This is a genomic window from Brucella sp. NBRC 14130, assembly GCF_040371715.1.
Classification (GTDB): Bacteria; Pseudomonadota; Alphaproteobacteria; order Rhizobiales; family Rhizobiaceae; genus Brucella; species Brucella intermedia.
Genome location: NZ_BAABTE010000011.1, coordinates 115,343 through 158,397, shown reverse-complemented (window position 1 = coordinate 158,397; position 43,055 = coordinate 115,343). Strand labels below are relative to the sequence as shown.

The window sequence follows — 43,055 nt, the reverse complement described above, 5'->3', positions numbered from 1 at the left end:
ACAAACCACCGGCACCCGAAGCAGCCGTCTGGCCTCCACAAAATGGGCCAGCGTCAACACCAGCAGTGGCAAGCAGACCGATCATGCACTAACATTCCAAACGGATCACCTCGTGGGGGCAGGCCATTCTGCAAATGTTTGCATTTGACCGAACGTCTAGAACCGTGTAAATCAAGGCTTAATAGTTTTTCCGATTGCGTTGACATCGTAGGGGTCACAGGTTCAATCCCTGTCACGCCCACCATTCGAACTCCAAACAAATCAATTGGTTATGGAAAAGTAGCGTTGCTGATATGTAGCGCACTTCAGGTTTGTCGAGCCTGAAATGAACCTATTGGTTATTCGACCAAATCCACACGCCCAATAGCTTCAACCCATGCCGCATGATGTGTTCGCCTCCATCAGGGAACGCTGTGGACCGCGCGGTATGCACCGCGAATGGGTGTTGGGGGCGCCAAGCCGCCCCTCGAGCTTCAAGGCCAATCAAAATTGGCGGATCGTCTCACGCACCTGTTCATCGATAAGATCCGCGACTTTCTGGGCGGCTTCGCGTTTTTCAACAGCCCGAGCGATACTCGTTTCGCTCTCTTCAAGAATTTTCAGATACTTGGTTTTCAAGTCGCTATTTTCAGGAACGGCACTGATGTTTTCGCGAATGCGCTCCTGCTCTCCGGCAAGGCGCTGAATATCTTCACTGGATTTTTCCAATTCCCTGTGCGCATCGACCTGCTTCCTGCGTGCCTCGGCAAGCTGTGCAAGCTTTTCCGCCACTCCCTTGTCGCTGGCGGACGACGACCAGCCCAGCAGAACGTCCGGTTCCGCATCAGCCAGTGTGTAGCTGTTACTTAGGAGCAGTTCGTCTACCGCAGTGACGGAAGCTTCGCCCCCCGCTTCGACATTTGTCTGCAACCGGTGATGTGTGGCAGTCCGACCGTTCTCTGCCTGCGACACAAACGACCAGCCCTCACGAACCGGATGTTCGATCACTATTGTCCGTTCACCATCCAGAGCACCCGAAATCGTATAGGTCGTGGTTTCCAGCAGTTTTTCTGTCGTGCGGATCGCCCCATCCACGACTTTGATATCCACGATCTTCTGCGTTGGCTTGCGATCCTCGGTTACGGTCACTTTCCGGTCCGTGGCAAAACTTGCCATGCGTATATCGCCCTTGGGCAAACCCGTGAGTTCGGCATCACCAATATAGCCTGCATTGGCATCATAAACGGTCAGGATACCGCCCGGCATGCTTGCGCCCGTCGAATTGCTGATCTTGATCGCCGCAATCGGATGGCGCAGCTTGCTTCCCGCGGTATAGACAGAAACCATCTGTGCCTCCACTGAGGCATCCGCAATAGGAACCGAGAGGGTATCGCCATTTGCCAGATCATAGCTGCCGGGCAAATCGAACGTGGCTGAAGTGTCGCTTTCGGTGGCAGTTGCGCCAGTCTCCGCCTCCCCTGTCCCACCCCCATAGTCCGCGGGAGCCGGCGCTACTGCCGCCTGCTCCGCTACAGTCTCCATGGTTGGCGCCATCATGGCTTTTTTATCGGAAGCGGCGCGCGTCCGAACTCGATTTAACAAGTTGCCTGTATCGGGTGCCGCCACATTATCCGACGCCGTGTTGACGACGACTTCTGACCGCTCTTTCCAGTAGAGCTGATGCAAGCGCTGTTTCAACGTAACGGGATCGGCCGAGGACAGCGCGATCTTCACACCTTTCCAATCTACTCCGCTGGCATTTTCAAGTATGGCCCACGCCTGAAGACGAGCCTTGGCGTCCTTGCCGACAACCACCCGATAGGCTGTCTTCCAGATCGGCGCGGCGATCACATAGTTAAGCCGGACTTCTTGTCCACCAGTTCCGGCAATATGCACATTAACGACACGTGCACCGTCATTCTTTGCGCGTCCCGTCGCCGCAACGGCGTCGGCCAGTTTCTGGCGCATTTCCGGATCTTCGACTGTCAACGCGGCATCGTCGCCAAGTTTGAGTGTGTCAATCCGGTCGTCCTTGCCAAGCACTGTCAGCAGTGCACGTTCAGCCGTTTTCTCGCTGTCGCGCGTTTCCACGCCAAGAACCTTGCCCGTCACTGTTTTTCCGCCACTCGTGACCGATACCACCGTACCTTGCATGGACGCGAGAAGTGCAGGCGCTGACGCTAAAGTTTCAGGCGTGAACGGCAGGCCCTTGAAAGTTTCCTCGAGAGGCCTTGGTCCGGCGAGCGATACCCGATCGATCGTTCCAGCGTTGCCATTCAAGACGAGGCTTTTCAGAACGTCGTCGACCTGGTCGAAAGGCACTTCGATCTGTATCGTTCCGTCAGCCGTTGGGACGGCTTTTCTGGAAATTTCCGCCAATCCGCCAGAGGACAGCCGGATCGCGTCGATCCCACCGCCATCACCCGCTACGGCGATACCGGAAAGTGCAGTACCAAGGAGCAGTGCGGCAGCCCCGGCTACATGGATGCGTTGGAACACTGTAGATCTCCTCAGAAAAGAATCAGCGTAGGGCCTTATCGTTTTCGGAATTTCGGTCAAAACTTCGGCTTCGTCGTGGCTTTTCAGCCATAGAGACGTTAATCATCCATTTGATCCTCGAACAGGAAGCCTGCACAGCCATCCACAAGTGTATTATGGAGGATGAGGAAGCAGTCAGCGAATGATCCCTCTCCGGCCCGGATACGACGGAAGGCGGGACGGCAACCTTGTTGGGTTATGCTTTCAGCATGATCGTGTGCACAGTCGCAGCCTGCACGGCATTTGGTGAATAGACCAGGGGACAATGGGCGCCCTCGTGCCAGCGGGGAAGAAGGTCCTTGTAATGGGGCGAGCCGGGCAAGCCAGACTGTCCCGGATTGTTGACGAACAGGCTGTTGTCCCATTCTCCCACATCGATCACCATCCGAACCGATGGGCCAGCCAGAACAGAAAAATCATTGAGGCGGTAATTGGCATAATTGAGGGTGGAGCTGCTACCGCCCAACTCCAAAGTCGCGAGGGACCAGTCCTCGTCCGTCAGGGATTGCAGGGGATGAGAGAGCTTGAGTCGATGAACACGGCCCCACGACCACTCGTCCGGCTTCTCTCCCATCAATGACACGCATTCTGCCCAGGCATCATCAAGACTTTGTGCAATATTCTTGTGGACCTCTCCTGCCGGCACCGCTTCTTCCAGCCATTCCACGATGCTGGGAGCATCGAACGGCATGAGCATCGGAATGATATGAGGCTCCGCGCCTTCCCTTCGGGCGACAAGCGGGCCGAGATGCTTGCTGAGCCAAACTTCAAACAAGGCGGCAGGAGCTGAATCTGCTGCCAGATTACCATCCCAGTTTCGAAGCAGTTGCCATGCGGCGGGCTCGCCCGTTACACCCATCGCTTTCAGGCATTTCAGAGCGCGCGTAGCAATGGGCGAAAAGGTCGAACATTGCAATCTCACGCAATCCTCAAGGGAAATCGGCGTTTCACGCGACAGTTCTCGATGCAGCGTGTCGTGCCTGCTGCTGTCGAGCCATTCATAGCCAATGGCCGGGCTTGCGGCAGCCCAGTCATCCGGCACGTTCATCGCATTGGCGGTCGCGATGAAACCACGCGCGGGATTGACTTCACACGGTCCTGCTTGCGGGAGCAGATAACCGTTCCATTCGTAGCGCCCATCACCGGGAACGGGTAGCAACCCATCCCAATTCTGACGTATGGGCGACGCACCGGAGGGTTTCCATGCAATCTTATTGGTCGTATCCGCGTAAATGTGATTGACGGACGGACAGCCCCATCCATTCAACGCTTTGACATATTCCGCATAGTTCCTTGCCTCCATGACGGAGAGGCTGGCCATGTAAGGTGCCATACCAGCATCCATCCAGACGGTTCGCAGTCCAAAAGCCCTATTGTTCACAGCATCCCGATAGATGACAGGGCCATGGCGGGTAAACTCCAGTGTCACTGACTGGTCTGGACAACCTTTTACTGGAATGGCTTCCGTAATGGTCGTGAGTTTTTCCCAACCATCCCGATACACATATCGTTCAGGATCATCTTCACGGGTCCGATAGACATAGATGTCTTCCTGATCCGCCCCGAAAATGGTGAGCCCGAAAGCGGCAGTCCCGTTATGACCCATCGATATTCCCGGCACCATCGGTTCGCCTGCGCCAATCACATCAAGGCCCGGCGCCGACAGATGCACTACGTAACGAATAGACGGCAAGACATGCGTCCGATGCGGATCAAGCGCCAGTATCGGGCGCGCTGTAGTGGTTTTCTCGGCTGAGATTGCCCAATTGTTTGAGCCTTCTTCGAAGGAAGCCCTGATGATCTCACCGGATGGTGTAACGGTCGTCCAGAGTGCTGCATCCTCAAGCGTGGCCGAAAGCCTGTCACGGGAGTATGTCGCCGGACTGACCGCAAGATTGAAATCACGCAAAACTCGATCCGTCATGATCGCCGGATCAAACCCATCGACCGGCTTCGACACAACGCCATGCGACAACTGCTTGCGCAATCCATCGAGCCTTGCGCCAAGCTCGCTTCCAACAGCGGCCATCACCTTTGACCGCAATAGTTCGGAAGATGCATTACGTGTCAGCGAGTGGGTGCGCACGCGCACCACATCTTCCGCCTTCCATCGGTCGGGGCGATGGCCAAGCAGCGTAAATTCCGGCGGAAGTGGTATCGAACCTGCATCGCAGGCATCGATATAGGTATTGATCCCATTGGCGAATGCGGAGCAGATTTCTTCCGCGTGAGCCCCGTAGGCTTTCCATTCGGGTGCCATATCGCCGCGATAGAGAAACAGCCGCGCCGCCCTGTCCTGTTCGAGATAGCCGGGGCCGAAATCACGTGCCAGCAGGCCGAGACCGCGCTTGCGCGCGATATCGATCTGCCAGAGGCGATCACGTGCGGCATTCCAGCCTTGCGCGAAGAAAAGATCATGAAAATTGTTCGCCTGAATATGGGCTACGCCCCACCGGTCGACCCTGATCGTGACGTCTTCCTTAAGACCTGGAACCTCATGGGCTGCAAGTCGCTTCTTGTCGCGCATGGCTGTATCCGTTTGTTCAGTTGAGCCGCAGAAACAAGCCCGCGTGGAGACGCGCCCGTTCTATGAGGCTGTCCTCGAAGATATGTTCACCCAGGGTATGAAGACCTTCCCCCCGAACGCCGATGGAATCGAGCGTCGGCACGCCAAGCGCGCCTGTGAAATTGCCGTCCGAACCACCGCCCGAACTCTGGGCCGTCATCGTGAACCCGATCTCCTTCGCAATATCATTGGCGAAGTTGAAGAGCTCCATATCTTGCGGCTGTCCGTGTTCCCAAACCGGGCGCGTGACGCCGCGCGTCACGATGAATTCCACATCGTCTTTCACGCCGGCAAGCGCCAAGATGCGAGAAACACCCTCTTCCAGATCCCGCTGGGTCTTGGCCATGCTGAGTGCTTCCGCCTTGCAGCTCGAAGATACGCAATTGACCCATTGTCCCGCATGAATGACACCGACCGAGAAGGTGCAGTCGTCTGTCGTCAGAGCTTCGATCTCCAGTATCTTTTCCGACATGCGGCGGATTGCAGAACGACCTTCCTTGAGCAACCAGCCAGCATGGCTCGGACGTCCTATCGTTTCGAGATTATAGCGCGCAATCGCGTAACGTCCCACGACGGCACCACCGTCGCGGCGCGCCGGCTCAGGGACAAGCACATATTTGTTTTTGAGTGCTTCCTGCTCAATCAGATCACGTGTGGAGGGCGTTCCGACCTCCTCGTCAGGGGTCAGCAGGAACGTCACAGGCAGCTTTGTCGTCAGTCCGGAACGGGCGATCTGGCGCATTGCCTCAAGGGCCACGAAATTGCCGCCCTTCATATCCTGGATGCCCGGCCCGTAAATCTTGCCGTCCTCGCGGCGATAGGGGTTCACATTGATGACGCCGAGCGGATGGACCGTATCGAGATGGCCGGAAACCAGAATGCCCGGCCTGCCTTGATCCGCATGGGGAAAACGGGCACGCAACGACCCGCCAAAGCCCATGCGGCCGGGTATGAATTCCACGCTCGCACCGGCAGCAGCAAAATCATAGGCCGCAGTGTCAACCAAGCGGTTCACGGCGGCCGCGTCGAAGGTCGGACTTTCTGTTTCGATCCATGGACGCAAGCGGGCAATCATCTCATTGAGATCGAACGGCAATTCATGCGCACTCATGCGGAAAGTTCCTTATTCACTGGCAAACGGGTTTCCACGATCCGGGCATAGATCGACGATCCGATGGGCAACGTCGCGGGATCGAGCGTAAAGGCAGGATTGTGGAGGGCGGCTTTGCCGCCGTGCAGCACATTGATGTAAGCACCGGGAACGCGGGCTAGCATGTCGGCGAAATCTTCGCTGCCCATGAAAGCGGGGCAATCCTCGGTCACGTTTTCCTCGCCCAGCACATCGCGTGCTGCAGCGATATAAGCGTCGGTTAATTCATGATCGTTGCGCAGAACATCAAACACGTTGCGGATATCGACATCGACAGTAATGCCGTAACCTGCAGCGATACCGGAACAGATCTCGCGCAGGCGGGTTTCGGCCAGATCGCAGACCCGCTTTTCGAAATAACGGATCGTGCCGGTGATCGTCGCGACTTCCGGCACGATGTTGTAGGCGCTGCCGGTATGGAATTGCGTGCAGGAGACGACACAGGCTTCCGTAGCTGGAATATTGCGGGAAACAATGGTCTGCAGTTGGCCCACGAGATCGGCACCAATCACCAGTACGTCACGCGCATTATGCGGCTGGGCCGCATGGCTGCCCTTGCCGGTCAGCTTGATGTCGAAGAAGCTGGCGCCCGCCATGGCTGCGCCCTTGCGAATCGCGGCTTTGCCCAGTGTTCCGAGGGGCTGATTGTGCATTCCATAGATTTCATCACAGGGAAATCGCTCGAAAAGCCCTTCCGAAATCATCCTGCGCGCTCCACCAAGGCCTTCTTCGGCTGGCTGGAAGACAAAAACCGCGCTGCCTTCGAAATTGCGCGTTGCCGCAAGATACTGTGCGGCGCCAAGCAGCATCGTCGTGTGTCCGTCATGGCCGCATGCATGCATGCGCCCCGGATTTTGCGAGCTGTAGGGGACGCCGGAAATCTCATCGATGGGCAATGCGTCCATATCGGCGCGCAAGCCGATACGGCGATTGCCACCATTGCGCCCCTTCAATATGCCGACGACGCCGGTCCCGGCGATGCCGATATGAACTTCATCGAAACCCCATCTTTCCAGCAGAGCGGCCACAACACCGGAAGCGTGCTTCTCCTCGAAGCCGATTTCGGGATGACGATGGAGATCTTCGAAAACCGCGCGCATCTCGCCGGCTTTCTCCTCAATAAACGGTATGATGGGCATGATTTCATTCCTGTTTGAAACTTTGAAGACCAGGGCTGCCACCTGCAGCCCTTCGATTAGGCTGCGGGACGTCCCGCGGCAAAATCCCAGAAGCGGCCCGGGGCGGCTTCGATCAACGAGCGCGTATAGTCGTGGGAAGGATTGCCGAGCACGTCCGCGGCGTTACCCTGCTCCACAACCTGACCGTGCTTCATTACCAGCACTTCATCGCAAATCTGTGCCGCAACACGCAGGTCATGCGTGATGAAAATAATCGCGATACCGGTATCCTTCTGCAATTCAGCCAGAAGATCGAGAACCTGCGCCTGCACGGACACATCGAGCGCAGACACGGCTTCATCAGCGACGAGAATGTCCGGGCGAAGAGCGACGGCGCGCGCAATCGCGATGCGCTGGCGCTGCCCGCCCGAAAACTGATGCGGATATCTCTTCAGCGCATCTTCCGGCAATGAAACGATCTTGAGCAGACGCCTCGCTTCAGTGACCGCATCCTCATAGGGAACGCCATAGTTCAGCGGCCCTTCGGTCAGGCTCTGTTCGATGGTCCAACGAGGATTGAGCGAGCGAAACGGGTCCTGAAAGACTACCTGAAGTTTTTTTCGGAACGGCTTCATGTCGCGTTTTCCAAGGTGGGCAATGTCGCGTCCGCCCACGACGATTTCTCCCTCCGTCGGCTCGATCAGACGCATGATCGAACGCGCCACGGTGGTTTTGCCTGAACCCGATTCGCCAACAATGCCCAGCGTTCGCCCCGGCTGGAGATCGAAGCTGACCGCGCGCGATGCCTCGACGCCTGGCTTCCTGCTGAAAAGCCCGCCGCTTCGATAAGTCATACCGAGATCACGCACCCGGATGACGGCTTCCCGCTCTTCCTGTCCGCGTGCAGGGCGAGGGATGAGACTTGGAACGGAGCCAAGCAGATCCTTCGTGTATTGCTGTTGAGGTTCAGACAAAACCTGACGAATAGTGCCACGCTCCACGATTTCGCCGCTGCGCATGACGCAGACCCGGTCCGCGATTTCGGCAACGACGCCCATATCATGCGTGATGAACAGCACCGCTGTTCCGTGCTTTTCCTGTAGTTCGGCGATCAGGGACAGAATCTGCTTCTGTGTCGTTACGTCGAGCGCTGTGGTCGGCTCATCTGCAATCAGAACCACGGGCTCCAGGATAAGCGCCATGGCAATCATGATGCGCTGGCGCTGGCCGCCCGACAACTGATGCGGATAGCTTTGGTAGATGCGTTCCACGTCCGGCAGATGGACCTGCTCCATGATATTGATGACTTTGGCACGCTTGGCGGCAGCCGAAAGCCCGGTATGGATATCCAGAACTTCCGTGATCTGCTCTCCGACCCGCATCACAGGATTGAGCGCGGTCATCGGCTCCTGAAAGATCATCGAGATGCGCGTGGCACGCATCTGCTTCATATCAGCCGGCGATAGTTGCAGCAGGTCCCGCCCGTCGAGGCGGATTACACCACCCGTCACGCGCAGTGCATTTTGCGGCAAAAGCCCCATGGCCGTGAGGGATGTGACGGATTTTCCCGAACCCGATTCACCTACCAGACAGACGGTTTCGCCTTTTCGAATATCGAAGCTCACGCCACGAAGTACAGGCGTGCCTGCGGGAAGTGCCACGGCAAGATTATCCACTTCCAAAACGACAGGTTCTGCCGAAAAGTCACGATTTCGCAGTTCCATGTCAGCCCTCCCGCTTTTTCAGGCGCGGATCGAGTGTGTCGCGTGCCGCATCGCCCAGAAGGTTGATAGAAAGGACGCATAGCGTCAGCAAAAGTCCCGGCCAGAGCACGATCGACGGCTTGATGCGAAAGAACTGGCGCCCTTCCGCCATGATGTTCCCCCAGGTCGGTATCTCGGTGCTGATGCCAGCTCCAAGGAAGGAAAGGATTGCTTCGGTAAGGATCGCCGATGCAACGATATATGTGCCCTGCACGATCAGCGGTGCCATTGTGTTCGGCAGAAGATGTCGGAACAGGATTTTCGGCGTGCTGGAACCGAGCGCCAAGGCGGCCTCGACATAAGGCTCCTCTCTGGCACTGAGAATGACTGAACGGACCAAACGCACCACCCGGGGAATTTCCGGAATGGTGATCGCCACGATCACCGAACCAATGGAGGGCCCATTAAGCGCGACCAGCGCAATGGCGATCAGGATCGAGGGCATCGCCATCAGCGCATCCATCATACGCATGATGATTGCATCAGCAGTACGGAAGAATCCGGCGATGAGACCGATGAATACACCGACCATTATCGAGGAAGCCGCCGCGAAAAGCCCGATGAGGAGGGAAATGCGCCCCCCGAGGATCATACGCGAGAAAAGGTCCCGACCGTAATTGTCCGTGCCAAGCAGATATTCGTCTGAAGGTGGCTTGAGACGCATCATCGGGTTCATGGCCAGCGGATCATGGGGTGCGATCCACGGAGAGATCAGGGTGAGAATAATGATTGCGGCGAGAAGCAAGGCAGCAATCAGCGGTCCGATGCCAACGCGGGCGACGCGCGGCAGCGAAAACAGGCGAAGCATCCAGTGCATGCCAGCCGATGTCGATTCTGTGCACATCAATAACGAATCCTCGGGTCGAACAATGTGTATGAGAGATCGATCAGCAGATTGACGAACACATAGAGTGCACTCGTCAGCAGGATCATGGCCTGAATTACCGGATAATCGCGGGCAAGCACCGCATCGACCGTCAGGCGGCCGATACCGGGTATGTTGAAGATGCTTTCCGTGACCACGACGCCGGAGATCAGCAGCGCGAAGCCCGTCCCCACAATGGTAACGACAGGCACGGCCGCATTCTTCAAAGCATGCACGAACAGAAGACGGCGATCACTGACACCTTTGGCACGCGCGGTCCGGATATAATCCTCGCCCAGCACGTCCAGCATCCCCGCACGGGTCATGCGGGCGATAAGAGCGATATAGATGGAAGCCAGTGTCAGCGCAGGCAGGATGGCCCGCTCCATGAAGGCGCCCAAACCCGCCGAGATCGGTTTGAACCCCTGTACCGGCAGCCAGCCCAGATTGACGGAAAAGACCAGCAACAGCACATAGCCGACCAGAAAAACCGGGACGGAGAAGCCGAGAACGGAAAAGCTCATTACCAGATAGTCGATCCATGAGCGGTGCCGCCATGCAGCAAGTACACCCATCGGTATCGCAACAAGGATCGCAATGATGATGGTCAGGACAGCGATCGAAATCGTCGGTCCGATGCGCTGTGAAACCATATCAAGAACAGGCACGCCCGAAATCAACGAAACACCAAGATCTCCCTGAAAGATCTTCCCCATCCATGTGAAATATTGCGTCAGAATCGGTTCATTAAGGCCCATGGCCTCACGAATACGCTCCAATTGCTCCGTCGTCGCGGCATCCCCCGCGAGAATTGCAGCCGGATCGCCCGGCGTCAGTCTCAGGAGGAGGAATACGAAAATCGATACCAGCAACAACACCGGCACCAGCGCAAAAATGCGTTTTATGAGATAGACAGCCATATGCACGCCCCGCGTGATGCGGAACCGGCTGAAAAAACCGGCTCCGCGGTGGACTGGGAGTTATCGCGCCCAAAACAGATGGGTAAGATAACGGCGGGCAAAGTTACTCTTCGTTCTTCTTCACGTTCCAGAAGACCGGCACGGGCGAACCAAGCATCTCAACGATATTGGCACGACGTCCCTGAGGCGGGTTGTATTCGCCGAGCGGGATGTAGAGCACATTCTCAAGCGTGTGCGCCTGGATCTTCTCGACCACAGCTTTCTGATCTTCAGGCGTCTGGGCTGAAATATATTCTTTCTTCAGCGCTTCGATCTTGTCATCCTGCGGCCAGCCGAACCAGCCTTGATCGCCACGGCCATTCAACATGACCGAGTTCAGCGGCGTCCAGATTTCCGGTATCTGCCAGTTCGTGAAGAAGATATTCCATCCACCCTTGGACGGTTCGTCCTTGGACGCACGACGGCCGACCAGCGTTTGCCAATCCATCGGCTGCATGTCGACGTTAAACCCGGCGGCTCTCAGCTGTTGTGCGGCAACAACGGGCTGCGGCGACAGGCTGGTAACATCCGTCGGCTGCATCAGCACAACCGGCTTGCCGTCATAGCCCGCCTTCTGCAACAGCGCCTTCGCTTCTTCGATATTGCCCTGCCCTGTGATGCTCTCGGAGCCGACATTAGTGGCATTGGGCGTTCCGCAACCAAAAATCGCCCCACAAACCTTGTAATAGTTCGGATCAGCCATCAGAGCGGCAAGCACCGGCTCCTGCGACATGGCGAGAAAAGCTGCCCGGCGGATATCGGGATTGTCGAAAGGCGGATGCTTGAAGTTGAGACGGCCCATCGTTTGGTATCCCAACGGATCTCGCTGCTCCAGCACAACACTATCGTCACCTTCGAGCAATGGAACGAGATCAACCGGTACCTGCTCGATATAGTCGATCTCGCCGCTGGTCAGGGCATTTACGGCTGTCTGCGCATCGGTCATCGTCACCCAGCGAACCTTGTCGACATTGACGACCTTGCCGCCAGCCATCCAGTTTGCTGGTTCCTTACGCGGAACATAATCCTCATTCTTGACGTAGCTCACGCCGACGCCGGGCTGGAACTCACCCGGCACGAATTTGAACGGCCCAGAACCTATATGTTCGGTGATGGCTGTATCGGCGGGCGTCGCCGCGATACGCGCGGGCATGATGAAAGGAGGCAGTGCCGCCTGCTTGGCCAGTGTATCGAGGAAGGGCGCGAACGGCTCTTTCAGGGTCCACACAAGGGTTTTGTCATCGGTCGCCTTAAGCGAATCTGTGATGTCCATGATAAGCTGGCCACCAGCATCGCGCTTGGACCAGCGTTCCAGTGAAGCCACGGCATCAGCAGCCGTGACGGGCGCTCCATCGTGGAATTTCAGACCGTCGCGCAGCGTGAAAGTATAGACCTTCTTGTCGTCTGAAACGGTCCAGTCGGCCATCTGCGGCTGAGGCTTGAAGTTCTCGTCTACGGCGATCAACACGTCATAGATCATATAGGCATGATCGCGGGTGATATGCGCAGTCGTGATTATCGGATCGAGGATGCGCAAATCCGAATGCATTACGGCAGTGAGTGTGGTTTCCGCCCATGCGTTGCCAGCGCCCAGAGCAAACAGGGAAGCGGCAAGGCCAAATTTAAGCCTGCGAAGAACGGGGCCAGGTTCAGGAGATTTGAAAAACTGCATCTGCTTGGGTTCCTCTGAAGGTTGTTTTTGTTTTTATTTGAATTCCAGTCCGAGCGGCTCCAGCCGTATGCCCGAACGCAAATTTTTCCATGATAGTCTGGCCGGGCTGAGCGGCATCGCGCCCGGTGCGGTGCAGACCAGGAGTTGTTCGGCAATGGGTGCAAAGTCTGCACGAAAATGTACCGAGCTCTTATTGACGAGAATGGCTTCCTTTTCCGGCTCGATACCCACCATGCGATAAAGCGCACGATCCGCCATCTGGGCGAGATTGGTGGTGACGACGATCCGTGTGCCGCCCACACGCAGGCATGCTGACGGCCCCATGTTCAGCCAGGTTCCACCGTAGTAGGGTCCTGTCGCATGAGCCTTGCCGTCCGAAAGCTTTTCCACGGTAAACAGGGCCTTGAACGGCGCGTCGCCCTCAATCCCCGACTTGCCGCCGAGCGCGATTTCCACCGCCGCTCCCTCTCCGGCCTGATGTGCAATCCTTGCCGCTTCCGGGTCGTGAATGCACCCGATGGAAGCCCGCTCCGCACCACAGGCCACGAGTGCACGAAGCATCCCGGTCGTATCGGAACTGCCACCTGCTCCCGGATTATCCTGAGTATCTGCGATGATGATCGGTCGGCGTGCGTCTCGCGCCAGCTCAATCGCCTTCGCCACTCCCTCCTCTGGCTGATAAGCCGTGCCCGCAAAGGAGGGTTCGGCAGCGGCCAATGCGGCAATGATCGCGTTTGCGTGGGCCTCAACGGCCGTCCGATCCCAACCATAGGCGAAAACGGACGGACCGCATTCGGCAAAGTCTGCTGCCGGAAAGCCCATGAACAAGGATGCCGTCAACACATTCTCAGGCAGCTCCGCCGTCAGGGCATAAAGGCCTTTAGCCGGCTCCTCATCCGTGCATTGCCAGGCAATCGGGATTAGGTAATCACCCTGCCGCATCGCCTTGTGCCAGCCCTTCGGCTTGTCCATCAAGGCTTGCAACGCTTGTGCCGCCCGGTAGCCGGTTTCGGCCATATCAACATGAGGATAGGTACGAAAACCTACCATCACGTCGCAGTGTTCGAACATCCTTCGCGTGATATTTCCGTGGAGGTCGAGGGCGACAGCTATCGGTTCGGTCGGGCGAACCGCCCGCACACGCTCAAGCAGCTCCCCCTCGCCATCGTCGACATGCGCGGCGACCATAGCACCATGCAAGTCGATGAATATCCCGTCGAGGCGGCCGCAATCCCTGAGCCCTTCGACAATTTCTGAAACGATAGTTTCATAGGCATCCCGGGTGACCGGGGCGGACGGAATAGCACCGGCCCACAAAATGGGAACGACTTCCCACCCGGCTTCGCGAGCGAAATCCAGCGCACCGGCAATGCCAAGATTTACATTCCGCGCATTTTGAAGAACCGCCTCGCCGCGAGAGAGCGGAATATATCCGCCCCCCTGGACAAACGCCGCCATATCGGCTGGCGCCGAGGCGAAGGTGTTCGTTTCATGCAAGAAGCCAGCCACAGCCACGCGCTTGAGCACGAGCATACTCCCATATACCGATTTTATCCCCAGAGCGAAAGTGTGTATCTGTCAGCGATACATCTATATTGTTTTTATGATAGGAATCAATTTTGCTCCTTGTCAATCTATGAATGGCGACTAAAGCTTGCGCCCATGAACCAATTTCGCGACCTGACCGGATTGTCCACTTTCGACCCTGACGAAGCGGATGAATTCAAAGACGACCCCTTGTTTCTACGTTCGGTTGCGCGCACGGTCGCTGTACTGTCCGCCTTCCAGAGCGCTCGACACCCCCTATCCCTTACGCAGATTGCGACCGCATCGGGACTCGATCGCAGCGCGACGCAGCGCATCGTCAATTCGCTTATGAAACTCGGCATGGTTGCGCGGGACCCGGAGGATCGCGGCTATCTTCCCGGCTTGCGAATTCTGGATATGACACATGATTTTCTGCGGCTGAACCCGATGCTCCAGCGAGCCAATCCGGTTATGCTGGAACTACGCCGAAGGGTGCGCGAACGTGTGGATCTATCGCTTTTCGATGATATACGGCTGGTCTATGCCCTGCGTATGCCGTCAAAACACGAAGTCTTCAGCGCAACCATCGTCGGTAATGCGGTTCCGACTTACTGCACGGCGGGCGGCATCGCAGTCCTGTCGCGCCTGCCGGACGACCGAATTGCGGATATCGTAAACCGTTCCGACCTCACCCCGTTCACGCCCTATACCATCACCGATCTTGCTGGCGTAATGGAACAGGTCGATGCCACGCGCAGACGGGGACACTCCGTTCTCTGCCGTCAGTTGCTGGCCCACGAAATAGCAATCGGCGCGCCGGTTACCGATGCAAAGGGCGTGCCCATCGGAGCAATCCATATCGCTGGCAATCTACAGGAATGGTCGGTAGAAAGCTTCAGCGACAATTTTGGCCCCTTGATTGAAAATGCCGCCCGTACGGTTTCCGAGCGTCCCAGACCTTTCGACGCCAGAAACGCACCCATCGTCTAATCCGGCTTTGACGATTTCTCGGTTTCGGCCATAGCCTTTCGACGTGACCGATTGAACTGATCTCCCTTCGCTTCATCTTTCCTCGTGAAGCTGTCAGAGACTGGTGACCGAGTACCGAGATTTTCGACCATTAGCGGTCGATTAGTGGCTAAAGGTGAAATCGCTCGCATTCGCGCCCTTCCAGCCCAGTTTTGGCGCGTTGCATTTTTCCTTGAATGTTTCACCATGCCCTGCAAGAGCACATTCTGCAACGGAAACGTCTTTTTGCCCGGAACTGACGCAGCCAGCTGCGAGTACCACCACAGAAACAAGTAAAAATCCTCGGACGACCTTCATCATATTGTAAAACTCTTGTTATCTATTTTGAACGCGGAACAGGAAAGTTCAATTTCGACACTTGATCGCAGAAATATTATTCACGTTCATTGTTGTTGACGATTTATACAAAATATGTGAGTGTTTACTCGCATTGTCTACTCGCATTAGGAAAATCGAGGATATGAGCAAGTTCAGCGCCACAACCCCCAGAAAATCGGCCTCGCAAGAGAGGTCACGGATGACTGTCGAGGCGATACTGGATGCCACTGCTCGCGTTTTGGTGCGCGAAGGATACGCTCGAACCAGCACAAATCGTGTCGCCGCCGTGGCAGGCGTGAGTATTGGATCGCTCTATCAGTATTTTCCCAACAAGGAGTCGCTTGTGGCTGCGCTCGTCGCCAGACATAATCGTGAAATTCTGGCTCTGTTGGAAAACGCGATGCAGGCATGCGCCTCAGACGACCTGAACAGTGCCATGCGGGAACTCATTCGCGCGATGATTGCTGCACACCGGGTCGACCCGGATCTCCACCGCATCTTCAAGGAAGAAGTGCCCAGAATTGGAAAACTCGCCGAGGTGGAAGCCATCCGAAAGGATACGCTGGATTTGGTTCGGCATTATCTCGAAAAATGCAAGGACGACATTCAGCTCAAAGACCTGGATACGGCCGCATTCATTTGCGTGACGACCGTGGAGACATTGACCCATGCCATCGTTCTCAATGACTGCGGCCACTCCCTTTCCGATGAAGCGGATATTGTGGAACATATCACCCGGATGGTTGCGGGTTATCTCGGCACCGCACCCCAGCCTATCCGCGCTATTTTGAAAGAAGCAGCCTGATCTCTATGGTACAAGGCGCGCTTGAACCGAGCGCTGCCGTGAACTGTAATGGCTGTCTCGCCATAAGTGAGTTCGGTCCCCGGCCGATGTGTCTACCTTGCCGAGGTGGCAATCACAGTTTTCCGCAGCATGACGCGATCAAACTCAGCCTCGGTTCGCAGCTTTTTCTGTACTTACGAGATGGCCGGGCTGGAACGCCACCCGGGCGGTCGTGATCGGGCCCAGGGCGTTCCAGGTCGTGCGGTGCATGATCAGCAATGCCTGTCCCGGTTCGGTCTGCAGTAATCTGGCATCGCGGCGATTGGCATTTTCGGCTGAAAATGTCAGGTCAGCTCTCAAATAAGGCGCGTTGCGCACCAGCCATTCATTGGCATTCAGTTGCCAGAAGTCGGCCTTTTCAAGTTCTGGTGACGCGCGCAGATTGACCCAGCGGTCCTCCAGCTGGAAGGGCTGGCCATTGCCGTAATGCACAGCCCGCATATGAACGAGAATTTCCCCTTCCGGAAGACCAAGCCGCGCCGCAACCTCTGCCGGGATCGGACTTTTCCGCTGCGCAACGACGCGATAACTGTAGACCATGCCGGCCTGTTCGACCTGTTCACGCACAATCGAGATTGAGACTGTCGCCTTGCGCACCGGATCGATCGCGATACGGGTACCCGCTCGGCGGCGGCGGTCCAACAATCCTTCGTCAGCCAGAAGCTGCAATGCCTTGTTGACGGTCGCTCGCGCGGCGTCAAACTCGATCGCAAGATCGGCCTCGTCTGGAATTCGGTCGCCCTGACGCCATTCAAGTTCAACGATGCGGCGCCGCACTTCGCTGGCAATTTTCTGTGCTTTTGGAGACGTTGAGCCCAGATGGCCGCCAGATCGCTTGTCGATCACATGCACTCCTGCAATCCGCCGATAGAAATCAGGTAATCAGCGATCATACGATCATGGTCAAGATGCATGCCATTTCGCACCCCATGACGCCTCGCAGCCCGGACGTCGCTGGCTAGCCTGTTTGGCATCGAATTTACGTCCTGCAGCCGTCGCTCCTGCATCAATTCCCAGGACACGCAGCAGCAATTCAACATGCTCAGCGCCGAACGATACATGTCCATTCCGACTTTCGCAATACGAACGCCCACATCGCGTCCGCCAGTTTACCGCACCGATAAGTTTAAACATATAGAGAAATAAGTTTAGACATATACAATTTTTTATGATTAGCTCACAAAAAATAGCGAGGCTTTCGGGAGCAAGCCCAGATGCAGATATTGACGCATGCCACCGCGCGTATGGAGGGAAAGCAGAGGAGCTGTCTCCCTGCAGAACGTACTTCCATCATTATCGTAGACGATCGAATCGAACGGACCGAAATCCCGGGCCGGGAGTGGAAAATATGAGCGGCCCGCTGACGGGAATCCGGGTGCTCGATCTGTCCCGCGTTCTCGCGGGGCCGTATTGCACGGCACTACTCGCCGATCTGGGCGCGGAGATCATCAAGCTGGAGCCACTTTCCGGCGACGACTATCGACATGTCGGGCCGTTCAAGGAGGGTGAAAGTGCCTTGTTCACGCTCAACAATCGCGGCAAGAAAAGCATAGCGCTCGATCTTAAAAACCAGGCCGATCTTGAACTGGCGCAGACACTTGCGGCCCGCGTGGATGTAGTCGTCGAAAATTTCCGCCCGGGCGTTGCCGCCCGGCTTGGACTTGGCGCAGCCGCCTTGCGCGAAGCCAATCCCCGGCTCATCTATTGTTCCATTTCCGGTTTCGGGCAGGAGGGGCCGTTCAGGGACCTTCCAGCCTATGACCTCGTGGTGCAGGCCATGTCCGGCCTGATGACAGCGACCGGCGAGGAAGGCGGCGCGCCACTGAAAACCGGCGAAAGCATCGCCGATCTGATCGCGGGCCTGTTTGCCAGCTGGTCGATTATGGCCGCACTGGTTCAGCGCAACGCGACGGGGCATGGCGCGACGCTCGATGTTGCCATGTATGACGCGCTGTTTTCGATGTTGACCACCAGTCACGCCCAGCATTTCTACAGCGGCGTTCTGCCAAGCCGTGTCGGCAACCGACATCCGATATCCACGCCTTTCGGCTGTTTCAAGACAAGTGACGGAGAGGTGGTAATCGCAGTGCTGAACGGAGGGCAGTTCGGAAAACTGGCAAAACTCATGGGCAAACCGGAGATTGCGGACGATCCGCGTTTTGCCAGCGGCAGCAGCCGTACCGAGCACGAACCGGCACTCAAGGCTTTCATCGAGGAATGGTCGGGCAGCATGACCACTGAAGATGCGGTGACGGCGCTGGCGGCGGAAGGCCTGCCCGCGGCGCCAATCTGGAACATCGCGCAGGCCGCCGACAATGAACATGCGGCCGCACGCGGCCTTGTCACCCAGCTTGCCCATTCGGTTCTGGGTCAGGTGCCAGTGGTTGGACAGCCAGTTCGTTTCGATGGACACAAGCCCGTCGCTGCGACCGCCGCACCACGACTTGGCGGCGACATCGCCACGGTGTTGAAGGAATTTGGGCTGAAGGAGCGCGCATGACGCAGATCAATGATCCCTGGCATATGCTGGCCGAAGAAGAGAGCATGTTCTGCGATGTGCTGGAGCGGATATGTGCTGACAAGATTGCGCCGCTGGCGGCAGAAACCGACGAGACATCGCGCTTTGTCGACCGGCAGATCGCCACGCTCCGCGAAGCGGGCATGATGGGAGCCAACTTGCCGGAAGCCTATGGCGGCAGCGGCATTTCCGCGCCCGCTCTGCTGCGAGCCGTGTCGATCGTGGCGGCCGCCTGCGGGTCCACAGCCTCGGCACTGACAGCGCATTATCTGGCAACCGATTCCATCCTGATCGGCGGCACGGAGGCTCAGAAACAGGAGTGGTTGCCCAAAGCTGCCAGCGGCGAAGCGCTCGCCGCCTTCGCGCTCACCGAGCCGACGGCTGGTTCCGATCCTGCGGACATGAAGACACGTGCCAGGCGAATAGAAGGCGGCTGGCATCTCAAAGGCACAAAGTGCTTTATTTCGAACGGCGGTGTGGCCGACTTCATTGTGGTTTATGCAGTAACTGATCCTGAAAAGGCGCATCGAGGCATTTCTGCTTTCATTCTGCCGAAGGATACGCCTGGTTTCGAGGCGGGTCCGGCGGAAAAGACAATGGGGCTCAAAGGCGGCCATGTCTTCACGCTCAATCTGGACTGCACGCTTCCCGAACATGCTTTGCTCGGCGAAGAGGGTAAGGGCTTTCGCACTGCCATGCAGGTGCTCGACAATGGCCGAATTGAAGTGGCCGCCCAATGTCTCGGCCTTGCTGGCGCGGCGATGAATGCTGCCATCGCCTATGCGAAAGAACGCATCATCGGCGGCATGCCGCTGTCGGAGCGGCAGGGTATCCGATGGATGATCGCCGATATGGCCCTTGCATATCATTCTGCACTTTTGCTGTCGCAGGAAGCCTCGCGCCAGCGCGATCTGGCGCATCACCATGGTGGACGCTTCTCGCTGGCAGCATCCATGGCCAAGCTCGGCGCTTCCGAAGCAGCCGGGAAAATAGCCGATATAGCGCTGCAAATACACGGCGGTTACGGTTACACGCGTGATTTCCCCATAGAGCGGATCAATCGGGACCTGCGCATCATGCGTATCTATGAGGGGTCCAGCGAAATCCAGCGCATGATCATCTCCGGCAATATGCTGGCCTGACGGGTTCGGTTATCATCCCGCTCGACTTTTCTGTGAGCGGCCATATCCGGCGCCGCGTGAAATGTGCTTAATAACGTTCTGTAGGGCGAACATCGCCACGCAGTTTATCTGGGAGAAAATAAAATGACGTTTTCGGGAACATTGAAATCCGCCCTCCTCGGTATCGCCGTGCTGGGCTTGACCATGCCTGCAATGGCCGACCAGCTGTCGGATATCAAGGCCAAGGGCAAGATCGAAACAGCTACCGATATGCACTATGCGCCCTTCGACATGCTGACCAACGGCACGTATGAAGGCATGACGAAGGATCTCTTCGACGGCGTCGCCAAGGAACTCGGCGCAGAGCCGGTTTACCAGGATATTCCGTGGACTGCGGAACTTCCCGGTCTCGAGGTCAAGAAGTTCGATATCGTGATCGCGCCCGTCACCATCACCCCCGAGCGTCTCGAACGCTACGCCTTCAGCCTGCCGATCGCCGACGCCACGGTGGCGCTGGTGCACGCTGCCAGCAACACCGAACTGAAGAAGCCCGAGGATATCAAGGGCAAGACCGTCGGCGTCCAGCAGGGCACCGCGCAGTTCAAGCAGTTGCAGGCTTTCGGGGAAAGCCTGGGCGGCGTCAACGTCAAGGAATACGGCACCACCGATGAGGCTTATGCCGACCTGGCGGCCGGACGTCTGGATGCCGTCGCCGGCTCCTTGCCCAACCTTACCTATCTGGTGAAGACACGGCCGGAAACCTTCGCGATGTTCGACAAGCCGACCTTTGGCAACCCGACCTACTTCGCCTGGGTCGCTCGCAAGGACGCCGACAGTGCAAGCTTCATCAAGGCAGTGAATGACGCGATCCTCAAGATGACGGATGACGGCCGCATCAAGACCATTCAGGAGAAGTGGCTGGGTACCTATACCGAACTGCCTCGCGAAGTTCCGACCAAGTGATACGACATGCGGGCAGGAGCAATCCTGCCCGCCACCAAACGGAGCAGCGATGTTTTCCACCTCGACCTTCCTGGCCAGTTTTGGGCCGCTCTTCTGGGCGGCGCGTTTTACGCTGCTGATATCCTTGCTGGGCATCGGACTGGGACTGGTGATCGGCGCGCTGATCTGCGCGGCGGCACTTTCCCGCAGAGTCTGGCTACGCAGGTTTGCTGCACTCTGGGTTAGTTTCCTGCGCGGTGTGCCGCTGCTGGTGCAGCTTCTGCTTTGCTATTACCTTCTGCCCGTCATCGGCATCAATGTTCCCGCGCTGGTCGCCGCCGTGGTTACGGTCGGCATCTGTTCCAGTGCCTATGTTTCGGAAATCTGGCGCGGTGCGATCATCGCCCTGCCGCCCGGACAGGCCGAAGCCGCAACCGCCATCGGCATGGGTCCGCGCGATATCTGGACCCGGATCATCCTGCCGCAGGCGGCCAGGCTTTCACTGCCTGCCCTCGTCAATGAGATGATCCTGCTGGTCAAGGCTTCGTCGCTGGTTTCCGTGGTCGGCATACTGGAAGTCACACGCGCCAGTCAGGCACAGGCGGCAACCACTTTCCGTCCTCTGGAAGTGTATGTTGCAGCCGCGTGCATCTATCTGCTCATCAATCTCTGCCTCGCCGCACTGGGGCGCTATCTCGAACACAGGATGAGCGCCACATGAGCCTGACGATCCTGCAACAATATTGGCCTATCCTGTCGAACGGCTTTGCGCTGACGATCCTGTGCTGGGCGCTGGGTACTCTCTTTGGCATGGCGCTGGGTCTTGTCATTGCGCTCGTGCAGCGCTACGGGCCGCGCCCGGTCTCCTGGCTGATCCAGGCCTATATCGAGATCATTCGCGGCACGCCCTTTCTGGTGCAGCTCTTCGTTCTCTATTATGGCGGCCCGCTGATCGGATTGCGGCTCGAGGCGCTGACTGCGGGGCTCGTGGGCCTGACGGTGTACGGCAGCCCCTATTTCGCCGAAATCTTCCGCGCCGGCTTCCTCGCCGTGCCAGCGGGACAGCTTGAGGCCGCCCGAGCCATCGGCATGTCGGAACCAACCATCGTGCGTCGGATTCTCCTGCCGCTCGGCCTCGTCTCGGCCCTGCCCGCACTGGTCAATTTCTCGATCATTCTGACCAAGGAAACAGTGATTCTGTCGATCATCACGGTGCCTGAACTCATGTATTCAGTGCAGCGCATGTCCACGGAAACCTTCCGCTATCTCGAAGCAAATCTCGTGCTGGCGCTGTTTTTCTGGGCACTGGTCGAGACAATCTCACGCGCCGGCCGCTGGCTGGAAGCGCGCATAACGAAACATCTGGTTGAAAGGACGTAAGATGCTCGCCGCGTCATCCGTCGAGATCCGCAAGGTCAACAAATTCTACGGCCCCTTTCACGCGCTGAAAGATGTGAACCTGACTATCCTGCCCGGCAAGGTCACCTGTCTGATCGGGCCGTCGGGCTCGGGCAAGTCCACGTTGCTGCGCTGCATCAATTTTCTGGAGGAATATGATTCCGGCGAGATCAGCATCGATGGGCAGATGATCGGTTATGTCAGCCCGGGCGGCCGCAAGATGCCGGGCAGCAAATTGCGGGAGATGCGCCGCTCCATCGGCATGGTGTTCCAGCAGTTCAATCTGTGGCCGCATATGACCGCGCTCCAGAATGTCGCCGAGGGACTGCTGCGCGTACGTGGCCTGCCGAGGGCGGAAGCAGAAGCCCGCGCTGCCGAGGCATTGAGAAAAGTGGGACTGTCAGACAAGACAGCGAGCTTTCCTTCCCGCCTGTCCGGCGGCCAGCAGCAGCGGGTGGCCATCGCCCGCGCCATCGCCATGGAGCCGCGGCTGATGTTATTCGATGAGCCTACATCGGCGCTCGATCCTGAACTGGTTGGTGAAGTGCTGAGCGTGATGAAGACGCTTGCTGCTGAAGGCATGACCATGGTCGTGGTAACCCATGAAATGGGATTTGCGGCCCATGTCGCCGATCAGGTAGCCTTCATGGAAAAGGGCGAACTGGTGGGCGTGGATGCTCCTGCCAAAATTCTGCATCAACCTGAAGACGCCCGTATCCAGAGCTTCCTGCGCACCTATCACGAACGCAACAGCTTCTGATCCCGGTTCGTGCATCTCAGAGGCGCGGCCTGACTGCGATGTGCCTGTCGGACGAAATTACCGTTCGACAGGCGCTCCCGCACCAGTTTCACACGCGAATGGTGAAACCATCGCTCCCGAGGACGTCTAGCTCCCTGTCTGTTCGTCAGGAGCGCTGACGGGCTTGGATTCCGGCGAACCTTTTTCGCGCAGGAAGATGGAGAGGACTACAAGGACTGCCGTGGATAGGAATTCCGACTGCCAGTTCTGGAAGGATTCAAACCATAATTCGGCATCCAGCAAATATTGCAGGTAACCTGTCGAAGCGGCACCGTGGCGGGCCATATCCATTTCCGACGCACGAGCACTGCCAAACCAGTGCAGCAAAAAACTGGCAATAAACAATCCGAACAACGTCAGCCCCAGCGAATGCGAATAAAGAAAAGACGGCTGCCCGATCCGCTCCTTCTCCGGCTTTTCCTCGTCCGGGTCACGCGATTCCGCCGAACCGCGCTGAAAGAGCCATGCTGTCAGCACGACATAGACCCCCATCTGCAAAAACTCGCTCTCCCAGTTTTCAAAAAGGGCCGAGAGAAATTGTCCGCTTATCAAATATTGCAGGAGGGGCAGAGGAGCCTCTCCGTGTTTTGCAAGCTCTTCGTTGTAGCTTGCAAAGCCTGCCGCTGCCATGCCGAGGATCGATATGCCGAACAAGATGGCGAGCGCAATCGTCAATCCGTTGTCTCTGAGAAACGAACGCATTCCATTCCTCCATTGGACTAACGGTCCTGCTGCAAGCCCTGGTGTGTCGTATTGATCCTGGTGTTGGCCTGCTGGCCTTGTTTTCCGGATTTATTATCCTGGGGCGACAGGCTGCTTTTCAGCGGAACATGTTTCTGTTCGCCGGTGCCTTTTCCGCTGCGGTTGCCTTCGGGTACAGGGGGAAGCTTTGTGCTCATTGTCTATCTCCTTCGATAGACCTAACTGCGGAGCATCAAGTCTTGTTCCTCAAAGGAGAATGAACCGCCTGCCACGTTCTTGCAGATGCGCCGCATATCCAAGCGAAATGGACGCAGACATTCGCCGGTTCAGCCAGAGGCTTCACTTCTTGGTCGCGGGATTGTGCGTATGGTGGATGTCCCTTTCTCCGCCACCGCCGGAGACCTTGCTGCGGCGGCTTTTGGTTTCCACATCGGCTGGCGGTTTGGTTATCTTCAGATCGCTTTTTGCATTTTCATGAGCGGCTCCGGGGCCGCCCTGTCGGATCGTGTTTGGAGATTTCGTTGACGTAGACATATTTATGAACTCCGATCGGGCCCCTCGCCCATGGTTCAGTCGGGTGGATCGGTCTGCAGGGAATGCGGTGGGCTCTGCCCATTGTCCGCACCCGGACCAATGCCACGCAAAAGCGCCACCGCCACCAGCAGGAGCACTATTCCAATAACAATCATGAAAACGGTTCTCATCGACATCACCGCAATGAAGCGCCTCCAGTGCTCTCCGCCCTTGGGCCCGCATCGACCTCGCGCGCCGGGGCGGTTTTGACGTTGCCGCCGGATGCTTGGCCCTCGTTGGAAGCAGTCTCGCGCTGCGTGTCAGCCCTGGACGCAAAATTGCAGTTCTCCGTCTGATCAGCCATTGGGCTTCTCCTGTGCTTGAGGTTTCCCCTTTCGAACAATGTTCGCAGAAGGGTGTTCCCCAAACTTTTTTATTTTTCGAAGCCCCCTCGAGTACAGCCACAAGACGTTCGAGGATTAACGGCAGGGTTATCTGAATAGAGATCGAAAATTCCAAGTTCAGAAAGCGGAACAATCCCGAGTTGCCTTTGTTACGACGCGGTGGGGCTGAAAACGGAGGAAGATAGATGAACATTCCAGCTATTCTATTGGCAAGCGCACTCGTAATTGTTCCGACTGTCGGCAGCGCTCAGGATGCGACGACGACGCCGAACACGCCATCCACCAATGCGCCTGCGCCCAACGCCAATGCGCCTACTTCCGCTACGCCGACGACACATGACGACAAGGCGCCCGATGCAGGCCAGAACAGCTTCACCGAAGAACAGGCCACCGAACGCTTTACCAAAGCCGGCTATACCGGAATTTCCAATCTCAAGCTGAACGACAAGGGATTGTGGGAAGCGTCAGCCATGAAGGGAACCGAGACCGTCATGGTCACGCTTGATGCGGACGGCAACGTAACGGCGCACTCCATGTGAGTACCAGTTCCGCATAAGCATGCCGGAATTCACTCGTCAGCAGCTCTTTCTTGGCACTCGCGGCAGAGGAATTTGCCGCGAGTACGCGACGAAACAACATCCTTATCAAGGGCGACCGGGCTTGCAGCTCGGTCCCGGCTGCAAGAGCACAGCCCTTACAGCGAATGGAGGTAAAAATGGAATATCGGGACAAAAATGTCTTCACGGAATGGAAAGAAACGCCGGACAGCGGCGTAAAGGTCCAGACCGATTACCAGTGCTATGCCTTCCTGCTCATTCCCTCACCGGGAGACGACAATGAGCTTGCTCCCAAGCATGGAACGGCTCTGGTTTCCGCCCGCTCCGAGGCCGATGCGAGAGTAGTCGCCAGCCAGGGAGAGACGGAGGCCTTCCGGGGACAGGTAGCAATAGGGGATACCGACCTTACGACCAACGATTTCAGTGCATTTCGCAACGAAAAATCCTATCAGGTGCACCGCGTCAGTGACGAGCCGATAGACACGCCACGAGGCGTCATCACTATGGAACGAAATGGCTCCGATGAATGAACCAGCATTGCTGCTTTTGCCGGGCGGGGGCTCGCGATCCGCATTGCGTTCGGCATTGCCATGAGCGCCGCACGCGGTGATCGCGAGCCCTTTCCGCTTATTCGTTGAGCTTCTTCGCCATTTCGAGATGATGCTCCAGCGCGGGCCGAGTCGCATTGGCCCAGGCCCGCAGGTCGGCATTCTCGCCGCCTTCTCCATATCGCTTGAACAGATCGACAGCGTCTTCGTGCACCTCTTCCTGATCGCTTCGATACTGCTTCGTGAAATCCTCGCCTTCGAGCCCCTTCAGCTTGTCCAGCATTTCCTGATGATCATCGGAAAGCGCGGTCGGGGCCTTCACCGAGTTCACTTTCGTGCTCAAGAGCGCTTTCAATTCCTCGCTGGTCTTTTGATGATCGGCGATCATTTGCTGAGCAAAGCTCTTCGTGGTGGGATCGGCCTTTGCGAGCGCGAGTTTGCTCGATTCAATCTCGAACATGTCGCCGCTTCCGCTCAATGTCACAAAATCCTGAGTGGACGGCGCTGATCCGACGAGAGAATTGATCCCTGTCTTTTCGCTCGTCGACTGGGCATATACCGGAGCCGACATGAAAAGAACTGCGGAGAAGGCAAGCAATACGGTTTTCATGATCCTGTTTCCTTTCCCTTGAAAGAAATTCGAACCCGCGCCGGAGAATTATGTTCCGGCCCCATCGCGCGCAGGCAATGGAGGGACAAGCTTCATGGGTTCTCAAAGATAGCGAACGAGCAAATCCGCCTGTTCCCGCAGGGTTTTTGCGGCGTCCTGCGGCGTTTCGGTGTCGAGCAGAGCGCTGATTGCTGCTTCCAGTATCAGCATATTGCGGGCTCGAAGGTAGCGAAGGCGCGCCTTTTCGGCGATGATATCCAATTCGCGCGTGGCTTTAGCACCCATCGTGAAATTCCTTGAAAAGAACGCTCATTCCTGCGGAGAGGCGTGCAAGGCGGCCCGAAGGCCGCCCCGTCTGTTTGCCGGTGTCCAGAGCATTTCCTGTTCCAAAACCGGGTTTCCGCTTTTGGGAACTCATGCTCTAGCGACCGCGACGGTTGTCGTAATCATCGTCCCGGCGCTCTTCCCAACCCCTGCGGGCAGCTTCCGCATGGCCGCGAGAGTCGCCGAACCAACCGCCATGCCCCCGACCGCCGCCCGAGCGACGATCATCGTCCCGGCTCGAATATCCGCGGTCATCGTCGCGGCTGGAATATCTGCGACGGTCGTCATAATCCTGGTCGCGTCGCTCGTCCCATCCGCGCCGTGCGGCTTCCGCGTGGCCGCGGGAATCGCCGTACCAACCCCGTCCGCGGTCATCGTCGTCATATCTGGAACGGCGATCGTCGTAGTCGTCTTCGCGGCTGGAATAGCGGCGCCGGTCATCATAGTCACGATCGTCTCGACGCTCGTCCCATCCGCGACGGGCAGCTTCGGCATGGCCGCGGGAATCCCCGAACCAGCCTCCGTGGCCGCGGCCCCGGTCGTCGTCGTCATAACGGCTGGAACGGCGGTCGTCGTCGTCCCGGCGGCTGCTGGCGTATCTGCGGCGATCATCTCCGCCCCGACCCCGGTCGTCATCGCTTACGAAACGGCCCTGATCGTCACGTTCTGGCATATTGCGTGGCATTTCATCCTCCAATTGTTGTGAGTTTTCGCGCCCCAAGGCGCATGAGCCCGCCAAGGGCTCGTCTCCGGCTGCGTTCTCCAGCCGCGAGTTTCAAATTTCAGGCAGTACCCTTTGACGAAGCCGATGTTGCTGAACGGATTTTGATGTTGTTCTGAACATCAACAACGCCGGCGCACATTTCCGCGCATTCTTCTGCTCTGCGCTTGTCCTGACGATTTTCAACCTGCCCCTGCAGGGTCACTTCGCCCTTCTTGACCGTCACCTCTATGTCGGATGCATCGAGTTCCGCATCTTCCATCAGTGCGTCCGATACGTCCTCCTTGATGCGGTCATCGGAGCGTGTGTATCCCTTCGGTCCTTTTCCCCGATGCTGGCCGCCTGAAGCGTAGCTGCCTCTGGATTGGCCTTCCGTCCGCTGACGGTATCGGTCACTCTCCCGCTCGCGGTTTGGCTCTCGCCGGGAAGCATATCGTTCGTCATTGTCGTCGGAGTAGCGTCCCCGGGCATAATCGCTAGAGTAGCGGTCATCATAGCCTCGGTAGTCGCTTCCCCGCGCTTCATAATCGCGCTCCCGGTAGGGTTCGTTGTAGTAATCGTCACGATCTTCGTTCTGATATCGACCTGGCATGAGATTGCTCCTCTTCACAGTCGTGATGACAGCACTCCGAACCGCACTCGACTGGGTTTGTTCCTGAAGCAATTTGATTTAATGAAGAGCGAGCCGCGCCATACGATGATCGACATCGACAGCACCACGAAAATGCATTCCGATGCCGAAAATTCTGTATTCCGGAGTTCTGACGGGAATGGAGAAAGGCGACGTCGTCACCACCGGACTGACGCCCCACCCCTGTCGCCGAAACTTGGAATATCGCGGCGCTGCATCTGGCGGGCCGCATGCTGTCCACCGTTCGACGGAACCAATCGAACCATTGCTTCGTTAACTTCTTTTCTCCGGCATTTGCATCAATGGTGGCTCGGCTTCATCTGGAGCCGGGCGGCCTCGAGCAGATCGACCATGGGTACCCGTTGAATTCGGGCTCGTCGAGTTTGCCGGAGACTGGCGGCGACGGGAGACGGCGATGGTAGAAAACGGGTACAAACTTCAAAAGAATGGCGATGGCACCTGGTCGGTGATCGATGCCTTCAAAGGCAACCCCATCACGTTCGAGGGGCGGTTGCAGATCGCCTTGAACGAAGAGGAGGCGCAGCGGGTTTTCGATTGCCTCAACCGCCAGAACCTTGAGCGCCATCCCGAACACGGAAGCGGCCGCCTGCCATGAGCCCAGGCAGCACCGAAATATGAAGTGATCAATCGTGCCTATCTTAAATAATTGAGAAGCGTATTGTTGATGTGTCCCGAAGGAGGATCGTATGCCGCTCTTCAACGAAGCGAGCCGTATCTATAAGCCGGAAGAAGTGACCTTCATGCGCAGCTGCTTTTCCCATGCCGCGATTATTCTTGAGGAATGCGACAGGGAATATGCTGCGACAGATCTTTCTACCGCCATCATAATGCTTTACCAGAACGGCCTGAGGGACCTGAACTACATTGCCGAACTGGCGTCGCGACTTGCCCACAAGCGATATCAGGACCGCCACGCAGAGACACCCGCCGCCGCTAACCTGAACATCGTGCCGGACTCGGAAGCATCTTCCTGATCTGCCTGGTTCCGCGATACGCTCCGGGTGCTTTCAAGCATTCTTGTCTGCATCCACAAACTTGTTGAAGCGGCTGCTGCCCGTATCTTCGTAGAGGAAGGCAAGATTTCGGTCGTCGAATATCGCAAAGAAATCGTCCCAGTTTATCTCTTCCAGGTCTTCGTCCTTCTCCGCGAAATCAATGCGTAATATGCCGCCTTCTTTGCCAGTATCCACCATTGCCGGGTGTCCGTTGCGGTCTTCCGCCCATCGGCGGATCTTATCGTGATCGCGTGTGATCTCAGCCATTGTTCTATCCTTCCGCTTTAAACTTCTTCGCTTCTTCAAGCAGCTTTTCCCTGTCCCTGCCGAAACGTTCGATCAGCTGGCGCGCCTGAAGCGGTGAAACATCCGAGTTCTCGGCAAGAAACTTTACGTCTTCATCATCCGTAAGCGGGGTGGTTGGTTGCTTGTTCATGATCGACCTCTTTCTGATCTCCGTTTCCGCCCTTCATTTCTGTCCTTCTGGCGGATTGGTCGGCTGGTCGCCTCCCGTGCCCGTCTGCGGCCGCTGGTTTTCGACCGGCGGGTTCTTGTCCGGCTGGTTGCCGGAATCCGTCGCGGGGGGCGTCTCTATGCCCTGCTGCTGCGATACCGATCCGCCGCCGGTCAGGCTCCATCCAAAGAACAGAAGCAGCAGAACCGCCAATATGACCAGGGCGAAGCGCGGAAAGTATCCGAGCGTCCGCGAGGGTTCGGCTCTTTTGTCTTGCTCAGGTTTTGATTGCATATTCATCGCCACACCCATGAGGTTATGAAAGAACCGATGACGACCATCGCGATGATGAACCACCAGACGAGATAGGCAGGGCCTTCCCTCAGAGGTGCTTTCCCTCTTGCGGTTTGCGCGTTTCCTTCCGACGACCACGCCCGCAGGCCGGATGCATGGCTGGAAGCGTTGCTGTCATCGGCCTTTGCTGGCTGCGGCTGGGGCTTGCCAGCAGGCTGGGAACTGCCGCCTGCCTCCGCGTCCGTTTCCATAGGAGCTGCCGCAGGATCGAAACCGGGAACCTTGTCGCCGGTCTCGCCCCGTTGGATCGCGCCTCGCGTGCGGGCGCCAATGCTTTTGTCTTCTGAAACTGTCTTCATCGCTTTGGACCTCTGGGTTCCAACCACGAGTCGGGCCAATTGTTCCGGAACTTATCTCGCCTTGCCTTCACGCAGCGTTCGCGTCGTTCAACGAAACAATCAGGCGTTTGCTCGGTTGGGGATGAGTTTCAACAAAGGAGGCTGCAATGAAACACGACCCGAAAGCCGGCACCACGGACCAGAAGCCGAAATGGGAAGGCCCGCCGGAAAACAGGCCTCGCGGCTATGAACCCGCCGTTGATGACCCGGCAAAAAAGCGCGACGCAGCCGGGCACAACCTGTCAGATCCCGACCGCAAGAACCTTTCCGATGCGCTGAGTGAGCCGAAACATGCGGGACGAAATGACGACGACAGGTGACGACCGCCGCTCCATTCACCCCGATGCTTGCTGCATTGTCGGCTGATCCGGACTTGCCGGACCGGGCGAAGGATGTTCGGGCATGGGAAGCGGCGGTATCTGTTCCGGTTCGTCGGGACTGAACGGTCCCTTGTCCGGTTGCGGAATGGTTTCGGGCGGCTCGACGGGAATGCCTTCCGGCTCCTTTTCGGGTATTTCCGGTGGATCGGAAGGCAGCTCAGGGTCTGCGGACAGGACGAACCTCAACGCCGCGTCCCTTTCTTCGATATGAATTTTCATGCGATTTCTCCCTTCAGCGGGCGTCAAGCGTGGTCCGGCTTACCATAAGCCTTGCGCAGTTCGCCCTTGGCTGCTTCCAGCACATGCCTGCGTTTTTCCGGTAGATTCTTGCCCGCGCGGTTGATGTAGAAAGTCAGCATGGACATTGCCGAGCGGAATGGCTCTGCCTTGCGCTTATGGCTCTTGTCGGCTGAGCGCTTCAGGGACGCTGCAATTTTCTTCGGATCGTCCTGTTCGAACACATGCGGCTCCAGATCGAGCGCGTCGCTGTGTTCTGTTACTTCGCCTGACCATTTCCTTGTCTGGGTCATATCAAAACTCCTCTCTTGCGAGTTTCGATAACTGGCGAAGGCTGCCCATGTTCCTTTTACCTGTCCGCGACATCGGCCGATTTCGGGACTTCGATGGAACAAACTGTTCGCAAGCCGGTTCGGAAGCACGTTCAGCCGTCATGACACCCATGGGCACCCCATGGCACCCAACTGGAGGAACCGTCATGTTCTACGATGCCGCAAGCATCCGATTTCCTTGCTTCGACAAGGATCGCGTCGGGGCGGGCGAACCGTCCGAGCACGAACCACGCGATCATCAGGCGCGGCCGACGCATGAGCAGTCGAACGCGCCGGGCAACCCGCGCCAGCCGCAGCCGGACGACCCGCAAACGGATTTCGATTTCGACAGCCCCAACGGCAAGCGCCCGAATGATCTGGCCAACCCCAGCGCGCGTGAACTGCGGCGGGAAAGCCGTGGGAGCGAACAGAACTGACCATTACAGGAGGTGAAGATGCCTGCAAAATCCAAAGCGCAGCAACAGGCTGCCGGCGCGGCTTTGGCCGCAAAGCGCGGAGACAAGGCAAAAAGCGAACTGCGCGGAGCGTCCAAGGAAATGGCCAAATCCATGAGCGAAAAAGAGCTCGAGAAGATGGCCTCCACCAAGCAGAAGGGCAAGCCCGAGCACAAGTCGAAATCCTGACAGGACGTAACGATGACCACCTTGAAATGGCTTGCCGTCGTGATGTTCGCTGTGGCGCTGCTGGGGGTGGGCAGCCTGTTCATCACTTCCGACAAGGGGGACGTTTCGCCGGAGAGCCCCACCCAACCGGCCCGCTCTCCCACGCAGCCCTGACGTTTTGATTTTTGTCCAACGGGCGAAACAAAACGATCGCTGGGGAGTTAGGTGTGCCGTCGTCGGGATTTTCAGCCGCACGACAATGACAGTTTCGGAACCATAGGAGGAGCCTGAAATGGCCAGCACCAAGCAACGCAATCTCGAAGATCTTTTCTACGATACCCTCAAGGACATTTATTACGCGGAGCGCAAGATTCTGAAAACGCTTCCGAAAATGTCCCGCGCGGCCAATGATGAGAAGCTGAAGAGCGCGTTCGAAAAACACCGGGAACAGACCGAAGGACATGTGGAACGTCTGCAGCAGTGCTTCGAGATTCTTGGCAAGCGTGCGCAGGGCAAGACCTGTGACGCCATTGAAGGCATCATCGCCGAGGGCGAGGAGATCATGGAGGAATTTTCGAACAGCCCTGCGCTCGACGCGGGTTTGATCTCCGCTGCCCAGGCCGTGGAACACTATGAAATCACCCGCTACGGCACGTTGAAGCGCTGGGCCGAAACCCTTGGATACAAGGACGTGGCGAAGATCCTCGATCAAACCCTGCAGGAAGAAGGCCAGACCGACAAGGACCTGACCAAGCTTGCCGAAACCTCCGCCAATCTCCGTGCGGAAGCGGCCTGATCGCAGCCTGTGCGCAACCGCTAGCCCGGGATCGACAGCGAGGTGACGACATGGAAAGCGTCCTTTTGCGGGAAGACCCCATGCGGAAAATTCGCGTCGTCTGCCGGGCGTCGGACAGCCACCACACCGTAGCCAGCGCGGAAGCGCTGGCTACGCGTCTTTCGGCCCTCACAGGCCGACAGCTACTTCCCACTCGGCAAGACTTCGACGAAGATGGCGAAACATTTTTCGTCCCGACCTTCGCTCTCGCCCGGGAGGACGGGAACCCGGACATGACCGTGGATCGCTTCTATGGCGGCATCGTTCATCGCGGCTTCATGGCGACGAAGCTCGTTACCCATCCACATTGGCACGACCACGACGACCTGCCCGAGGGATGGACGGGACAGTTCGCGGCATGTTTGCAGGATTGCGTTCTGCCGGGCTTCTCGGTGTTCTCGCACCGCCACGCTCTGGAAGCGGCGAGTGCCTTGCTGAAAAAGCACAAAATTCGGTTCAAGAATCCCTATGCGTCCGGCGGCGAGGACCAGAGCGTCATCGACACCGTCCGCTCGACAGTTTTCTCGCCGAGGTTTCAGAGGTCGATATCGCAAACGGACTGGTTCTCGAAGAGGATGTGGACAATTCCACGACCTATTCCGTCGGGCAGATCCAGCTTGAAAACCATGTCGGAACCTATCTGGGCCGTCAGTACAGTTCCCGCGACAAGGCCGGTAAGGAATTTTATGCCGGCAGCCGGTTGCGCGTGGTGCGCGGCGACTGGGATGCGCTTCTTCAACTTCTGCAATCGCCAACTGCACGCAAGGTCGTGGAGAATGCCCGGCGCTACGATGAAGCGGCCCGCGAGCATCTTGGACTTGTCGCATCCCGCAGGAACTATGACGTGCTTGTCGGGCCGATAACCGAAAACGGCGTGCGCTGTGGAGTGCTTGAACAGTCGTGGCGCGTGGGAGGCGCTTCCCCCGCTGAACTGCTGGCAATGGAAAAACTGATGCAGGATGAAACCGTCACCGCCGTGCAGGCCGTTCTGCACGAGAGCCGCGATGAAGCGCCGACCTTCCGGGACGATGATTTCATCGTCTATTCCGGTGAGGACGATTTCGGTCAGCCCCTGCATAAATATGCGAGAATCGAGAAAATCTATCATGATCCGTAACGATACAGCCGTCCGTGTCGACCAGTATGAACTGGCCGCGACAGTCATCTCTCCAGACACCACCATTCCCGGCGTCCTTTTTCTTCATGGCTGGGCCGGCAGCCAGGAACGCGACATTGAAAGGGCGAATGCAATATCCTCGCTCGGCTGCGTTTGCCTCACCTTCGATATGCGCGGCCACGGGGATTTGCTCTCCGGCAACAAGACCGTGACGCGCGGTGAAAACCTCGACGACGCAATCGCCGCCTATGACAGCCTGGCCAGCCTCAAGATGGTCGAGGATGACTCGATTGTTGTCATAGGCAGCAGCTATGGCGGATATCTCGCGACATTGCTGACAGAATTTCGTCCGGTCCGCTGGCTGGCGCTCAGAGCCCCCGCCCTTTATCGTGACGAGCTCTGGCAGGTTCCCAAAGCAAGGCTCGATCGCAGGGACCTGCAATCCTATCGCTCGGCACTGATCAGTTATGACGACAACCGCGCCTTGCGGCAGGCGCGGGAATTTCGCGGCGATGTGCTTCTGGTCGAGTCCGAGCACGACGTCATCGTTCCGCATCCGACAGTGGCGAGCTATCAAACCGCCTTCATCAATGCCCGTTCGCTGACCGTTCGCATGCTGGACGGCGCAGACCATGCCCTCACGGAAGAGCGCCATCAAAAGACCTACAACCAGCTCCTGACCCGCTGGATCAGGGAAATGGTTCTCGGTGCCCGTTGAAATTCCAAGGGAACATTCGATCGGCTCGTTGGTTGGGACAGTCCCCAGAAACAAGGGAGCCTACGATGAAACAGTCTATTCGATATTGCGCAAGCGCGGTTTTCCTGGTGATCACGCCGGCAGCTTTTGCCCAAACCGCTGCCCCCTCCAGTGACCCGCAAACACCTGCTGTGACGACACCCGGAGAGAAAAACCCCAAGGCGCCCGTGCCGGGACAGAACAGCTTTACCGAAGATCAGGTGAAGGAACGCCTGACCGAAGAAGGCTACACCAACATCATGCACCTTCAGCTTGGCGAGGATGGCGTCTGGCGCGCCGATGCTGCGCGTAACGGGCAGCCCGTGAAGGTTCTTTTCGATTTCCAGGGAAACATCACCACGCAGTGATCCGGCTGTAACCGGCAACCGAATTAAAGGAGATGAAAATGGCTTATATCACAGGTCTGTTCGACAATTATGATGAAGCAATGGACGCCGTTCGTTCCCTTGAGGAAGCGGGGATCTCTTCGGACAATATCAGCCTGATTTCGAATAATACCGATGGTCGATATGCAGATGATGCCGTGAAAGGGGACGGGAGCACCGTGACGGGCGTCGAAACCGGGGCCGGTCTCGGCGCGGTCGCAGGCGGCGGTGCCGGACTGCTGACGGGGCTTGGCCTTCTGTCCATTCCCGGCGTCGGCCCGGTCGTGGCAGGTGGCTGGCTGACCGCCACGCTGGTCGGGCTCGTTGGCGGCGCGACAGCCGGCGGCGTCGCAGGCGGTATCGTTGGCGCCCTCGTTGATACCGGCGTACCCGAGGAAGAGGCGCAGGCCTATAGCGAAGCCATTCGCCGAGGCAGCGCTTTGGTCGCGGTCCGCTGCGACGAAAGCGAGCGCGAGAAGGTCGAAGCCATTCTGGAAGACTGGGGACGTGTCAATATCGGCCAGCGCCGCGACGCTTATCTGGAGGAAGGATGGGAGAGCTTCAATGCGTCGGCTGCGCCCTACACGGCAGACGAGATCGAACGCGAACGTCAGCGCTGGGGCTAGGTGGATCGGCCAATGAAAGAGGTAGATCCGCGCAAGGCCCGTCAAGGTTTGAATGGAGGGCGTATCCTCACAATCCTCGTTTCCAGCCTGATACTGGCGATGATTGTCTGGGGCGCGGTGGAACTTTACGGACAAATGCGTCCGGGGCGCGGTTTCATGGATGACAACAGCACACCACCCGCATCCACGGAATCGCAGCCGCCGCCCTCTGCCACGGGGCGGCAATGACAAGCCCCGCCCCGGCAATTTCACATAGCCAGCCTACCCTTGAGCAAGTCTGCGCGGAAGCGCAGACTTGTCGGCGTTGCGAGCTCTACAAGGATGCGACACAGACCGTTTTCGGGGAAGGCCCTGTCGGGGCCGGCATTTTCTTTGTCGCCGAGCAACCCGGCGACAAGGAGGATATCGAAGGGCGCCCGCTGATCGGTCCTGCGGGCCAGGTCTTCGACGCCTGTCTCGCCGAAGTCGGCATCGAGCGCGAACGGTGCTACATCACCAACGCCGTCAAACATTTTCGCCACATCCAGCGCGGCAAGAGACGCCTCCATCAGCGCCCGTCGACCAGCCACATAGAAGCCTGCCGCTGGTGGCTTGAGCAGGAAATCGAACAAGTGTCGCCGCATATCATCGTTGCGCTGGGAGCCGTGGCCGCCCGCGCCGTTTTTGATAAGCCTGTGAAGATAGCCGCCGTGCGCGGCCGTCGCCTGCAGCACGAAAACCGCCACGTCTTTGTGACCATCCACCCCTCCTATCTGCTGCGGCTGCGCGGCAGGAGCGGCTACGACCGCGAACGGGCGATGTTCCTGAAGGAACTTGGCCAGGTTGCGGAGTTCGGGTGCACGTCCGAAACGTGAAGTTTGTTACAGGCTTTTTCTTGGAACATCCTCCCGGCCTCAAGGTTAGGCTTATGTCACGCGCGACAAACTCCACTCCCAAAATCATTGGTCTGGAACCACTGAAAGGAAAGAGAATGGCACAGAATCACACGCAAGGTGGCACACACGAACAACACGTGAAAGCCGGCCAGCAGAGCCACAAGAACGATGGCAAGCAAGCAAGCAGCGGAGGCGGCGGCGACAAGCAGCAGTCATCTTCGCGTGGCGGAAGCCACGAACAGCATGTGAAGGCAGGCCAGCAGAGCCATAAGAATTCGTAAATTAAAGGGGCGGCCTTGGGCCGCCCCATCCTCTAACCGGACGCTGGTTCGGAAAGGCCACTGCGATGTCGTTCACCCCCGATCCCGACTACATGCTGGAGCCGGAACATCTCGTCGAGATGATACCGGCGCTTCGCGCTTTTTCCCGCACATTCTACAGCCAGAAGGAAGACGCGGAAGATCTCGTTCAGGAAACCCTGATGAAAGCCCTGGCCAACCGGGAAAAGTACACGCCTTATTCGCCGCTGAAATCGTGGCTTTTTACGATCATGCGCAACACGTTCTGCACCCGGATACGGATTCAAAAACGCGAAGCACCAGGCGCCGTCGAGTGCGTCTCTCCGATAGTCTCGGTGGAAGCCTCGCAGGAACTGACCCTTGAAGCCCATGATGTGCAGACCGCGATGGCGACCCTGCCTCATAAATATCGTCGGGTATTGGCGATGGTGGTGTTGGAAGGCAAAAGCTATGAGCGTACCGCAGAGCTTTGCGATTGCTCGATCGGCACGGTGAAAAGCCGCTTGCACCGCGCCCGCCACAAACTGCACGATATCATGGAGGGAGCCTAGACAGTGTTTTTCAGGCGTATTGTCCCGCGCTATCGTGTTTTGGCCCGTGATGTGAATTCAGCACGAGGCATCTTGTCATTTGGTCCCAGACATGGCCAACTGTTTGTAATGAATAAGTCTAATGATGATATTATGCGCCTGTTCTCGGGAAAACGCATTCTGGTTTTTGAAGACGGGTTCCTGCTATCGGAAGAAGCGGCAGCCAGGCTGACAAATGCCGGAGCCATCGTGCTTGGTCCGGTCAGCACTGCCAGCCAGGCGCTGAACTATCTGGAAGGCGGCGCGGTGGACGCCGTTGTCATGGATGTCGCGCTGGAACCGGACGCGGTGCTCCCGCTCATCGACCAACTGGAACGGGGTGCCATACCCTTCATATTCGCCCTGCCCGAAAATCCCAGACTGGACAGCCAGCGCTTCGCCGGTTTCGTGCTGAGCGCTCGCCACAAGGATCTTTCGACAATAGCCGAGGCATTGTTCCTGCGACCCGCAATGGAACATTGACGGCCCTCCAAATATCGATTGTGCCGGGTTTTCGTCGCAACCCGTTCCGAAAAGCGTTTCACACTTTTCAGATGCGCTCAGGTCACGGAAATTCCGGCTGTTCCGAGCCAGATGCGACCCAGAATGCCCTCCCGCAACCATGGGATTTCCCACCTTCCAGCCTTTCCTTGCACTTCCTGCGTGCAAAGCCGGTGATAGATTGGCCCTTGCCGCGCACAACCCCGGCGCGGCAAGGGCACCGGGGTTCCTTTTGCCCGCCTGCTTCCAGCTCCAGATTAAAGGTCCCAACTTTTCTCCCTCTAATTGTTGCGATTGATTTGCAGGTGAGAAAGGTGCTTTCTATCCATATTGATAGCACGAACAGATTAGGACTCCGTTCAGCCTCAGAATACTATTTTGATTATTTGTTTTCATGGAAGCGCTTCCCCTCGGTTGCTTCCACCCATCACTGTGCATCCCTTACCCCTACGCCCTCGCGTGGGGGATTTTTTTGTGCGAGCTGAAGCGCGCTGTCACATCTGAAGCTTCCGAAATCTCCGCCTACGAATCCAGTGGGCCCTCTGCCGCCGCCCCGTATTGCAGCCGCGATTTGCCATGCATCCTGTCCCGGTAAAGAAACCGGAAGAAGAAGGCATCGCCCGTTCCGCGCAGAAGCCTTGCGAGGACTGCAACCAGCAGAACCGAGAAAATCAGGCGGCCAAACAGGACCACGTAGATATCCGCACCGAGAGCCACGACGATCAGCGTATCTTCGATCAGGCTGTGACAGAGCCCCATGAAGCTCGACGCCAGAAAGACGTCGCGAGGCTGGATATGGCCGCGCTGCGCTTCACGAATGATGAGGCCCCCGCCATAAGACAGTCCCAACACCAGCCCGACCACCGTTAGCGGAGCGGCGTCCTTCGCTATGCCGAGCAGGCGCAGCAGGGGCGAAAGAAGCAGGTTGAGGAAGCGCGTTACATCAAGGGCATCCATTGTTCTCAGCACGGCAACCAGACCGAGCAGGACAATGAATATCCAGACCAGCGTGGAGGCCGTATCCGCCACGAAACTGGTCCAGCTCGCATCGTAATGGCCGGGCACCCAGTTCGGGGCAGCGGGTTCCGCGAGCCATCCGGTGCGGCTGGAAATCAGGTTAATCCCCCAGGCGAAGAAAAGCCCGCCGCCAAGCCGGATCAGCGTCGAGACGATCAGGCGCGGACCCGCCTTCTGCACAATACGCTGTTCGATGGGAAGAGCATGGGCAAAGAGGAAAAGCGAACCGAGGATTGTCACCTGTGCTGTGGTGAGTGTGTCGACCGGCAGGACGGCGAACATCACCACGGCCCCGCTCCAGATGCCGACCAGGAGGTTCATCGCCCAGACGAAACCTGCCTCCGGCGGCAGGCCCACGAACTGCATGACCGGGGCGAAGGCGGGCGAGATGGCCTTGATCAACCCCATTTCGATAGCCAGTTGTGTCAGCACCATCACCGGCAGCATGATCTTGATCAGCGTCCAGTAGACGCCGACCGCTTCACGCACAATAACCATACCGAATGTCGTCAGTCGCTTTGCCGGGCTTGCGGCCATTCTTTCCCCTCCGCATTATCCCGAGCATGCGACGTTTCGGGCCGGTTCGCGCAGGATGGACCGCCCACCGCAGGTCACGGTGCCGATTTTCGTCTGCGATACAAGCGTGTCAGAAAATCCGCAGATGCGGTGTTCCGCCGGCCACGAAGCCGTCGATGCGTCGGCTTTGGCGAGCAGAAAATCAGCCCCCGCGCCCCGATGCAAGCCATATTCCTTGAACGGCACGGCTTTTGCAGGGATTGCGGCGATCAGGGCGCGGGCGTCGGGGAGTTGCCGTTGGGCACATAAAGGCAGGACCGGACAATGTCCGGCCCTGCCTGTCATTTTACTTGGCTTCGATGGCTTGCAGACCGGCAAGGGCGCATTCCGCGTCAATCGCGCCGGACGGTGCGCCGCCGACCCCGATGCCACCGACCAGCGCGTCGCCGATCTTGATCGGCAGGCCGCCCGCCTGGATAACGAAGCGCGAATCCATGTCGCGCATGCCGTTATTGGCTGGCTTCGAAGCGATGAACTCCGCAAGCTCGCCCGAGTCGCGGCCCAGTGCGGCCGCGGTAAATGCCTTTCCTTCGGCACTGTTGCCGGTATGCGGGCCGGAAAGATCGGCCTTGAGCAGAACCTTGGTTGCCCCGTCGCGCGCCACGACCGCGACGCTCACATTGCTGCCCTTGGCGACGCAGGCATCCAGCGCAGCCTGTGCGGCCTTGGTTGCCAGATCGAGCGGCAGGTAAGGCGTGGTGGGGAGGGTCTGGGCGAAAGCGGTAGCGGGAGACATCGACAGGGCGACAATTGCAAGTTTACGGATCATGGTCGTTCCTCGGTTGTGATGAGGAACATTTAGTTTTCGTCGGCGAGCGGCGAAATCCGTAGCTCTTACAAACTTCTCGGTAGTTCTACGGAGTGGACTGCCCTTCCAGCCACAAGCGCGTCATTTCCGCCTGCGAGGTCGTGCCCAGTTTCGCCCCGATGGCGGCGCGATGGCTGTCGATCGTGCGCGGCGACAGTTCAAGCCCGTCGGCAATCTGCCGGGTCGTGAACCCCTGCGCGATACGGCCAAGCACTTCACGCTCGCGCGCCGTCAGCGTGTCCAGCAGCGCCAGTGTTTCGGCCCGCAGCGCCTTGCTGCCGAGCCGCTGATCCAGCAGTTGCTGCGCCTTCTGGATTGCATCGATGAGATCCTGCTCATCGACGGGCTTGGAAAGATAGTCCACCGCGCCGTTTCGAAAGGCACGGCGGCAGGCTTCGATGTCGCCATGGCCCGAAATGATGATCACCGGCCAGTCGATTTCCTGTCCGGCCAGAAGTTCCTGGAGTTTCAGGCCGGTCATGACCGGCATGCGGATATCGAAGATCATGCAGCCCGGCTTCAACCGGGGCAGCTGCGCCAGAAATGCAGACGGATCGGCAAAACTCCTGACCTCCATGTCTATGGTCGACAAAAGCAGGCTGAGCGACTTTCGCACTGCTTCATCGTCATCGACAAGATAGACCGGCTGAACCATTCTCTTAACTTCCTGTCTCTTCGGCGATTGGCAGCACAACGCGAAACAGCGCGCCGCGCTCCCGTGGGATATAGAAAATCTCTCCGCCAAAACGCTCGACCAGCCGCTGGCTGAGGGCCAGGCCGAGGCCGGTCCCTTCAGGACGGCTTGTAGTAAACGGGGTAAAAAGGCGCGGCAACAAATCCGGCGCGACGCCGGGACCATTATCCGCAATTTCCAGAACCGCCACCGCTCCATCGGCTTTCAGGGACGCGTTGACCCGCCGGTCCTGATCGTCCTCATGAAAGGATTCGATCGCATTGCGGAGGAGATTGAACATGACCTGTTCCATTTCCACCGGATCGACCGCTGCCATCACCGGTGTCTCCGGCATCCCAAGCTCGACCTTGACGCCCCGGCGGGCAGCTTCCGAGGCGAGCAGGGTCTGCACGTTTTGAAGCGACAGGCGCAGGTCGGCACGTGTCGTCTGCCGGCGCTGCGGACGAGACCAGTTGCGCAGGCGGTCCAGAATGGCGGATGCCCGGCGCGCCTGTTCCACCATATCGTCCAGCGCTCCGGCGAGAGCTGCCGTATTGTTGCGGCTCAACAGGCGGCGCCCTGCCTGCGCGCCGGCAAGAAGGGCGGTCAGGGGTTGCGTCAGCTCATGCGCCATGCCGCTTGCCATTTCGCCCATCGTATTGACCCGCGAGGCATGGGCGAGCCGCGCCTCGAAGCCGCTCAGCTCCGCGCGGCGTTCCGCATGGCGGGTGCGTTGCGTCTGGCGAACTATGAACAATCCGCCGAAGAACAACAGGTTGGTGAGGATGAGAAGCGGTATCAGCTGGTCAAACGGCAGCAGGTCGCCCCAACTCATGGCAAGCGCAGTCTGGAAAAGCAGCGGCTGCGAGGCACTGCCGAGCTTCTTGGAGAAATCGACATCGTCAAAGGAGGCCGGCTGGCTGAAAAGAACCGTGCCATCGGGCATGAGGATGCGTCGCGCGACACCTTTGCCGCTCCAGAACGCATCGTCGGAACCGATGAGGCTCCCCGCATCGATCGACAATGTGAGACCGTCATGCGGATTGTCGGTATTGGGGCTGCGTTTAACCATCATGTAGTGGCCGGGCCGCGCGGATGGCGCCAGCAATTCCGGAAGGCCGCGATAGGAACGGACGGCCGCCCGTATGGTGTCGGCCAGTTCCGGTTCCAGCGCTCTGGTGCCGGCCACGGGCAGGGCCGGGTCCATCGGCACCAGTTGAATTTCGTCGATGCGCGGATAGAACCGGGTGATCGTCCCCGCCACTTCGAGAAAGACATCGTTCTGCGACACATCGGCGGTTCGCGCCTTGGACTGGGCTATCGTGGAAAGCGCGGTCAGATGGGCATCGTGCTGGCCTGCGCGCTGCGAGGCCTCGCGGTGCAACGTGAAACTGGCGGCTTGAAGCTCGGACAACAGTGCGGCGCGCTGGTAGATCACAAGGCCGCCCATCGCCACGAGATTGATCAGCAGCCACACGAAAAACGGCAATAGGGCAGAGCGGAAATTTCCCCGGGTGCTTCTGTTATTGAAGTTCATGAATTGCATCCCGGTATCAGCCTGCCCAGGCAGAATATCGCATCGGCTACGTTTATCATTCGATCGGCAGGTGCAAAACTATTGGAGTTTCCCACCGCTGGCAAATGCCGTCCCGCAAGCCCGGCAATAGCGAATTGCGGCTGGAACTCCAAAGACCGGCTTGCTTCATGCAGCTTTGCGCGCTCATATAAAAATCGCACCGCTGTTTAGAATCATCTGGAAAAGTCGATACTGAACAACACACCACCGAAGGTCGGTCGCGTCGTCAGCAAGGGAATGCAGCCTCATGAACACATACGGAAAACTATTTTCAGCCGCGCTGGTCGCGGCTGCGCTCAACAGCACGGCAGTTGGACAGGTCTTCGCCAAGACATTGATCTATTGCTCCGAGGCATCTCCCGAAATGTTCGACGCGGCGCAGACGACATCCGGCGCCGTCTATGATGCTTCGGCGCGCAATGTGTCCAACGGGCTCATCAAGATCAAGCGCGGCTCGACCGAGCTGGAACCCGGCCTTGCGGAAAGCTGGGACGTTTCCGCCGATGGCAAGGAATATACGTTTCACCTGCGCAAGGGCGTGAAGTTCCACACCACAAGCTTCTTTACCCCGACGCGCGAATTCAATGCAGATGACGTGATCTTCACGTTCGACCGCCAGGGAAACAAGGACA

The 43,055-nt window shown here is 57.9% G+C and carries 57 protein-coding genes and 1 pseudogene (1 of these 58 cut by a window edge); 27 read left to right on the top strand and 31 right to left on the bottom strand.

All coding sequences use genetic code 11. The features are described from left to right. Positions 1-483 precede the first annotated feature (483 nt). The 9 genes from ABWW28_RS20515 to ABWW28_RS20475 form a co-directional block, all read right to left on the bottom strand. Positions 484-2,478: a DUF4139 domain-containing protein gene (locus ABWW28_RS20515; RefSeq protein ID WP_050791030.1), complete on the bottom strand. Its 1,995-nt coding sequence runs from the start codon at positions 2,476-2,478 to the stop codon at positions 484-486. Between the two features lie 235 nt (positions 2,479-2,713). After that, positions 2,714-5,044, bottom strand: coding sequence for a penicillin acylase family protein (locus ABWW28_RS20510; RefSeq protein ID WP_006469497.1), 2,331 nt, complete (start codon positions 5,042-5,044; stop codon positions 2,714-2,716). Positions 5,045-5,060: 16 nt separating this feature from the next. Beyond that, complete coding sequence (locus ABWW28_RS20505; RefSeq protein WP_006469498.1) at positions 5,061-6,194, bottom strand: M20/M25/M40 family metallo-hydrolase; 1,134 nt, start codon at positions 6,192-6,194, stop codon at positions 5,061-5,063. Beyond that, a complete protein-coding gene (locus ABWW28_RS20500; protein WP_036565989.1) occupies positions 6,191-7,372 on the bottom strand; it encodes a M20 aminoacylase family protein in 1,182 nt (393 codons plus the stop codon). The genes ABWW28_RS20505 and ABWW28_RS20500 overlap by 4 nt, the downstream gene beginning before the upstream one ends. 56 nt (positions 7,373-7,428) lie before the next feature. Further along, a complete protein-coding gene (locus tag ABWW28_RS20495; RefSeq protein WP_006469500.1) occupies positions 7,429-9,075 on the bottom strand; it encodes an ABC transporter ATP-binding protein in 1,647 nt (548 codons plus the stop codon). A gap of 1 nt (position 9,076) precedes the next feature. Continuing rightward, entirely contained in the window at positions 9,077-9,922 is an 846-nt protein-coding gene (locus ABWW28_RS20490) for an ABC transporter permease (RefSeq protein ID WP_376780813.1), read from the bottom strand. A 35-nt stretch (positions 9,923-9,957) separates the two neighbouring features. Continuing rightward, positions 9,958-10,899 carry an ABC transporter permease gene (locus ABWW28_RS20485; RefSeq protein WP_006473197.1) on the bottom strand — a complete coding sequence of 314 codons (942 nt, stop codon included), beginning with the start codon at positions 10,897-10,899 and terminating at the stop codon, positions 9,958-9,960. 103 nt (positions 10,900-11,002) lie between these two features. Next, on the bottom strand, positions 11,003-12,610 hold the full coding sequence (locus ABWW28_RS20480; protein WP_113342359.1) for an ABC transporter substrate-binding protein: 1,608 nt from the start codon (positions 12,608-12,610) through the stop codon (positions 11,003-11,005). Positions 12,611-12,643: 33 nt separating this feature from the next. Then, the gene (locus ABWW28_RS20475; RefSeq protein ID WP_006469504.1) at positions 12,644-14,143 is read right to left on the bottom strand and encodes a M81 family metallopeptidase; all 1,500 of its coding nucleotides are present in this window, start codon (positions 14,141-14,143) and stop codon (positions 12,644-12,646) included. Between the two features lie 129 nt (positions 14,144-14,272). Here ABWW28_RS20475 and ABWW28_RS20470 point away from each other — a divergent pair, with 129 nt between their 5' ends. Then, entirely contained in the window at positions 14,273-15,127 is an 855-nt protein-coding gene (locus tag ABWW28_RS20470; RefSeq protein WP_006473198.1) for an IclR family transcriptional regulator, read from the top strand. Between the two features lie 141 nt (positions 15,128-15,268). Here ABWW28_RS20470 and ABWW28_RS20465 read toward each other — a convergent pair whose 3' ends face one another. Continuing rightward, on the bottom strand, positions 15,269-15,466 hold the full coding sequence (locus ABWW28_RS20465) for a hypothetical protein (RefSeq protein WP_006469505.1): 198 nt from the start codon (positions 15,464-15,466) through the stop codon (positions 15,269-15,271). A 160-nt stretch (positions 15,467-15,626) separates the two neighbouring features. Between ABWW28_RS20465 and ABWW28_RS20460 the strand changes: the two genes are divergently transcribed. Then, entirely contained in the window at positions 15,627-16,289 is a 663-nt protein-coding gene (locus ABWW28_RS20460; protein WP_025091796.1) for a TetR/AcrR family transcriptional regulator, read from the top strand. A gap of 144 nt (positions 16,290-16,433) precedes the next feature. Here ABWW28_RS20460 and hutC read toward each other — a convergent pair whose 3' ends face one another. Then, entirely contained in the window at positions 16,434-17,174 is a 741-nt protein-coding gene (gene hutC / locus ABWW28_RS20455) for a histidine utilization transcriptional repressor HutC (protein ID WP_006469507.1), read from the bottom strand. Positions 17,175-17,676: 502 nt separating this feature from the next. On the opposite strand from hutC, the gene ABWW28_RS20450 reads away from it, so the two are divergent. From ABWW28_RS20450 to ABWW28_RS20425, 6 genes are all read left to right on the top strand, one after another. Next, complete coding sequence (locus ABWW28_RS20450) at positions 17,677-18,828, top strand: CaiB/BaiF CoA transferase family protein (RefSeq protein ID WP_113342362.1); 1,152 nt, start codon at positions 17,677-17,679, stop codon at positions 18,826-18,828. Then, positions 18,825-19,988 (top strand): acyl-CoA dehydrogenase family protein, encoded by a 1,164-nt coding sequence (locus ABWW28_RS20445; RefSeq protein ID WP_176588259.1) that lies wholly within the window; start codon positions 18,825-18,827, stop codon positions 19,986-19,988. The genes ABWW28_RS20450 and ABWW28_RS20445 overlap by 4 nt, the downstream gene beginning before the upstream one ends. Positions 19,989-20,111: 123 nt before the next feature. Beyond that, positions 20,112-20,930: a transporter substrate-binding domain-containing protein gene (locus ABWW28_RS20440; protein ID WP_006473203.1), complete on the top strand. Its 819-nt coding sequence runs from the start codon at positions 20,112-20,114 to the stop codon at positions 20,928-20,930. A gap of 49 nt (positions 20,931-20,979) precedes the next feature. Next, positions 20,980-21,630, top strand: coding sequence for an amino acid ABC transporter permease (locus ABWW28_RS20435; protein WP_112670922.1), 651 nt, complete (start codon positions 20,980-20,982; stop codon positions 21,628-21,630). Then, positions 21,627-22,289 (top strand): amino acid ABC transporter permease, encoded by a 663-nt coding sequence (locus tag ABWW28_RS20430; RefSeq protein WP_021585353.1) that lies wholly within the window; start codon positions 21,627-21,629, stop codon positions 22,287-22,289. The genes ABWW28_RS20435 and ABWW28_RS20430 overlap by 4 nt, the downstream gene beginning before the upstream one ends. Before the next feature lies 1 nt (position 22,290). Further along, entirely contained in the window at positions 22,291-23,067 is a 777-nt protein-coding gene (locus tag ABWW28_RS20425; RefSeq protein ID WP_113342363.1) for an amino acid ABC transporter ATP-binding protein, read from the top strand. 126 nt (positions 23,068-23,193) lie between these two features. Here the strand turns inward: ABWW28_RS20425 and ABWW28_RS20420 are convergent, their stop codons facing one another. The 5 genes from ABWW28_RS20420 to ABWW28_RS20400 form a co-directional block, all read right to left on the bottom strand. Then, positions 23,194-23,808 carry a DUF6766 family protein gene (locus ABWW28_RS20420; protein ID WP_021585355.1) on the bottom strand — a complete coding sequence of 205 codons (615 nt, stop codon included), beginning with the start codon at positions 23,806-23,808 and terminating at the stop codon, positions 23,194-23,196. Between the two features lie 17 nt (positions 23,809-23,825). After that, a complete protein-coding gene (locus ABWW28_RS20415) occupies positions 23,826-24,005 on the bottom strand; it encodes a hypothetical protein (RefSeq protein WP_025091803.1) in 180 nt (59 codons plus the stop codon). A gap of 142 nt (positions 24,006-24,147) precedes the next feature. After that, positions 24,148-24,342 (bottom strand): hypothetical protein, encoded by a 195-nt coding sequence (locus ABWW28_RS20410; RefSeq protein ID WP_113342364.1) that lies wholly within the window; start codon positions 24,340-24,342, stop codon positions 24,148-24,150. A gap of 35 nt (positions 24,343-24,377) precedes the next feature. Then, positions 24,378-24,512 (bottom strand): hypothetical protein, encoded by a 135-nt coding sequence (locus ABWW28_RS20405; RefSeq protein ID WP_265973876.1) that lies wholly within the window; start codon positions 24,510-24,512, stop codon positions 24,378-24,380. Between the two features lie 5 nt (positions 24,513-24,517). Beyond that, a complete protein-coding gene (locus ABWW28_RS20400; protein WP_162750350.1) occupies positions 24,518-24,685 on the bottom strand; it encodes a hypothetical protein in 168 nt (55 codons plus the stop codon). A gap of 225 nt (positions 24,686-24,910) precedes the next feature. Here ABWW28_RS20400 and ABWW28_RS20395 point away from each other — a divergent pair, with 225 nt between their 5' ends. Beyond that, positions 24,911-25,264 (top strand): hypothetical protein, encoded by a 354-nt coding sequence (locus tag ABWW28_RS20395; RefSeq protein WP_113342365.1) that lies wholly within the window; start codon positions 24,911-24,913, stop codon positions 25,262-25,264. A gap of 176 nt (positions 25,265-25,440) precedes the next feature. Beyond that, positions 25,441-25,812 carry a hypothetical protein gene (locus tag ABWW28_RS20390; RefSeq protein WP_121991208.1) on the top strand — a complete coding sequence of 124 codons (372 nt, stop codon included), beginning with the start codon at positions 25,441-25,443 and terminating at the stop codon, positions 25,810-25,812. Positions 25,813-25,909: 97 nt separating this feature from the next. Here ABWW28_RS20390 and ABWW28_RS20385 read toward each other — a convergent pair whose 3' ends face one another. From ABWW28_RS20385 to ABWW28_RS20370, 4 genes are all read right to left on the bottom strand, one after another. Then, positions 25,910-26,440 carry a DUF4142 domain-containing protein gene (locus ABWW28_RS20385; RefSeq protein ID WP_113342367.1) on the bottom strand — a complete coding sequence of 177 codons (531 nt, stop codon included), beginning with the start codon at positions 26,438-26,440 and terminating at the stop codon, positions 25,910-25,912. Between the two features lie 102 nt (positions 26,441-26,542). Beyond that, the gene (locus ABWW28_RS20380; RefSeq protein ID WP_006473209.1) at positions 26,543-26,725 is read right to left on the bottom strand and encodes a hypothetical protein; all 183 of its coding nucleotides are present in this window, start codon (positions 26,723-26,725) and stop codon (positions 26,543-26,545) included. Positions 26,726-26,861: 136 nt separating this feature from the next. Continuing rightward, a complete protein-coding gene (locus tag ABWW28_RS20375) occupies positions 26,862-27,449 on the bottom strand; it encodes a hypothetical protein (protein ID WP_085979569.1) in 588 nt (195 codons plus the stop codon). A 97-nt stretch (positions 27,450-27,546) separates the two neighbouring features. Next, a complete protein-coding gene (locus ABWW28_RS20370) occupies positions 27,547-28,077 on the bottom strand; it encodes a BON domain-containing protein (protein WP_151658178.1) in 531 nt (176 codons plus the stop codon). Positions 28,078-28,531: 454 nt separating this feature from the next. Here ABWW28_RS20370 and ABWW28_RS20365 point away from each other — a divergent pair, with 454 nt between their 5' ends. Continuing rightward, positions 28,532-28,732, top strand: a complete 201-nt coding sequence (locus ABWW28_RS20365) for a hypothetical protein (RefSeq protein ID WP_113342369.1) — start codon at positions 28,532-28,534, stop codon at positions 28,730-28,732. Between the two features lie 91 nt (positions 28,733-28,823). Continuing rightward, complete coding sequence (locus ABWW28_RS20360; protein WP_113342370.1) at positions 28,824-29,111, top strand: hypothetical protein; 288 nt, start codon at positions 28,824-28,826, stop codon at positions 29,109-29,111. A 33-nt stretch (positions 29,112-29,144) separates the two neighbouring features. Here the strand turns inward: ABWW28_RS20360 and ABWW28_RS20355 are convergent, their stop codons facing one another. From ABWW28_RS20355 to ABWW28_RS20340, 4 genes are read right to left on the bottom strand one after another with little or no spacing between them, the layout of a single operon-like run. Beyond that, positions 29,145-29,399: a hypothetical protein gene (locus ABWW28_RS20355; RefSeq protein ID WP_113342371.1), complete on the bottom strand. Its 255-nt coding sequence runs from the start codon at positions 29,397-29,399 to the stop codon at positions 29,145-29,147. A 4-nt stretch (positions 29,400-29,403) separates the two neighbouring features. Next, entirely contained in the window at positions 29,404-29,568 is a 165-nt protein-coding gene (locus ABWW28_RS20350; RefSeq protein ID WP_006469529.1) for a hypothetical protein, read from the bottom strand. Between the two features lie 33 nt (positions 29,569-29,601). After that, positions 29,602-29,880 (bottom strand): hypothetical protein, encoded by a 279-nt coding sequence (locus tag ABWW28_RS20345; protein ID WP_247886242.1) that lies wholly within the window; start codon positions 29,878-29,880, stop codon positions 29,602-29,604. A 2-nt stretch (positions 29,881-29,882) separates the two neighbouring features. Next, the gene (locus tag ABWW28_RS20340; protein WP_113342373.1) at positions 29,883-30,239 is read right to left on the bottom strand and encodes a hypothetical protein; all 357 of its coding nucleotides are present in this window, start codon (positions 30,237-30,239) and stop codon (positions 29,883-29,885) included. A 146-nt stretch (positions 30,240-30,385) separates the two neighbouring features. Between ABWW28_RS20340 and ABWW28_RS20335 the strand changes: the two genes are divergently transcribed. Next, entirely contained in the window at positions 30,386-30,598 is a 213-nt protein-coding gene (locus ABWW28_RS20335) for a hypothetical protein (RefSeq protein WP_113342374.1), read from the top strand. Between the two features lie 15 nt (positions 30,599-30,613). Here ABWW28_RS20335 and ABWW28_RS20330 read toward each other — a convergent pair whose 3' ends face one another. Together ABWW28_RS20330 and ABWW28_RS20325 are read right to left on the bottom strand one after the other, a co-directional pair. Further along, positions 30,614-30,877 (bottom strand): chitin-binding protein, encoded by a 264-nt coding sequence (locus ABWW28_RS20330; RefSeq protein ID WP_113342375.1) that lies wholly within the window; start codon positions 30,875-30,877, stop codon positions 30,614-30,616. Between the two features lie 23 nt (positions 30,878-30,900). Beyond that, positions 30,901-31,188: a DUF3175 domain-containing protein gene (locus ABWW28_RS20325; protein ID WP_113342376.1), complete on the bottom strand. Its 288-nt coding sequence runs from the start codon at positions 31,186-31,188 to the stop codon at positions 30,901-30,903. A 185-nt stretch (positions 31,189-31,373) separates the two neighbouring features. On the opposite strand from ABWW28_RS20325, the gene ABWW28_RS20320 reads away from it, so the two are divergent. From ABWW28_RS20320 to ABWW28_RS20260, 13 genes and pseudogenes are all read left to right on the top strand, one after another. After that, the gene (locus tag ABWW28_RS20320; protein WP_244637691.1) at positions 31,374-31,643 is read left to right on the top strand and encodes a single stranded DNA-binding domain-containing protein; all 270 of its coding nucleotides are present in this window, start codon (positions 31,374-31,376) and stop codon (positions 31,641-31,643) included. An 18-nt stretch (positions 31,644-31,661) separates the two neighbouring features. Continuing rightward, positions 31,662-31,850: a DUF3008 family protein gene (locus ABWW28_RS20315; RefSeq protein ID WP_006471823.1), complete on the top strand. Its 189-nt coding sequence runs from the start codon at positions 31,662-31,664 to the stop codon at positions 31,848-31,850. A gap of 12 nt (positions 31,851-31,862) precedes the next feature. Then, positions 31,863-32,003, top strand: coding sequence for a hypothetical protein (locus ABWW28_RS20310; protein WP_162750351.1), 141 nt, complete (start codon positions 31,863-31,865; stop codon positions 32,001-32,003). Between the two features lie 118 nt (positions 32,004-32,121). After that, on the top strand, positions 32,122-32,625 hold the full coding sequence (locus ABWW28_RS20305) for a YciE/YciF ferroxidase family protein (RefSeq protein WP_100649182.1): 504 nt from the start codon (positions 32,122-32,124) through the stop codon (positions 32,623-32,625). A 50-nt stretch (positions 32,626-32,675) separates the two neighbouring features. Further along, positions 32,676-33,781, top strand: a pseudogene (locus ABWW28_RS20300) (DUF3182 family protein). Continuing rightward, positions 33,771-34,499 (top strand): alpha/beta hydrolase family protein, encoded by a 729-nt coding sequence (locus tag ABWW28_RS20295; protein ID WP_113342379.1) that lies wholly within the window; start codon positions 33,771-33,773, stop codon positions 34,497-34,499. The pseudogene ABWW28_RS20300 and the gene ABWW28_RS20295 overlap by 11 nt, the downstream one beginning before the upstream one ends. 65 nt (positions 34,500-34,564) lie before the next feature. Then, positions 34,565-34,885 carry a PepSY domain-containing protein gene (locus ABWW28_RS20290; RefSeq protein ID WP_113342380.1) on the top strand — a complete coding sequence of 107 codons (321 nt, stop codon included), beginning with the start codon at positions 34,565-34,567 and terminating at the stop codon, positions 34,883-34,885. Positions 34,886-34,923: 38 nt separating this feature from the next. After that, positions 34,924-35,529, top strand: coding sequence for a hypothetical protein (locus ABWW28_RS20285; protein ID WP_113342381.1), 606 nt, complete (start codon positions 34,924-34,926; stop codon positions 35,527-35,529). A gap of 12 nt (positions 35,530-35,541) precedes the next feature. Beyond that, entirely contained in the window at positions 35,542-35,757 is a 216-nt protein-coding gene (locus tag ABWW28_RS20280; RefSeq protein ID WP_025091830.1) for a hypothetical protein, read from the top strand. Next, the gene (locus ABWW28_RS20275; protein WP_113342382.1) at positions 35,754-36,383 is read left to right on the top strand and encodes a UdgX family uracil-DNA binding protein; all 630 of its coding nucleotides are present in this window, start codon (positions 35,754-35,756) and stop codon (positions 36,381-36,383) included. The genes ABWW28_RS20280 and ABWW28_RS20275 overlap by 4 nt, the downstream gene beginning before the upstream one ends. Positions 36,384-36,499: 116 nt before the next feature. After that, positions 36,500-36,685, top strand: a complete 186-nt coding sequence (locus ABWW28_RS20270) for a hypothetical protein (protein ID WP_006469543.1) — start codon at positions 36,500-36,502, stop codon at positions 36,683-36,685. Between the two features lie 65 nt (positions 36,686-36,750). Then, positions 36,751-37,254, top strand: a complete 504-nt coding sequence (locus ABWW28_RS20265; RefSeq protein WP_006470797.1) for a sigma-70 family RNA polymerase sigma factor — start codon at positions 36,751-36,753, stop codon at positions 37,252-37,254. 108 nt (positions 37,255-37,362) lie between these two features. Continuing rightward, positions 37,363-37,755 (top strand): response regulator, encoded by a 393-nt coding sequence (locus tag ABWW28_RS20260; RefSeq protein ID WP_025091833.1) that lies wholly within the window; start codon positions 37,363-37,365, stop codon positions 37,753-37,755. A gap of 540 nt (positions 37,756-38,295) precedes the next feature. On the opposite strand, the gene ABWW28_RS20255 is transcribed toward ABWW28_RS20260, so the two are convergent. The 5 genes from ABWW28_RS20255 to ABWW28_RS20235 form a co-directional block, all read right to left on the bottom strand. Beyond that, complete coding sequence (locus ABWW28_RS20255; protein ID WP_113342384.1) at positions 38,296-39,327, bottom strand: nucleoside recognition protein; 1,032 nt, start codon at positions 39,325-39,327, stop codon at positions 38,296-38,298. A gap of 15 nt (positions 39,328-39,342) precedes the next feature. Beyond that, a complete protein-coding gene (locus ABWW28_RS20250) occupies positions 39,343-39,651 on the bottom strand; it encodes a hypothetical protein (protein ID WP_162750353.1) in 309 nt (102 codons plus the stop codon). Position 39,652: 1 nt separating this feature from the next. Beyond that, positions 39,653-40,135 carry a GlcG/HbpS family heme-binding protein gene (locus ABWW28_RS20245; RefSeq protein ID WP_006469547.1) on the bottom strand — a complete coding sequence of 161 codons (483 nt, stop codon included), beginning with the start codon at positions 40,133-40,135 and terminating at the stop codon, positions 39,653-39,655. Between the two features lie 85 nt (positions 40,136-40,220). Next, the gene (locus ABWW28_RS20240) at positions 40,221-40,829 is read right to left on the bottom strand and encodes a response regulator transcription factor (protein WP_006470794.1); all 609 of its coding nucleotides are present in this window, start codon (positions 40,827-40,829) and stop codon (positions 40,221-40,223) included. 4 nt (positions 40,830-40,833) lie between these two features. Further along, positions 40,834-42,384, bottom strand: a complete 1,551-nt coding sequence (locus ABWW28_RS20235; RefSeq protein ID WP_113342435.1) for a sensor histidine kinase — start codon at positions 42,382-42,384, stop codon at positions 40,834-40,836. Between the two features lie 286 nt (positions 42,385-42,670). Between ABWW28_RS20235 and ABWW28_RS20230 the strand changes: the two genes are divergently transcribed. Next, positions 42,671-43,055: the 5' end (the start) of an ABC transporter substrate-binding protein gene (locus tag ABWW28_RS20230; protein WP_353391865.1), read on the top strand. It continues 1,214 nt past the right edge of the window; the window shows 385 of its 1,599 coding nt (coding positions 1-385); the start codon lies at positions 42,671-42,673; its stop codon lies off the right edge, out of view.

What these genes read in the sequence shown, in the direction of transcription:
- ABWW28_RS20270 (WP_006469543.1), top strand. Translation starts at nt 36,500, where the DNA reads ATGGCACAGAATCACACGCAAGGTGGCACACACGAACAACACGTGAAA.
- ABWW28_RS20430 (WP_021585353.1), top strand. Translation starts at nt 21,627, where the DNA reads ATGAGCCTGACGATCCTGCAACAATATTGGCCTATCCTGTCGAACGGC.
- ABWW28_RS20355 (WP_113342371.1), bottom strand. Translation starts at nt 29,399, where the DNA reads ATGGCTGAGATCACACGCGATCACGATAAGATCCGCCGATGGGCGGAA.
- ABWW28_RS20405 (WP_265973876.1), bottom strand. Translation starts at nt 24,512, where the DNA reads ATGAGAACCGTTTTCATGATTGTTATTGGAATAGTGCTCCTGCTGGTG.
- ABWW28_RS20400 (WP_162750350.1), bottom strand. Translation starts at nt 24,685, where the DNA reads ATGGCTGATCAGACGGAGAACTGCAATTTTGCGTCCAGGGCTGACACG.
- ABWW28_RS20500 (WP_036565989.1), bottom strand. Translation starts at nt 7,372, where the DNA reads ATGCCCATCATACCGTTTATTGAGGAGAAAGCCGGCGAGATGCGCGCG.
- ABWW28_RS20380 (WP_006473209.1), bottom strand. Translation starts at nt 26,725, where the DNA reads ATGGGTGCTAAAGCCACGCGCGAATTGGATATCATCGCCGAAAAGGCG.
- ABWW28_RS20420 (WP_021585355.1), bottom strand. Translation starts at nt 23,808, where the DNA reads ATGCGTTCGTTTCTCAGAGACAACGGATTGACGATTGCGCTCGCCATC.
- ABWW28_RS20360 (WP_113342370.1), top strand. Translation starts at nt 28,824, where the DNA reads ATGCCGCTCTTCAACGAAGCGAGCCGTATCTATAAGCCGGAAGAAGTG.
- ABWW28_RS20285 (WP_113342381.1), top strand. Translation starts at nt 34,924, where the DNA reads ATGGCTTATATCACAGGTCTGTTCGACAATTATGATGAAGCAATGGAC.
- ABWW28_RS20425 (WP_113342363.1), top strand. Translation starts at nt 22,291, where the DNA reads ATGCTCGCCGCGTCATCCGTCGAGATCCGCAAGGTCAACAAATTCTAC.
- ABWW28_RS20335 (WP_113342374.1), top strand. Translation starts at nt 30,386, where the DNA reads ATGAAACACGACCCGAAAGCCGGCACCACGGACCAGAAGCCGAAATGG.
- ABWW28_RS20260 (WP_025091833.1), top strand. Translation starts at nt 37,363, where the DNA reads ATGAATAAGTCTAATGATGATATTATGCGCCTGTTCTCGGGAAAACGC.
- ABWW28_RS20490 (WP_376780813.1), bottom strand. Translation starts at nt 9,922, where the DNA reads ATGCTTCGCCTGTTTTCGCTGCCGCGCGTCGCCCGCGTTGGCATCGGA.
- ABWW28_RS20470 (WP_006473198.1), top strand. Translation starts at nt 14,273, where the DNA reads ATGAACCAATTTCGCGACCTGACCGGATTGTCCACTTTCGACCCTGAC.
- ABWW28_RS20465 (WP_006469505.1), bottom strand. Translation starts at nt 15,466, where the DNA reads ATGATGAAGGTCGTCCGAGGATTTTTACTTGTTTCTGTGGTGGTACTC.
- ABWW28_RS20395 (WP_113342365.1), top strand. Translation starts at nt 24,911, where the DNA reads ATGAACATTCCAGCTATTCTATTGGCAAGCGCACTCGTAATTGTTCCG.
- ABWW28_RS20275 (WP_113342382.1), top strand. Translation starts at nt 35,754, where the DNA reads ATGACAAGCCCCGCCCCGGCAATTTCACATAGCCAGCCTACCCTTGAG.
- ABWW28_RS20450 (WP_113342362.1), top strand. Translation starts at nt 17,677, where the DNA reads ATGAGCGGCCCGCTGACGGGAATCCGGGTGCTCGATCTGTCCCGCGTT.
- ABWW28_RS20310 (WP_162750351.1), top strand. Translation starts at nt 31,863, where the DNA reads ATGACCACCTTGAAATGGCTTGCCGTCGTGATGTTCGCTGTGGCGCTG.
- ABWW28_RS20475 (WP_006469504.1), bottom strand. Translation starts at nt 14,143, where the DNA reads ATGCTCGTGCTCAAGCGCGTGGCTGTGGCTGGCTTCTTGCATGAAACG.
- ABWW28_RS20505 (WP_006469498.1), bottom strand. Translation starts at nt 6,194, where the DNA reads ATGAGTGCGCATGAATTGCCGTTCGATCTCAATGAGATGATTGCCCGC.
- ABWW28_RS20245 (WP_006469547.1), bottom strand. Translation starts at nt 40,135, where the DNA reads ATGATCCGTAAACTTGCAATTGTCGCCCTGTCGATGTCTCCCGCTACC.
- ABWW28_RS20330 (WP_113342375.1), bottom strand. Translation starts at nt 30,877, where the DNA reads ATGAAAATTCATATCGAAGAAAGGGACGCGGCGTTGAGGTTCGTCCTG.
- ABWW28_RS20290 (WP_113342380.1), top strand. Translation starts at nt 34,565, where the DNA reads ATGAAACAGTCTATTCGATATTGCGCAAGCGCGGTTTTCCTGGTGATC.
- ABWW28_RS20250 (WP_162750353.1), bottom strand. Translation starts at nt 39,651, where the DNA reads ATGACAGGCAGGGCCGGACATTGTCCGGTCCTGCCTTTATGTGCCCAA.
- ABWW28_RS20365 (WP_113342369.1), top strand. Translation starts at nt 28,532, where the DNA reads ATGGTAGAAAACGGGTACAAACTTCAAAAGAATGGCGATGGCACCTGG.
- ABWW28_RS20460 (WP_025091796.1), top strand. Translation starts at nt 15,627, where the DNA reads ATGAGCAAGTTCAGCGCCACAACCCCCAGAAAATCGGCCTCGCAAGAG.
- ABWW28_RS20445 (WP_176588259.1), top strand. Translation starts at nt 18,825, where the DNA reads ATGACGCAGATCAATGATCCCTGGCATATGCTGGCCGAAGAAGAGAGC.
- ABWW28_RS20375 (WP_085979569.1), bottom strand. Translation starts at nt 27,449, where the DNA reads ATGCCACGCAATATGCCAGAACGTGACGATCAGGGCCGTTTCGTAAGC.
- ABWW28_RS20305 (WP_100649182.1), top strand. Translation starts at nt 32,122, where the DNA reads ATGGCCAGCACCAAGCAACGCAATCTCGAAGATCTTTTCTACGATACC.
- ABWW28_RS20235 (WP_113342435.1), bottom strand. Translation starts at nt 42,384, where the DNA reads ATGAACTTCAATAACAGAAGCACCCGGGGAAATTTCCGCTCTGCCCTA.
- ABWW28_RS20410 (WP_113342364.1), bottom strand. Translation starts at nt 24,342, where the DNA reads ATGTCTACGTCAACGAAATCTCCAAACACGATCCGACAGGGCGGCCCC.
- ABWW28_RS20440 (WP_006473203.1), top strand. Translation starts at nt 20,112, where the DNA reads ATGACGTTTTCGGGAACATTGAAATCCGCCCTCCTCGGTATCGCCGTG.
- ABWW28_RS20415 (WP_025091803.1), bottom strand. Translation starts at nt 24,005, where the DNA reads ATGAGCACAAAGCTTCCCCCTGTACCCGAAGGCAACCGCAGCGGAAAA.
- ABWW28_RS20385 (WP_113342367.1), bottom strand. Translation starts at nt 26,440, where the DNA reads ATGAAAACCGTATTGCTTGCCTTCTCCGCAGTTCTTTTCATGTCGGCT.
- ABWW28_RS20350 (WP_006469529.1), bottom strand. Translation starts at nt 29,568, where the DNA reads ATGAACAAGCAACCAACCACCCCGCTTACGGATGATGAAGACGTAAAG.
- ABWW28_RS20495 (WP_006469500.1), bottom strand. Translation starts at nt 9,075, where the DNA reads ATGGAACTGCGAAATCGTGACTTTTCGGCAGAACCTGTCGTTTTGGAA.
- ABWW28_RS20280 (WP_025091830.1), top strand. Translation starts at nt 35,542, where the DNA reads ATGAAAGAGGTAGATCCGCGCAAGGCCCGTCAAGGTTTGAATGGAGGG.
- ABWW28_RS20325 (WP_113342376.1), bottom strand. Translation starts at nt 31,188, where the DNA reads ATGACCCAGACAAGGAAATGGTCAGGCGAAGTAACAGAACACAGCGAC.
- ABWW28_RS20315 (WP_006471823.1), top strand. Translation starts at nt 31,662, where the DNA reads ATGCCTGCAAAATCCAAAGCGCAGCAACAGGCTGCCGGCGCGGCTTTG.
- ABWW28_RS20240 (WP_006470794.1), bottom strand. Translation starts at nt 40,829, where the DNA reads ATGGTTCAGCCGGTCTATCTTGTCGATGACGATGAAGCAGTGCGAAAG.
- ABWW28_RS20390 (WP_121991208.1), top strand. Translation starts at nt 25,441, where the DNA reads ATGGAATATCGGGACAAAAATGTCTTCACGGAATGGAAAGAAACGCCG.
- ABWW28_RS20255 (WP_113342384.1), bottom strand. Translation starts at nt 39,327, where the DNA reads ATGGCCGCAAGCCCGGCAAAGCGACTGACGACATTCGGTATGGTTATT.
- ABWW28_RS20265 (WP_006470797.1), top strand. Translation starts at nt 36,751, where the DNA reads ATGTCGTTCACCCCCGATCCCGACTACATGCTGGAGCCGGAACATCTC.
- ABWW28_RS20320 (WP_244637691.1), top strand. Translation starts at nt 31,374, where the DNA reads ATGTTCTACGATGCCGCAAGCATCCGATTTCCTTGCTTCGACAAGGAT.
- ABWW28_RS20345 (WP_247886242.1), bottom strand. Translation starts at nt 29,880, where the DNA reads ATGCAATCAAAACCTGAGCAAGACAAAAGAGCCGAACCCTCGCGGACG.
- ABWW28_RS20340 (WP_113342373.1), bottom strand. Translation starts at nt 30,239, where the DNA reads ATGAAGACAGTTTCAGAAGACAAAAGCATTGGCGCCCGCACGCGAGGC.
- ABWW28_RS20510 (WP_006469497.1), bottom strand. Translation starts at nt 5,044, where the DNA reads ATGCGCGACAAGAAGCGACTTGCAGCCCATGAGGTTCCAGGTCTTAAG.
- ABWW28_RS20435 (WP_112670922.1), top strand. Translation starts at nt 20,980, where the DNA reads ATGTTTTCCACCTCGACCTTCCTGGCCAGTTTTGGGCCGCTCTTCTGG.
- ABWW28_RS20485 (WP_006473197.1), bottom strand. Translation starts at nt 10,899, where the DNA reads ATGGCTGTCTATCTCATAAAACGCATTTTTGCGCTGGTGCCGGTGTTG.
- ABWW28_RS20295 (WP_113342379.1), top strand. Translation starts at nt 33,771, where the DNA reads ATGATCCGTAACGATACAGCCGTCCGTGTCGACCAGTATGAACTGGCC.
- ABWW28_RS20370 (WP_151658178.1), bottom strand. Translation starts at nt 28,077, where the DNA reads ATGCCAGGTCGATATCAGAACGAAGATCGTGACGATTACTACAACGAA.
- ABWW28_RS20480 (WP_113342359.1), bottom strand. Translation starts at nt 12,610, where the DNA reads ATGCAGTTTTTCAAATCTCCTGAACCTGGCCCCGTTCTTCGCAGGCTT.